Annotated in this window: 56 protein-coding genes, 1 tRNA gene and 1 pseudogene (1 of these 58 only partly in view); 41 read left to right on the top strand and 17 right to left on the bottom strand. The window is 58.2% G+C overall.

All coding sequences use genetic code 11. The features are described from left to right. Positions 1–205 precede the first annotated feature (205 nt). From ABIB18_RS17155 to ymcF, 8 genes are all read left to right on the top strand, one after another. Positions 206–484, top strand: a complete 279-nt coding sequence (locus ABIB18_RS17155; RefSeq protein WP_354474937.1) for a transcriptional antitermination N peptide — start codon at positions 206–208, stop codon at positions 482–484. Between the two features lie 205 nt (positions 485–689). Next, positions 690–1,157 carry a lysozyme family protein gene (locus ABIB18_RS17150; RefSeq protein WP_031374993.1) on the top strand — a complete coding sequence of 156 codons (468 nt, stop codon included), beginning with the start codon at positions 690–692 and terminating at the stop codon, positions 1,155–1,157. Then, a complete protein-coding gene (locus ABIB18_RS17145) occupies positions 1,154–1,501 on the top strand; it encodes a DUF7940 domain-containing protein (protein ID WP_031374994.1) in 348 nt (115 codons plus the stop codon). The genes ABIB18_RS17150 and ABIB18_RS17145 overlap by 4 nt, the downstream gene beginning before the upstream one ends. Beyond that, positions 1,498–1,791, top strand: a complete 294-nt coding sequence (locus ABIB18_RS17140) for a hypothetical protein (protein WP_031374995.1) — start codon at positions 1,498–1,500, stop codon at positions 1,789–1,791. The genes ABIB18_RS17145 and ABIB18_RS17140 overlap by 4 nt, the downstream gene beginning before the upstream one ends. Positions 1,792–1,995: 204 nt before the next feature. After that, entirely contained in the window at positions 1,996–3,741 is a 1,746-nt protein-coding gene (locus tag ABIB18_RS17135) for a putative phage tail protein (protein WP_069727908.1), read from the top strand. A gap of 171 nt (positions 3,742–3,912) precedes the next feature. After that, positions 3,913–3,988 (top strand) — tRNA-Thr (locus ABIB18_RS17130). 400 nt (positions 3,989–4,388) lie between these two features. After that, a complete protein-coding gene (gene cspE, locus ABIB18_RS17125; protein ID WP_009091867.1) occupies positions 4,389–4,601 on the top strand; it encodes a transcription antiterminator/RNA stability regulator CspE in 213 nt (70 codons plus the stop codon). A 3-nt stretch (positions 4,602–4,604) separates the two neighbouring features. Next, positions 4,605–4,775, top strand: a complete 171-nt coding sequence (gene ymcF / locus ABIB18_RS17120; protein WP_122983606.1) for a cold shock small protein YmcF — start codon at positions 4,605–4,607, stop codon at positions 4,773–4,775. A gap of 350 nt (positions 4,776–5,125) precedes the next feature. Here the strand turns inward: ymcF and ABIB18_RS17115 are convergent, their stop codons facing one another. Then, entirely contained in the window at positions 5,126–6,706 is a 1,581-nt protein-coding gene (locus ABIB18_RS17115) for a methyl-accepting chemotaxis protein (protein ID WP_159223834.1), read from the bottom strand. A 528-nt stretch (positions 6,707–7,234) separates the two neighbouring features. Continuing rightward, a complete protein-coding gene (locus tag ABIB18_RS17110; RefSeq protein WP_031374998.1) occupies positions 7,235–8,197 on the bottom strand; it encodes a chemotaxis protein in 963 nt (320 codons plus the stop codon). Between the two features lie 167 nt (positions 8,198–8,364). Here ABIB18_RS17110 and ABIB18_RS17105 point away from each other — a divergent pair, with 167 nt between their 5' ends. Then, the gene (locus tag ABIB18_RS17105; protein ID WP_031374999.1) at positions 8,365–8,757 is read left to right on the top strand and encodes a YgiW/YdeI family stress tolerance OB fold protein; all 393 of its coding nucleotides are present in this window, start codon (positions 8,365–8,367) and stop codon (positions 8,755–8,757) included. A 39-nt stretch (positions 8,758–8,796) separates the two neighbouring features. On the opposite strand, the gene dbpA is transcribed toward ABIB18_RS17105, so the two are convergent. Continuing rightward, positions 8,797–10,179, bottom strand: a complete 1,383-nt coding sequence (gene dbpA, locus ABIB18_RS17100) for an ATP-dependent RNA helicase DbpA (RefSeq protein WP_031375000.1) — start codon at positions 10,177–10,179, stop codon at positions 8,797–8,799. A 413-nt stretch (positions 10,180–10,592) separates the two neighbouring features. Between dbpA and ABIB18_RS17095 the strand changes: the two genes are divergently transcribed. Then, a complete protein-coding gene (locus ABIB18_RS17095; RefSeq protein WP_031375001.1) occupies positions 10,593–10,811 on the top strand; it encodes a hypothetical protein in 219 nt (72 codons plus the stop codon). Positions 10,812–10,865: 54 nt separating this feature from the next. Here the strand turns inward: ABIB18_RS17095 and ABIB18_RS17090 are convergent, their stop codons facing one another. Both ABIB18_RS17090 and ABIB18_RS17085 read right to left on the bottom strand, forming a co-directional pair. After that, the gene (locus ABIB18_RS17090) at positions 10,866–12,248 is read right to left on the bottom strand and encodes an amidohydrolase family protein (RefSeq protein WP_089562360.1); all 1,383 of its coding nucleotides are present in this window, start codon (positions 12,246–12,248) and stop codon (positions 10,866–10,868) included. A 90-nt stretch (positions 12,249–12,338) separates the two neighbouring features. After that, positions 12,339–13,199 carry a LysR family transcriptional regulator gene (locus ABIB18_RS17085; protein ID WP_031375003.1) on the bottom strand — a complete coding sequence of 287 codons (861 nt, stop codon included), beginning with the start codon at positions 13,197–13,199 and terminating at the stop codon, positions 12,339–12,341. 87 nt (positions 13,200–13,286) lie between these two features. Between ABIB18_RS17085 and ABIB18_RS17080 the strand changes: the two genes are divergently transcribed. From ABIB18_RS17080 to yniD, 6 genes are all read left to right on the top strand, one after another. Then, the gene (locus ABIB18_RS17080) at positions 13,287–14,456 is read left to right on the top strand and encodes a cyanate transporter (RefSeq protein WP_256150156.1); all 1,170 of its coding nucleotides are present in this window, start codon (positions 13,287–13,289) and stop codon (positions 14,454–14,456) included. Between the two features lie 217 nt (positions 14,457–14,673). Beyond that, positions 14,674–16,341 (top strand): L-lactate permease, encoded by a 1,668-nt coding sequence (gene lldP / locus ABIB18_RS17075; RefSeq protein WP_089562357.1) that lies wholly within the window; start codon positions 14,674–14,676, stop codon positions 16,339–16,341. Then, positions 16,338–17,111, top strand: a complete 774-nt coding sequence (lldR, locus tag ABIB18_RS17070; RefSeq protein WP_031377844.1) for a transcriptional regulator LldR — start codon at positions 16,338–16,340, stop codon at positions 17,109–17,111. Before lldP ends, lldR begins: the two co-directional genes overlap by 4 nt. Next, complete coding sequence (gene lldD / locus ABIB18_RS17065; RefSeq protein WP_046288496.1) at positions 17,111–18,298, top strand: FMN-dependent L-lactate dehydrogenase LldD; 1,188 nt, start codon at positions 17,111–17,113, stop codon at positions 18,296–18,298. The genes lldR and lldD overlap by 1 nt, the downstream gene beginning before the upstream one ends. Before the next feature lie 57 nt (positions 18,299–18,355). Beyond that, complete coding sequence (locus ABIB18_RS17060) at positions 18,356–18,784, top strand: OsmC family protein (protein WP_031377843.1); 429 nt, start codon at positions 18,356–18,358, stop codon at positions 18,782–18,784. A gap of 122 nt (positions 18,785–18,906) precedes the next feature. Next, positions 18,907–19,014 carry a small membrane protein YniD gene (gene yniD / locus ABIB18_RS17055; protein ID WP_236566394.1) on the top strand — a complete coding sequence of 36 codons (108 nt, stop codon included), beginning with the start codon at positions 18,907–18,909 and terminating at the stop codon, positions 19,012–19,014. A gap of 156 nt (positions 19,015–19,170) precedes the next feature. Here yniD and ABIB18_RS17050 read toward each other — a convergent pair whose 3' ends face one another. From ABIB18_RS17050 to ABIB18_RS17040, 3 genes are all read right to left on the bottom strand, one after another. Further along, positions 19,171–19,401: a hypothetical protein gene (locus ABIB18_RS17050; RefSeq protein ID WP_354474928.1), complete on the bottom strand. Its 231-nt coding sequence runs from the start codon at positions 19,399–19,401 to the stop codon at positions 19,171–19,173. A 98-nt stretch (positions 19,402–19,499) separates the two neighbouring features. Beyond that, positions 19,500–19,670, bottom strand: a complete 171-nt coding sequence (locus ABIB18_RS17045; protein WP_089562355.1) for a hypothetical protein — start codon at positions 19,668–19,670, stop codon at positions 19,500–19,502. A gap of 173 nt (positions 19,671–19,843) precedes the next feature. After that, on the bottom strand, positions 19,844–20,494 hold the full coding sequence (locus ABIB18_RS17040; RefSeq protein WP_031377841.1) for a CPBP family intramembrane glutamic endopeptidase: 651 nt from the start codon (positions 20,492–20,494) through the stop codon (positions 19,844–19,846). Between the two features lie 218 nt (positions 20,495–20,712). Between ABIB18_RS17040 and ABIB18_RS17035 the strand changes: the two are divergent. From ABIB18_RS17035 to ABIB18_RS17025, 3 genes and pseudogenes are all read left to right on the top strand, one after another. Next, positions 20,713–23,320: pseudogene (locus ABIB18_RS17035) on the top strand (bifunctional diguanylate cyclase/phosphodiesterase). Positions 23,321–23,598: 278 nt separating this feature from the next. Further along, complete coding sequence (locus ABIB18_RS17030) at positions 23,599–23,895, top strand: I78 family peptidase inhibitor (RefSeq protein WP_354474926.1); 297 nt, start codon at positions 23,599–23,601, stop codon at positions 23,893–23,895. 162 nt (positions 23,896–24,057) lie between these two features. Continuing rightward, complete coding sequence (locus ABIB18_RS17025) at positions 24,058–24,378, top strand: hypothetical protein (protein WP_354474924.1); 321 nt, start codon at positions 24,058–24,060, stop codon at positions 24,376–24,378. A 4-nt stretch (positions 24,379–24,382) separates the two neighbouring features. Here ABIB18_RS17025 and ABIB18_RS17020 read toward each other — a convergent pair whose 3' ends face one another. Then, a complete protein-coding gene (locus ABIB18_RS17020) occupies positions 24,383–24,634 on the bottom strand; it encodes a biofilm development regulator YmgB/AriR family protein (protein ID WP_031377837.1) in 252 nt (83 codons plus the stop codon). A gap of 422 nt (positions 24,635–25,056) precedes the next feature. Here ABIB18_RS17020 and ABIB18_RS17015 point away from each other — a divergent pair, with 422 nt between their 5' ends. Continuing rightward, positions 25,057–26,331, top strand: coding sequence for a multidrug efflux MFS transporter (locus ABIB18_RS17015; RefSeq protein ID WP_354474921.1), 1,275 nt, complete (start codon positions 25,057–25,059; stop codon positions 26,329–26,331). On the opposite strand, the gene ABIB18_RS17010 is transcribed toward ABIB18_RS17015, so the two are convergent. Next, entirely contained in the window at positions 26,213–29,344 is a 3,132-nt protein-coding gene (locus tag ABIB18_RS17010) for a beta-galactosidase (RefSeq protein WP_354474917.1), read from the bottom strand. The two genes, ABIB18_RS17015 and ABIB18_RS17010, sit on opposite strands and share 119 nt — an antisense overlap. 263 nt (positions 29,345–29,607) lie before the next feature. Between ABIB18_RS17010 and ABIB18_RS17005 the strand changes: the two genes are divergently transcribed. The 4 genes from ABIB18_RS17005 (at position 29,608) to ABIB18_RS16990 (ending at position 32,367) form a co-directional block, all read left to right on the top strand. Further along, positions 29,608–29,760 carry a hypothetical protein gene (locus ABIB18_RS17005; protein ID WP_162836820.1) on the top strand — a complete coding sequence of 51 codons (153 nt, stop codon included), beginning with the start codon at positions 29,608–29,610 and terminating at the stop codon, positions 29,758–29,760. A gap of 206 nt (positions 29,761–29,966) precedes the next feature. Further along, positions 29,967–30,218: an anti-adapter protein IraP gene (iraP, locus tag ABIB18_RS17000; protein ID WP_069727918.1), complete on the top strand. Its 252-nt coding sequence runs from the start codon at positions 29,967–29,969 to the stop codon at positions 30,216–30,218. Positions 30,219–30,333: 115 nt separating this feature from the next. Further along, entirely contained in the window at positions 30,334–30,636 is a 303-nt protein-coding gene (locus ABIB18_RS16995) for a PsiF family protein (protein WP_031377832.1), read from the top strand. 204 nt (positions 30,637–30,840) lie between these two features. Then, positions 30,841–32,367 (top strand): FAD-dependent oxidoreductase, encoded by a 1,527-nt coding sequence (locus tag ABIB18_RS16990; protein ID WP_354474914.1) that lies wholly within the window; start codon positions 30,841–30,843, stop codon positions 32,365–32,367. Positions 32,368–32,447: 80 nt separating this feature from the next. Here the strand turns inward: ABIB18_RS16990 and proC are convergent, their stop codons facing one another. Beyond that, positions 32,448–33,260 (bottom strand): pyrroline-5-carboxylate reductase, encoded by an 813-nt coding sequence (gene proC, locus ABIB18_RS16985; RefSeq protein ID WP_031377592.1) that lies wholly within the window; start codon positions 33,258–33,260, stop codon positions 32,448–32,450. Between the two features lie 168 nt (positions 33,261–33,428). Between proC and ABIB18_RS16980 the strand changes: the two genes are divergently transcribed. Further along, positions 33,429–33,878 (top strand): YaiI/YqxD family protein, encoded by a 450-nt coding sequence (locus ABIB18_RS16980; protein ID WP_031377593.1) that lies wholly within the window; start codon positions 33,429–33,431, stop codon positions 33,876–33,878. Between the two features lie 2 nt (positions 33,879–33,880). Here ABIB18_RS16980 and ABIB18_RS16975 read toward each other — a convergent pair whose 3' ends face one another. Next, positions 33,881–34,546, bottom strand: coding sequence for a DUF2076 domain-containing protein (locus ABIB18_RS16975; RefSeq protein ID WP_089562034.1), 666 nt, complete (start codon positions 34,544–34,546; stop codon positions 33,881–33,883). Positions 34,547–34,828: 282 nt separating this feature from the next. On the opposite strand from ABIB18_RS16975, the gene aroL reads away from it, so the two are divergent. The 7 genes from aroL to ppnP all read left to right on the top strand — a co-directional run bounded on the left by aroL (position 34,829) and on the right by ppnP (position 40,528). Further along, positions 34,829–35,353, top strand: coding sequence for a shikimate kinase AroL (gene aroL, locus ABIB18_RS16970; RefSeq protein WP_089562035.1), 525 nt, complete (start codon positions 34,829–34,831; stop codon positions 35,351–35,353). Positions 35,354–35,464: 111 nt separating this feature from the next. After that, the gene (locus ABIB18_RS16965; RefSeq protein ID WP_031377596.1) at positions 35,465–35,656 is read left to right on the top strand and encodes a YaiA family protein; all 192 of its coding nucleotides are present in this window, start codon (positions 35,465–35,467) and stop codon (positions 35,654–35,656) included. A 273-nt stretch (positions 35,657–35,929) separates the two neighbouring features. Next, complete coding sequence (locus tag ABIB18_RS16960) at positions 35,930–36,682, top strand: IclR family transcriptional regulator (RefSeq protein ID WP_279809571.1); 753 nt, start codon at positions 35,930–35,932, stop codon at positions 36,680–36,682. 276 nt (positions 36,683–36,958) lie between these two features. Beyond that, positions 36,959–38,518, top strand: a complete 1,560-nt coding sequence (locus ABIB18_RS16955) for an OPT/YSL family transporter (protein ID WP_069727922.1) — start codon at positions 36,959–36,961, stop codon at positions 38,516–38,518. 13 nt (positions 38,519–38,531) lie between these two features. After that, on the top strand, positions 38,532–39,464 hold the full coding sequence (locus ABIB18_RS16950; protein ID WP_031377599.1) for a DUF1177 domain-containing protein: 933 nt from the start codon (positions 38,532–38,534) through the stop codon (positions 39,462–39,464). A 1-nt stretch (position 39,465) separates the two neighbouring features. After that, positions 39,466–40,143 (top strand): AroM family protein, encoded by a 678-nt coding sequence (locus ABIB18_RS16945; protein WP_069727924.1) that lies wholly within the window; start codon positions 39,466–39,468, stop codon positions 40,141–40,143. Positions 40,144–40,237: 94 nt separating this feature from the next. Then, a complete protein-coding gene (gene ppnP / locus ABIB18_RS16940) occupies positions 40,238–40,528 on the top strand; it encodes a pyrimidine/purine nucleoside phosphorylase (RefSeq protein WP_031377601.1) in 291 nt (96 codons plus the stop codon). 45 nt (positions 40,529–40,573) lie between these two features. Here ppnP and rdgC read toward each other — a convergent pair whose 3' ends face one another. Beyond that, positions 40,574–41,485, bottom strand: coding sequence for a recombination-associated protein RdgC (gene rdgC, locus ABIB18_RS16935; RefSeq protein ID WP_031377602.1), 912 nt, complete (start codon positions 41,483–41,485; stop codon positions 40,574–40,576). A 146-nt stretch (positions 41,486–41,631) separates the two neighbouring features. On the opposite strand from rdgC, the gene mak reads away from it, so the two are divergent. Further along, positions 41,632–42,543, top strand: coding sequence for a fructokinase (gene mak / locus ABIB18_RS16930; RefSeq protein ID WP_031377603.1), 912 nt, complete (start codon positions 41,632–41,634; stop codon positions 42,541–42,543). Between the two features lie 28 nt (positions 42,544–42,571). Here the strand turns inward: mak and eat are convergent, their stop codons facing one another. After that, positions 42,572–43,936: an ethanolamine permease gene (eat, locus tag ABIB18_RS16925; protein WP_031377604.1), complete on the bottom strand. Its 1,365-nt coding sequence runs from the start codon at positions 43,934–43,936 to the stop codon at positions 42,572–42,574. A gap of 258 nt (positions 43,937–44,194) precedes the next feature. On the opposite strand from eat, the gene ABIB18_RS16920 reads away from it, so the two are divergent. Together ABIB18_RS16920 and qhpR are read left to right on the top strand one after the other, a co-directional pair. Continuing rightward, positions 44,195–45,199 (top strand): phosphotransferase enzyme family protein, encoded by a 1,005-nt coding sequence (locus tag ABIB18_RS16920; RefSeq protein WP_354474908.1) that lies wholly within the window; start codon positions 44,195–44,197, stop codon positions 45,197–45,199. 149 nt (positions 45,200–45,348) lie between these two features. Next, complete coding sequence (gene qhpR, locus ABIB18_RS16915) at positions 45,349–46,419, top strand: AraC-like transcriptional regulator QhpR (protein ID WP_084227763.1); 1,071 nt, start codon at positions 45,349–45,351, stop codon at positions 46,417–46,419. Here qhpR and ABIB18_RS16910 read toward each other — a convergent pair. Beyond that, a complete protein-coding gene (locus ABIB18_RS16910) occupies positions 46,379–46,807 on the bottom strand; it encodes a cell envelope integrity TolA C-terminal domain-containing protein (protein WP_069727925.1) in 429 nt (142 codons plus the stop codon). The genes qhpR and ABIB18_RS16910 overlap by 41 nt on opposite strands. Positions 46,808–46,959: 152 nt before the next feature. On the opposite strand from ABIB18_RS16910, the gene ABIB18_RS16905 reads away from it, so the two are divergent. The 3 genes from ABIB18_RS16905 to ABIB18_RS16895 are packed head-to-tail and all read left to right on the top strand — an operon-like array spanning position 46,960 to position 48,661. After that, positions 46,960–47,637 carry a CsgG/HfaB family protein gene (locus ABIB18_RS16905; RefSeq protein WP_354474905.1) on the top strand — a complete coding sequence of 226 codons (678 nt, stop codon included), beginning with the start codon at positions 46,960–46,962 and terminating at the stop codon, positions 47,635–47,637. Between the two features lie 11 nt (positions 47,638–47,648). Continuing rightward, positions 47,649–48,008, top strand: a complete 360-nt coding sequence (locus tag ABIB18_RS16900; RefSeq protein WP_159223817.1) for a DUF4810 domain-containing protein — start codon at positions 47,649–47,651, stop codon at positions 48,006–48,008. Further along, positions 48,005–48,661 carry a DUF799 domain-containing protein gene (locus ABIB18_RS16895; RefSeq protein WP_031377609.1) on the top strand — a complete coding sequence of 219 codons (657 nt, stop codon included), beginning with the start codon at positions 48,005–48,007 and terminating at the stop codon, positions 48,659–48,661. Before ABIB18_RS16900 ends, ABIB18_RS16895 begins: the two co-directional genes overlap by 4 nt. 30 nt (positions 48,662–48,691) lie before the next feature. On the opposite strand, the gene ABIB18_RS16890 is transcribed toward ABIB18_RS16895, so the two are convergent. Both ABIB18_RS16890 and sbcD read right to left on the bottom strand, forming a co-directional pair. Then, positions 48,692–52,366 carry an AAA family ATPase gene (locus ABIB18_RS16890; protein WP_354474903.1) on the bottom strand — a complete coding sequence of 1,225 codons (3,675 nt, stop codon included), beginning with the start codon at positions 52,364–52,366 and terminating at the stop codon, positions 48,692–48,694. After that, entirely contained in the window at positions 52,363–53,562 is a 1,200-nt protein-coding gene (gene sbcD, locus ABIB18_RS16885; protein WP_354474901.1) for an exonuclease subunit SbcD, read from the bottom strand. The genes ABIB18_RS16890 and sbcD overlap by 4 nt, the downstream gene beginning before the upstream one ends. A gap of 195 nt (positions 53,563–53,757) precedes the next feature. Between sbcD and phoB the strand changes: the two genes are divergently transcribed. The 3 genes in view from phoB to ABIB18_RS16870 are tightly spaced (at most 19 nt apart) and all read left to right on the top strand, a layout consistent with a single transcriptional unit that may run on beyond the window. Continuing rightward, complete coding sequence (gene phoB / locus ABIB18_RS16880) at positions 53,758–54,447, top strand: phosphate response regulator transcription factor PhoB (RefSeq protein ID WP_003852491.1); 690 nt, start codon at positions 53,758–53,760, stop codon at positions 54,445–54,447. Positions 54,448–54,461: 14 nt separating this feature from the next. Beyond that, complete coding sequence (gene phoR / locus ABIB18_RS16875) at positions 54,462–55,775, top strand: phosphate regulon sensor histidine kinase PhoR (RefSeq protein ID WP_031374703.1); 1,314 nt, start codon at positions 54,462–54,464, stop codon at positions 55,773–55,775. Positions 55,776–55,794: 19 nt separating this feature from the next. Continuing rightward, positions 55,795–56,576, top strand: partial view of a PstS family phosphate ABC transporter substrate-binding protein gene (locus tag ABIB18_RS16870; protein WP_354474899.1) — the 5' portion only. It continues 139 nt past the right edge of the window; 782 of the gene's 921 nt are visible here — the first part of the coding sequence; the start codon lies at positions 55,795–55,797; the stop codon falls past the right edge of the window.

Raw genomic sequence — 56,576 nt, 5'->3', positions numbered from 1 at the left:
AGTCAGTGAACTTTGGGATGGGGTGGATGCGCAAAATGCAGCGTCGTCAGATGCCGTTTATTCCCCTTCGCCTACTTTCCACCTGGCTGCTCACGCAGCCGGGCGGTGAGTGTGCGAGCGTGAATCGCGACATTCGGGCCCGTTCGGTTCGCCGAAAGCTCGCGCCTGCCACCCCATCGCCAAAGACTCATTCACAGGAGGAGTTATGGCGATAATTCACTATGGCAAAAGCGTTTTTATGGGCAACGCACGTACTCGTCGCCATCGGCGGCGCCAACCTCTCAGCAGCCTGAAACAGAGCATCGACCAGGCACTAAACTTCCCATCCGAAACACCCACCCTGCGGCGTGCAGAGCAAATCTGCCAGCGTCAGGTCACCCCGCGCGTTGATCGTGCGATAACGGCGCCTCGCGCCAAAAATCAGGAAACGCCCAGCTTCGACAATTGCTGTCTGCCGCATGTGCATCTCTACGCAGTGCGCTGATAAGCGTCAGAAATCTCCCGTTCTGTCTCCCTGTTCAATTCCTGTTACCTCCATTTTTCACTGGCCGCAATCCGGTTATTTACTGTTCAGTTTCGCTGGAGGGTCATCCCTGTCTGCGGCTGAAGGTGTGAGGGGCATTGATCAGCGGACGTTATGTATTTTTTCACAGGGCTGAGTTGCTCTGACCCGTCATTGAGGAATCGTTATGAGCCAGATAATTGCAATGCTGAATTTTGAAGAGGGCTATGCCGACGTGCCTTATCTCGACACGCTGGGCTTCCCGACGGTCGCGGGAGGGATTCGTATCGGCCCGAAAGGCGCATCGCTAAGTAACTATGCGTTCCGCGTTCCGCGCCGCGTCGGGGATGTGTGGAAGCAATGCATTCTGGAAGGCAAGGTGCAGGACATGCAGAGCCGGGAGCTGCTGCGTAATGCGCTGGCGAAGTGCAATGACGCCCGCACTGATGTGCTGCTGAGCATGGCCTATCAGCTGGGGGTCGATGGTGTGATGCAGTTTAAAAACATGCTTACCGCCATTGCCAGTGAGAACTTCAACGAGGCCGCAGACGCGATGATGAACAGCCTGTGGGCGCGTCAGACACCAGGACGGGCCCGGCGCCATGCTGAAGTGATGCGTAGCGGCACCTATGCGGTGTACAGGGGGCTGCTATGAGATGGCTGATGTTCCTGATTGCCGTGCTGACCGCGATCATCATTCTGCTGCTGCTGCAGCGCTTTACCACTCTGCAGTTTGTCTCCCACGCCCGTCTGTTATTCAAAACCTGGTCGGTCTGGCTCGCCTCGCTGGGATCGATGCTCAGCGCCTGGGCGCAATCCTTTCCCTCCGCCGCCGTCGATGCCTGGAGCGTACTGCCGGAAGACGTCAAAGCGATTCTGCCGCACAACTACCTTGGGCTGGTCGGCGCTTTCATGGTGGCGATGGGGGTGATTGCCCAATTTGTTCGTCAGAAAAACCTGCTGAATGAGAAGCAGCGGGCGGAGGTAACCAAATCATGACGCTGTTAACCACGTTACTCGGCGGCGGCTGGCACTGGATCGCGGCGCTGGCCGGCATCATTGCCGCGCTGGGTGCCAGCTATTTCGGTGGGAAAAAAATCGGCAAAGTGCAGCAAAAAGCGCGTTCTGACGTCGAAAACGCACAACAACAGGCGTCCCGCGTCGAAGCAGTCGCGCAGCAGCAACAACATAACCGTGAGGAGGCCAACCGTGTGGCGACTGACAATCACAACCTTGATGACGCTGCTGCTCGCGACAAGCTGCAGCAGTCGAAATACCACCAACCCTGAACCGGTCGCGATAACCGATTCAGCCTGCGTTCTGTTTTCCCCTCTTTATACCTACGGCGATGACGCACAAAAGCTGGACGTTCGCACCGTGCGCGCTATTAACACCCACAACGACATGTGGGACACCCTCTGCGGCCACCCGGCCTCTGCTAAGTAACCTGCTGATAATCAGCGGCTTATCTAAGTTATCCTGAGGAGGATACTATGATCGAAGTTAACTCTTTTGCTGAACTGCGTACGACTCCCCCATCAAAATCAGGTGAAATTGCGATCCTGAAACGCTATTACGACAAAGACTCGAGCTTCCGTGGCGGCGCAGACTTTGTTGGTTTCCTCAGTACTACCCCACTGAAAGATGATGGCGGTACGGTCGCTATCGGCAACGGTTTTTACTGGAAACGCACCATCAACGATCCTACTGAAGTGAATATCCTGCACTTTGGCGCGAAAGGGGATGGCGTAACTGATGATACCGACGCGTTTAAGCGGATGCTGGCGTGGACGCAGACCTATAACACCTACGTGAAAGCGCTGCCGGTTCGTTTTCCCGGTGGCCGCTTCCTGATTTCGCCTATCGATCTCAGCGATACCGAAATCCCGTTCTTCGGCCTGTTAGGGGACGATCTGGAACTCGGCTCACTGCCGCGCACCACGATTATTTCCGATAAAAGCGCCAATACGGTGTTCAAAGTAAAGGCGCGCCGGACTGCCATCAAAGGCATCGTCTGGAACGGGCAGGCCAGCGCCGATACCACCGCCAAAGTCACTATTTTACCCGAACAGTGCAGCAACAATCAGCCGTTCTTCGAAAACACCTGTATCGAAGGGCAAACCGTCAATATCAGCTGCTTCCGGGCGCAAAGCACTGGCGGCACGGTGTTTAAGCTGCAGGATACGCTCGACAGTAAGTTCGATCAGATCTACACCACCAGCACCTTTTCACGGGTGTTTGACGTCGGTTGGTCGAACTCACCCAATGGCGTCTGGGACCACTCAACCGCGATTGAGTTAAGTAACGCGAACTTCCAGTCCGGCTACGGCGATGCCACGCTCTATATGCCGCGCATGACGCAGGGGATACTGCGTAACGTCTGGATTGAGCATACCCGCAATCCGGGCGATCTGTCGGATGGTGGCTGGACCATTGATACGCTGAACATTGAAGATTGCGGTACGCCGCTCAACCTCAACAATGCCCGCGTCATCATGCGTCAGATTAACCTGCAGGCGGGCGCAAAAATCACTAACGACCTGGCCGCCGGGAAATGGCTATCGACCTTTGAATACGGTTATCGCCGTGACGAAAACCACGGCAGCTTCCTGACCGGTTCACTGCGGGTCGGCTATTTCAGCGGCTATAAGGTGGTGAACAACACTGATACCGATAACTGGTACCGGCTGGGGCAGCTCTATTTCCCGAACCCTAATCAGGCATGGGTGATGGAACTGATCGGGAAAGCGGATGCGACCACGCCTTCCGGCACGGCAGGGTCGCCGGTCAACCTGCCGGGGACCGGCAGAACGCTGATTAATCTGCAGCGACTGGAGACGGTATGGGCGGATGCGTATCACATGGGCCAGCCTTCGGTGATGGATATCCGTTACGGCCGGGTCGGCACCACCTATGCGGTGGTCTGGGTCAAGCTGCGGGCCAACAGTGGCGAAACCATGTTCAACCTGAAGACCACCGGTCCGACCCGTTTTGATACCGGTTCCTGCTCGCTGTTCCAGTCTGATATGTCGGTGGTGACTGACATTACCAAAGTAGGGACGCTGAAACCGGCCGCACGCTTCGGCATGCATAACGGACTGGCCGGCATTGGTGCCAATGAAAAAGGGGTGGTGACTCTCGCAACGGCGGCGGGCACCCCGGCCAATAAAACGGCGCCGACCGGTTTTGTGCTGATCAATATCAACGGCGTTGACCGCAAGGTCCCTTACTACGATTGATGATCACCACTTTTGGGCGAGGCGGCGGCCTCGCCCTTTTTTGTCTGACGCCTGCGCCGCGGGCATCGGACTGTCAGGCGAGCTGCTGCGAAAATCCGCAGTTGAACGCCGCCTCTCTTGACGCATTTCCGCTTTTTTTCTAAGGTATTTCCCCGCTAATCCCGCCCGTTTGCCGGTATAGCTCAGTTGGTAGAGCAGCGCATTCGTAATGCGAAGGTCGGAGGTTCGACTCCTCTTACCGGCACCAGTTTTTCTCTTTATCAGATCCTCTTCTTCTATTACCTCCTTATTAGGTCTGTTTGGCCGGTTAACCTCAGGCAGGATCGCGCTCGCCGATTACCGCTCAGGGCGACATCGCTAGCGCGCGTGGCACCAATTTCTTTCCAGTTCAGCAGAGAAGGGCATGCGACTCGCACCAACCAGCTTCTGACGATTAATTTCAATTGCCGCTTGCGTCACTTAAAGAAGTGTGGCCTAATGAATCGTCGGTTTGATTAACAGACACTATCAAAGTAAGTATCCAAAGCAGTTCTCATCTCTAAGTTTGTCGCGAGACATCCCTTCTTTTTGAGTCTTCTCTTACGTTCTGATTAAAATCTGTTCTCAGGCCATTATGCCGGAAGGCTCGATATATTAAGGATTTAAGCATGTCTAACAAAATTCGCGGTACCGTTAAGTGGTTTAACGCAGAGAAAGGCTTCGGTTTCATCTCTCCTCAGGACGGCAGCAAAGATGTATTCGTACACTTCTCTGCAATCCAGGGCACTGATTTCCGTTCATTAGATGAAGGTCAACAAGTTGAGTTTACAGTAGAAAATGGCGCCAAAGGCCCAGCTGCTGCGAACGTTGTTGGTCTCTAAGGACTGAAAATTACATTTAAATGTCCTCACTGTAATGGCTCACAGTTTCGTACATCACACTTTGATGTTACAAGAGCCAATCCGCATGGAGCGAAATGCATTTTCTGCAAATCTGTCGTTGTTCAGGTGAACGCGGCGAGGATTGCACTTCAGAGCCAGCCTCGCGCTCTCTGATTAAAGGCTAACTGAGCTTTATAGCGTTGTTGCATTTACTGTAATGAAAGGCTGCCAATGGCAGCCTTTTTTGTTTCTGTCATTCTGCTTCTGCTTCTGCTTCTGCTTCTGCTTCTGCTTCTGCCTCTGCCTGAGTCTCAGCTTGCTCTGATGTTCACGCTATTCTGTTGCTTATCCCTGGCTCCGCCTGTTGCTGGCGCACGGCCTGACGTCATCGCTTCCCTGTTCAACAGAAATTAATGCCAGGCGCAGACGCTGGTCTGGCTGTAACAGCGGCGGGGCAACAACGTTACGGCCCGCCGGAGCAGGCCGCTGGAACAAACAAACTTCGCTACTTCTCAGCCACGGTATCAGGCACTGTGTGCTGCGTTCAGCGAGAGCTGTCCTACTTTAAATACGCTCATCGCCTGCGCCATCCGCTCAGCCTGATCCTGCAGGGCTTGTGAAGCCGCGGACGCTTCCTGCACCAGCGCGGCGTTCTGCTGCGTCACCGCTTCCATCTGGGTAATCGCCATATTGATCTCACTGATGCCGCTGCTTTGTTCACTGCTGGCGATGGTGATTTCACTCATGATGTTTGCCACGCTCTGCACGCTGTTGACTACTTCGCCAATGGTAGAACCGGCATGGGTAACCAGCTTGCTGCCTTCATCCACCTTCGCGACCGAATCTTCAATCAGCACTTTGATCTCTTTGGCAGCCGAGGCTGAACGCTGGGCCAGATTACGCACTTCAGAAGCGACCACTGCAAAGCCACGGCCCTGTTCACCGGCACGCGCGGCTTCAACGGCTGCGTTCAGCGACAGAATGTTGGTCTGAAAGGCAATGGAATCAATTACGCTGATAATGTCGACAATCTTCTTCGATGACAGGGCGATTGCTTCCATCTTCTCAATCACCTGTTCCATCACCACACCGCCTTCACGCGCCACGCTGGAGGTGCTGGCTACCAGCTGGTTGGCTTCACGGGCGTTGTCAGCGTTGTGCTTCACGGTTGAGGTCATCTGTTCCATGGCAGACGCGGTCTCTTCCAGTGAGCTGGCCTGCTGCTCGGTGCGGGTAGAGAGATCAAGGTTGCCGCTGGAGATCTGGTTTGATGCCACCGCAATCGTATCGGAACCGGTACGTACTTCGGTGACGATGGAGAGCAGATTATCGTTCATCCGTTGCAGCGCCTGCATCAGCACGCCGGTCTCATCGCGTGACGTCACCTGAATTTTTGAGCTCAGATCGCCGGCGGCAACGCGCTCGGCAACATCAACCGCGGCCACCAGCGGGCGCACGATCGAACGCGTCAGGAAAAGGCCCAGCATAATTGAGGCCAGAATCGCCAGCGCAGAGAAAATCAACGTGATGTTAATTGCTGACTGACCATTGGCCACGATGCTCTGGCCTTCGCCACGCAGCTGGGCATCCTGTGAATTAGCAAATGCGACGGCATCATCAAGGAATTTGTTCTGGGTCGCGGTCATCGACTTCAGCACGTAGGCGCTGGCAGCGTCGAAGTTGCCGCTTTTCACCAGCGTAACCAACTCCGTTTTGACCTTCTCAAAGGCTTCGGCCGATGCCAGCAGACCGGCAATTTTTTTCTTACCGACTGCCGTAACCTGAATGTCGGCGATCTTTTTCATGGCGGCGTTAGTACGCTGGGTTGCTTCGTCCAGCTGGCCGTAACGTTTCACGTTCATTTCCGGCCGGTTAGTGTCGATCACGATGCCGCGCAGGTATTTGATCTGATCGTTGACACCATCGCGCACATCAAATGCCAGTCGCACTTTTACGTAACGATCGTCCACGATCGAGGCGATCGCGGTGTTGATGCTGTTAATTTTCGTTATGGATGTCACCCCAATGACTATCAGTAACGTCACAACAATACCGAAGGCTGCGGCGAGCCGCATACCCACCTTCATATTCTTGATACTGACCATGCTTTTTTCCCCGTTTTATTATTTATCACTGTGTTATCAGCAATCAGGTTCCTTGCTGCTGTGCGCGATTCACCTGCTGTGCCCGGCGTCGTGCCGCCGAAAAAAGGGTGATCTCGCGCACACTGTTATCGGAGCGTTAAGCTTTACCTTTAATGTTTTTGAAGTAACAGGCAGGGGAAAGCGCACCATTAACCGCATGGATTAATCGTGTTTAACAAAACTGCCTTGAGATAACAGAAAGGCCGGATGTGCTCGGTTGGGCTGACAGCCACAAAACTGGCAGCCTGGACCGTAAGGGATGAAAGAAATCAGAAAACTAACAAGTAGAGGCCAACCCAGAACAGGGCGCTAAGAGACAGGGCGCAAATCCAGGCAAGCTGGCGTAAACGGCCACGCAGCACGTTTTGACGAGAGGTAACAGGTAAGGTTTCGCTGTGCATGGGTAAAATTCCTGGCTAAGTAGTAAAGACGCAGTGCGAAACAGGCCAGAGCGGCAGACCGAACGGCAGCGCGTCGGTCTGCATTCGCTTAGCGGGCTGCTTCGAGAACGTTAAAAATTACGTCGGAGAGTTCGTTTAACTCGAACTTAGCGACATAACCGTCGGCACCCACTTTGCGGACGTGATCTTCATTGGCGCTGCCTGACAGTGAAGAGTGGATTACCACCGGCAGCCGTTTCAGAATTTCGTCACGCTTGATGTTGCGGGTCAGGGTAAAACCATCCATCTCCGGCATTTCCAGGTCGGTCAGCACAAAGGCAATTTTGTCGTGAATTGACTCGCCCGCCGCCTGCGCATCCTGGCTCATCAGCTTGAGTTTTTCCCACGCTTCCAGGCCGGTGTTAAACATCAGCGACGGAATTCCCATGCTCTTCAGACCCTGCTCCAGCAGCTGGCGCGCCACTTTCGAGTCTTCCGCCACAATGGCGACGGCGCCGGGACGATAGTTGAATTCACGCGCTTTGGTGGCTTCAGGTTCCACACCGCGCACCGAAGGAATGATGTCATACAGAATTTGCTCAACGTCCAGCACCATCGCCAGATCGTTGCTCTGCTTATCACTGTCCAGACAGGCGATGCTGGTAATGTTGCGGCCACCAATCCCGGCTTCAGCGGTATGCACCTGGCTCCAGTCGAGACGCACAATGTTTTCAACCGACTCCACGGCGAACGCCTGGGTGTTGCGCGCATATTCGGTCACCAGCAGCAGATTCAGGCCGGTTTCTGGCACACAGCCTGCCACCGCCGGCAGATCAATCACCGGGATGAACTGGCCACGAATGCTTGCCATACCCAGCAGCGGTGAGCGCATGCCCGCGGCTTTGGTGATGGTTGGCATCGGCACGATTTCACGCAGCTTGAACACGTTAATGCCAAACAGTTCTGACTTGCCTTTCAGCTGATCGGAACCTAAGCGAAACAGCAGCAGTTCGAATTTGTTCGATAACGCGAGATTCGCTCTCTCATCAATCTCTTTTTGAAAATTATCCATCGTTGCCTCTGCCTTAACGCAGCTGGTGAAATAGGGTGTGAACAGGTTATCGGCAGCAAATGGAAAAAGGTGAGAACAGAAGGGGGAAATAAAACAGACGCCAATTATTGTGCCAGGCTTAACGGTGAAGGTTCGACATGGACACCTTTCCAATACAGGAGTGTGAAATGAAAAAAGTAATTTTAGCGTCGCTGTTGGTGGTAATGAGTGCTGGCGTGTATGCCGATGAGGGTGGCTACAAGGGCGGTGAAGCGCCGCCGCCGCAGCACAAGGAGGATGCAGGCTATAAGGGATCGGAAGATACCGGGCAGACTCACATCGATCAGATTCGCGACTTCCGTCAGGGCGGATACGTGACGCTTGAAGGCTATATCGTGAAGAAAGAGCAGGGCGATACCTATCAGTTCCGCGATAACACCGGCACATTACCGATCATTGCGCCGAAGAAAACCTTTGATGGTAAAACCTATTCGGCTGAGGACAAAGTGCGCGTCAGCGGCAAGGTACATGGCAAAGGGCAGCAAACCACGCTGCATGTCACTCAGATTGACGAGCCGTAATAACCAGGGCGAGGCGTTGTCAGCCTCGCCCGTCCTGTTTTAATCCTTCAGCAGAATCGCCCGGCAGGCTTTGCCTTTGATTTTTCCCTGCTTCAGTTTTACCAGGGCACCTTTCGCCTGCGCGGCATCAATCGCGACGTAAGCGTGAGTCGGCGTCAGCACAATCTTGCCAATCTGGTCAGCGCGATAACCTGCTTCACCGGTCAGTGCGCCGAGAATATCGCCTGGACGGATCTTGGCTTTGCGGCCACCATCAATACACAAGGTCATCATTGCGGCAGGCAACGGTTTGCTGCTGCCTTTTTTCAGCGTGCTGGCGGAAATCCACGGCAGTTTCTGCTGTAGAAAATCTTCCAGCGCATGGGCGCGAGCCATCTCATCAGCCGCAACCAGGCTGACCGCAACGCCGTGCTCACCAGCGCGGGCGGTGCGGCCAATGCGGTGCAGATGCACTTCCGGGTCCCAGGCCAGCTGATAGTTCACCACCATCGCCAGCGATTTGATGTCGAGTCCACGGGCCGCCACGTCGGTGGCGACCAGCACCCGGCCACTGCCGTTGGCGAAGCGGATCAGCACCCGTTCACGATCGCGCTGTTCAAGATCGCCATGCAGCGGCAGCGCACTGATATCACGCGCGTTAAGCGCCGCAGCAATCTCATCGCATTCACGACGGGTATTACAGAACACCACGCATGATGCAGGCTGGCGTTCGCTCAGCAGCGCTATCAGCAGCGACAGCTTTTCACCGTGGCTGGCTTCGATGAACTGCTGCTCAATCGACGGCAGTTCGCTGACTTCTTCCGTCACTACGCTCAGCGCATCGCGCTGGAAGCGGCTGCTGATGGCAGCGATGCCTTCTGGCCAGGTGGCGGAGAACAGCAGCGTCTGACGTGAAGCGGGCGTGGCCTCAATAATGGTTTCCATATCGTCGCGGAAGCCCATTTCCAGCATCCGGTCAGCTTCATCCAGCACCAGCGTACGCAGGTTTTCCAGCTTCAGGTTTTCGCGTTTGATGTGATCCAGAATACGGCCCGGGGTACCGACCACGATATGCGGTGGATGCACCAGCGAATCACGCTGGGCGCTCATCGGCTGTCCGCCACACAAGGTCAGAACTTTAATGTTGCGGGTGAAGCGTGCCAGCTGACGCAGCACGTTGCCGACCTGATCCGCCAGTTCACGAGTCGGGCAGAGAATCAGCGCCTGGGTCTGGAACCGGGCACTGTCGATATGTTGCAGTAAGCCAATACCAAAAGCGGCGGTTTTCCCGCTGCCGGTTTTTGCCTGCGCGCGCACGTCACGACCCTGCAGAATGGCGGGCAGCGTGGCGGCCTGAACTGGCGTCATGCTGGTATAGCCCATCTCGCGCAGGTTATCGAGCTGGCTATCGGGAAGCGTATTGAGGGTAGAAAAAGCGGTCACGGGCGCGGCCTCTGAGGCTGAAAGTGGAGGGCATTATTGCGCGCGCAAGTCTGGCAGAAAGCCGGCCTGACGGCAACGGGAACCTTGAGGTAAGCAGTGTGAAACAATCTGGTGAAGATCGGATAAGAATTAACCGAAGTGACACCGGAATTGGTGTTTTTTTTTAATCCTTTGGCGATGGTCAAAGAAAATACTACCGTTGCGTTTATCCAGCAAGGCCAGTCATTAGTTTATAACCTGCCGTTTTTAAAAATTTATTTCATTGTTAATCAGATAACTCCTTAAAAATAACTCCAGTAAAAGAATTAATCATTAAAAAATATCACCCTTAATGCCGATAAAAATCTGGCGCTAATTGCTTTATATTTAGCGCGCCATATTCCTGGTACAACGACCGGTAGAGGGTATTTTCATTGAGTAATAGCATCCAGGGACCACATGAGAATGTGCTTAAAATAGTAGGCCGCGCCGTACTGACACTGCACGTTCATGGAGAGAGCTTATCAGCCGATAAGATCGCTTCGATGATCGGCTGTTATGCGGAAGATGAGCCCTGTGATCAGGAAGATCGTCGCTTATATGCGCTGGCAATGGAACTGATGTCGAATGATAAATGGGCTAAAACCGCCTGACAGGCGGGTCCATTCAGGTAAATGCAGAGCCTCCGAACCGGAGGCTCTGTTATTTCAGGCGGAGGCCAGCGCAAATACCGCTTTACCGCGTGAAAAAGTCGCCACCACCGGTGAAATACGGGCCACCGCTTCTGCAGAACAACTTGCCGCCACCAGCATCATGCTGGCTTCATCGCCCGATTTCGGCCACTGACGCTCGCCCGTTGCCGACAGCGGCAGCTGATTACCGGTAGCAATCGCCAGCGCCCGTGACAGCGAAAACTCATCCGATCCCCGATAGAGCTGCGCATACAAATTGGCTTTTTCCAGCATGCTGCCGGTGCCAAACGGCGACCAGTGATCGATAACGCTATCGGTGCCGGTCATTACGTTAATGCCGGCCGCCTGTAACTGCGGAATCGGCATGGTGAGTTTGCCGATCGGCAGAGTCGAGGCGACGCTGAACTGCTGCTCAGCCAGCCCTTCAATCATCCTTGCCAGCGCGCTGCCTTCCAGTGTTGCCAGCGCAAAGCCGTGGCTCAGGGTCACTTTGCCCTTCAGGGCAGGGTTACGGGCCACGGTATCGATCATGTACTGAATCGCCGCCACGCCTGCCGCTGAAGTTTCGTGCAGATGAATATCGACGCCACGCTGATAATCGAGCGCAATCCGGAACATCGTATCCAGCGATTTTTCCATCGCGCCATCAACGTTAGTGGGATCGAGTCCGCCAACGTACTGGACGCCGCGCTGCATTGCTTCGCGCATCAGGCCATCAACCTGAGAATGCAGCAGGCCGTGCTGCGGAAAGGCTACGATTTCACAGGAAAACGCGGGATGATTGGCCAGCGCTGCCTGCAGGTGATCAAGGCTTTGCAGGCCGCTGACCGGATCGATATTGCAATGGCTACGGGCGCGGGTGGTGCCTTTGGCGTTCAGCAGCGCAATCAATCCTTCGGCTCGCGCCTGAGAATGCGGCAGCAGCTGTGGGATCAGCACCTGCTCCCGGGCGATCATATCCATAATCGTTTTGCCCTGACGCGGACGTGGTGCCTGCCATGGGCCACCATAAAAGGTCTTATCAAGGTGGATATGCATATCCTGAGTGGCGGGCAGCAGCAGCGCGCCATGCGCATCCCACGCCGGCAGCGAAGCGTCGCCCTGGCCTGCCGGTTGCAGCCGATCAATTTTGCCGTCACGCACGCTGATGTCGTAAAGCGCGGTGCGGGTGGCAATAATCTCGTCGCCCTCGCGTTCAAATCCCTCTTCCAGCCGCACGTTGCGCAGCAGATAGCGATCCTGATGCGGCAGGGCGGTCGACTGCTTCGTGGCTGTTGATGGGCCACTGGCTGTCACGCTGGCCTGGCTAAAGCCGGCGGCCAGCAGACCGCCTGCCGCGGTCCAGCGCACGCTCTGGCTGAGAAAGTCACGGCGGCCTGGCGAAGGGGAAGTGGGCATCAGAGGCTCCTGCAATGTGGGTAAGCGGTTAATCTGACAAATGGCCGGCCGCTTTGCTGCGTTATTTTCCACTGCTGGCTAGTGGAAATTTCACTGCCAGCGTAACTGACCAAATGCCACCAGCGCTTCAGCCAGCTCACGCTGCAACGGTTCATGTGGCTGACGACAGAACAGCGCCAGCTCGAAGCTATCGATCACCGGTAGTCCCTGTTCGCTGCCGAGCACCCGATGTTGCGGCAGGCGGCAACTGGCGGGCAGCAAGGTCAGACCCAGCCCTTCGGCACTGGCGGCAGCAAGCGCCACCAGACTGGCGCTGCTGTAGCTGATACGCCAACTGCGCCCCAGCGCATCAAGCGTCTGGCAGACCTCATCGCGGTACAATCCCAGCTGCGGAAACAGCACCAGCGGCACTGGCGTCTGTTCAAAACAGGGTGACGCCGCGCTGTCGAGCCACAGCAGCGGTTCCGGACGCGACGCCAGCGGACGCTCGCCATAGGTCTGCTTGATCAGCATGATATCGAGTTCTTCACGTTGCCAGGCCCGGCGCAGCTCGACCTGCATACCGCTCATCACATCCAGTCGCAGCTGGGGATGATCGCGACTGAAATCGGCCAGCAGGCCCGCCGTCGGTGCGGCGAAATCTTCCGGTACGCCAAGACGCAGCACGCCATCGCGCCATTGATCGCTCAGCACGTCGTGCGCCTCACCGTTCAGGGCGATAATCCGGCGGGCATAGCCCAGCAATTTTTCGCCCTCTTCGGTGATCTGAACCTGATGTGACGAGCGCACCAGCAAATCTTTACCGACCATCTCTTCCAGCCGCCGTACCTGCTGACTGACGGTTGATTGCGACAGATGCACCCGATCAGCGGCGCGGGTAAAGCTGGCAGTTTCACACACCGCCACAAAGCTAAGCAGTTGCTGCGGCGTAAACATCGGCTGACGATTCATTTTCCCACTACCTGGCAGAGTAATATTTTATTTCCAAATAGTACCGTCTGCTGTCAGGCTGACAACTTTTAACGCTGCGGATGTGTGATGAACAGAGAAAATAAGCTGCTGCTGGCGGCGCTGGTGCTGGCCGGGCTGAATATGCGGCCCCTGATGACTTCGGTCAGTCCGCTGCTCGAACAGTTACGACAGAGTATTGGGCTGTCGCCGCTGGCGGCGTCGCTGCTGCCCGCCGTGCCGATGATGATGATGGGGATGATCGCCCTGACCAGCGCCCGGCTGATGCAGCGCTTTTCGGTGCGTAAGCTCCTGCTGGGCGGCCTGTTTCTGCTGCTGCTGGCGCTGGTGAGCCGGCTATTTATCAGCGATGGTCGCTGGCTGGTGCTGAGCACGATACCGGGCGGCGCGGGAATTGGCGTGGTGCAGATGGCGATGCCAGGGCTGATTCGTCAGCGCTTTAGCCGTCGCAGTGCGCCGGTGACTGGCCTGTGGGCCGGCGCGCTGATGGGCGGCGGTGGAATTGGCGCGGCGCTGACGCCGTGGCTGAATGCGCATGTCGGCTGGCAGGGTGCGCTGAGCAGCTGGACGCTGCCGGTGGTGCTGGCGCTGTTGCTGTGGCTGTTTATTCCGACCGCTGCGCCAGCAAAAGCGGCGGCGGTCGCGCTGCCCGCCTTGTGGCGCAAAACCCGCGCCTGGACGCTGGCGTTAAGTTTCGGGCTGGTAAACGGCGGTTATGCGATCTGCGTTGCCTGGCTGCCCGATTTCTATCATCAGCTGGGCTGGAGCGCCCAGGCCGGTGGCTCGCTGCTGGGCATGATGATTGGTTGTCAGGTGACAGGTGCGCTGCTGCTGCCGCTGCTGGCACGCGGTAACGATCGCCGGCCGCTGCTGCTGCTGACCCTGACGCTGCAGCTTTGCGGCATGCTCGGTTTTCTGCTGGCACCGCAGGCGGCACCGTGGCTCTGGGCCGGGATCGCGGGTGTCGGGCTCGGCGGCGCGTTCCCGCTGGCGCTGGTTCTGGCGCTGGATCATCTGGCACAACCGCAGGCAGGTGCGCGGCTGGTGGCGTTTATGCAGGGTATCGGTTTTATAATCGCTGGCAGCATGCCGTTTATCGCCGGACAGCTGCGTACGCTGACCGATCATTTCACCAGCGTCTGGCTGCTACAGGCGACAGTCACGCTGGTGCTGATCGTGCTGAATCTGCGGTTTCATCCGCGCAGCTATCCGCAGGCCTTTCCCGAGCAGCATCATTGATTTTGGTCCTACCAATTTCGGAAAAATTTTTCTGTGGTTCACACATCGGGAAAATTTACGCCGCTTTTGTTGCCTTGCATTAACAATGCATTAACTATCTGTTGCCATAAAGCCCGAGGATGTGATTTTTGGTCAGACCAAATATCGCATCGGGCTGATGGTGCGCGGCAGGCGGCTGTACGCGTACCACGTTTCCTCTTCCTCTGGAGATAGCGGCATGCAGCTGTGGCAACAAAACTACGATCCGTTGGGCAATATCTGGCTTTCAAGCCTGGTGGCGCTGATTCCGATTCTGTTTTTCTTTTTTGCGCTGATCAAGCTCAGGCTGAAAGGTTATCTGGCGGCCAGCATCACTGTGGGACTGGCGCTGCTGGTGGCACTGTTTCTCTATCAGATGCCGGTGGCGCAGGCACTGGCGTCGGTGGTTTATGGCTTTCTCTATGGCCTGTGGCCAATCGCCTGGATCATTGTCGCGGCGGTCTTCGTCTACAAAATTTCGGTCAAAACCGGTCAGTTCGATATTATCCGCGCCTCAATCCTGTCGATTACGCCCGATCAGCGCCTGCAGATGCTGATTGTCGGCTTCTCGTTTGGTGCCTTCCTTGAAGGGGCCGCCGGCTTTGGCGCGCCAGTGGCGATCACCGCCGCGCTGCTGGTCGGGCTGGGTTTTAATCCGCTGTATGCTGCCGGGCTGTGCCTGATCGTGAATACCGCGCCGGTCGCCTTTGGCGCGATGGGCATTCCGATTATTGTGGCGGGGCAGGTGACCGGACTCGACAGCTTCGCCATCGGGCAGATGGCCGGGCGGCAGTTACCGCTGCTGACGCTGATCGTGCTGTTCTGGATTATGGCGATCATGGATGGCTGGCGCGGCGTCAAAGAGACCTGGCCGGCGGTGCTGGTGGCCGGCGGATCGTTTGCTATCGCCCAGTTCCTTAGCTCCAACTTTCTCGGGCCGGAACTGCCGGATATCATCTCGTCTCTGGCCTCGCTGATTTCGCTGACGCTGTTTCTGCGCGTCTGGAAGCCGGTGCGTATTTTCCGCTTTGAGAATGGCGGCGCAGCGCCAGGCGAGCAGCCTGCCGTTCAGCCGGTGGTACAGCAAAAATACCGGCTCGGGCAGGTGGTACGCGCCTGGATGCCGTTCCTGTTTCTGACTGCGACCGTCACATTGTGGAGCATCCCGCCGTTTAAAGCGCTGTTCGCCAAAGGCGGCGCGCTGGCTGACTGGGTGCTGAACGTACCGGTGCCGCTGCTCAACGAAGGGGTAGCGCGTATGCCGCCGGTCGTAGGCAGCGCCACGCCTTATCCGGCTATCTTTAAGTTCGATCTCTTTTCCGCCACCGGCACCGCGATCCTGATTGCGGCGATCGTCGCGGTACTCTACCTGAAGATGAAACCCAGGGCTGCGCTGCAAACTTTTGGTGAAACGCTGAAAGAGCTGGCGCTGCCGATCTACTCGATTGGCATGGTGCTGGCCTTCGCCTTTATCTCTAACTACTCCGGCCTGTCAGCCACCCTGGCGTTAGCGCTGGCGCACACCGGCCACGCCTTTACCTTTTTCTCGCCGTTCCTCGGCTGGCTCGGGGTGTTCCTGACCGGCTCGGATACCTCGTCGAACGCCCTGTTCGCCGCGCTGCAGGCCACTACCGCGCAGCAGATTGGCGTATCGGACGTGCTGCTGGTGGCGGCCAACACCACCGGCGGCGTCACTGGCAAGATGATCTCGCCGCAGTCGATCGCCATCGCCTGTGCGGCGGTCGGACTGGTTGGCAAAGAGTCTGACCTGTTCCGCTTTACCGTTAAACACAGCCTGATTTTTACCTGTATGGTCGGCGTGATTACCACGCTGCAGGCATACGTCTTCCCCTGGATGATTCCATGAATACCGTTTCCGATCCGCTGGTGACGCGCCTCCGGGCGTATATCACTGAACATCAACTGACACCGGGCATGCGGCTGCCTGCTGAGCGGCAGCTCTCGGCCGAACTCGGGGTGTCGCGCTCGTCGCTGCGTGAAGCGTTACAGCAGCTGATCAGCGGCGGCATGCTGGTCAGCCGTCGCGGCGGCGGCACCTGGGTCCGGCAACAGCTGGAACCCTGGTCGGAACAGCGCATCGTTGAACCGATTCGCCAGTTGTTACGCGACGATCCTGACTATCGCTACGACATTCTCGAGGCACGACATGCGATTGAAGCCAGCACCGCCTGGCACGCAGCGCTGCGTGCCACCGAGGCGGATCGCGAGCGGCTGCAGTACGCCTTCGACGCTACGCTGAAGCTGAAAGAGAGTGACGATCCTGACCTTGCCGCTCAGGCTGACGTGCGCTTTCACCTGGCGATTGCCGAGGCCTCTCACAATCTGGTGCTGCTGCAAACCATGCGCGGTTTCTTCGAACTGTTGCAATCCTCGGTGATGCAAAGCCGCCAGCGGATGTATACCCAGCCGGCGATATTCGCCCGGCTGACGGAGCAACATCAGGCGCTGCTGGACGCCATTCTCGCCGGGGATGCCGAGGGCGCACGCCAGGCGGCGATGCAGCATCTCGGGTTTGTTCACACCACGATGAAAAATCTGCATGAGGATGAAGCGCGCCAGGCGCGCATCACCCGCTTACCGGACACTGAATCACGTAACCGTAAGGAATCTGATTGATGATTATCTCTGCTGCCAGTGACTATCGCGCCGCCGCGCAACGCATCCTGCCGCCTTTCCTGTTCCACTATCTCGATGGCGGGGCGTATGCCGAGCACACCCTGCGCCGGAATGTGGAGGATCTCTCTGACGTGGCGCTGCGCCAGCGCATTCTGAAGAACATGTCAGAGCTGAGCCTGGAAACGAAATTATTCAATGAGACGCTGTCAATGCCGGTGGCGCTGGCACCGGTCGGCCTGTGTGGCATGTATGCCCGTCGTGGTGAAGTGCAGGCGGCGCGGGCGGCGGCGCTGAAAGGGATTCCGTTTACTCTGTCGACGGTTTCCGTCTGCCCGATTGAAGAGGTCGCACCGCAGATTAATCGCCCGATGTGGTTCCAGCTCTACGTGCTGCGCGACCGCGGGTTTATGCGCAATGCGCTGGAGCGCGCCAAAGCCGCCGGCTGCTCGACGCTGGTGTTTACCGTCGATATGCCGACGCCAGGGGCGCGTTACCGTGACGCGCACTCCGGCATGAGCGGTAACCATGCGGCGCTGCGCCGCTACTGGCAGGCGGTCACCCATCCGCAGTGGGCGCTGGATGTCGGATTGCAGGGACGGCCACACGATCTGGGCAATATTTCAACCTATCTGGGTAAACCGACCGGGCTGGAAGATTACATCGGCTGGCTGGCGAACAACTTTGATCCTTCGATCAGCTGGAAAGACCTGGAGTGGATCCGTGAATTCTGGGATGGCCCGATGGTGATCAAAGGGATCCTCGATCCGGAGGATGCGCGTGATGCGGTGCGTTTTGGCGCTGACGGTATCGTGGTCTCCAACCATGGCGGACGGCAACTGGATGGCGTGCTGTCGTCCGCGCGTGCGCTGCCGGCTATTGCTGATGCGGTGAAAGGCGATATCACCATTCTGGCCGATAGCGGTATCCGCAACGGTCTGGATGTGGTGCGGATGATTGCGCTCGGCGCAGACAGCGTCCTGCTGGGACGGGCCTTTATCTATGCGCTGGCGACCCATGGCCAGCGTGGCGTCGAGAACCTGCTCAATCTGATCGAGAAAGAGATGCGGGTTGCGATGACCCTGACCGGGGCGAAGTCAATCAGCGAGATCACCCGTGAATCACTGGTGCAGGCCGAGGCGGTGCTGAACCCGCAGAGCACCCCGCCACGGCCGCGCGCAGTAAGTTAACCGGCGAAAACGCAGGCGTTGTCTATACTTAGCTTCTTTACCAACAGGAGGAATAACATGACCATTCATAAGAAAGGTTCGGCGCACTGGGAAGGCGATATCAAGGGCAAAGGCACCGTCAGCACCGAAAGTGGCGTGCTGAGCCAGCAACCTTATGGTTTCAACACCCGCTTTGAAGGCGAGAAGGGCACCAACCCGGAAGAGCTGATTGGTGCGGCGCATGCAGCCTGTTTCTCCATGGCGTTATCGCTGATGCTGGGCCAGGCGGGTCATCCGCCAGAAAGTATCGACACCACTGCGGACGTCTCGCTGGATAAGAAAGGTGACGGCTTCGCCATTACCAAAATAGCGCTGACCAGCACCATTTCGCTGCCAGGCATTGATGAATCGACCTTCGATGAGATCATCAATAAAGCCAAAGCGGGTTGCCCGGTTTCTCAGGTGCTTAATGCGGAAATCACGCTGGACTACACCCTGAATAACTGATGCCGTCCACCGGTCGCCTTTTTGCGGCCGGGGCGTTATGCTACGCAGTACCGGTCCTGCAGCTGACCGAATCAGATGCGCCTTGTGGCGCATCTTCGCTTTCTGACAGGGAGGAAACCGATGTGACGAAGTATCGGGCGGCAAAAAAGCACTGGAAAATGGTGCTGGTTCTGTTTTGCATCTGTGGCGCGCTGCTGCTGATACGCTGGGCTGCGATGATTTGGGCCTGACCGGATGAACAGGATCTGCCGCCATAAGCTGGGCATATTATTGATGGTGATACTGGTACTTGAAGCGATTCACTTCCTGCTGACCGCCTCCTGGCTGCCGTGGCAATAGCGTCGCCCGGACGTCAACTTTTCACGCCGCCGTGACAATAATGCCGATCAGACGTACGCGTCTTCCCGCCGCCGGGCACGCACGTCGCTGCGCGCAATGCGATACGCCTTGCGTGGGTCACCGACCACAAACTCAAAGGTCGGCGTATAGTAAAACGGCAACCAGCCGCCGAAGCTGCTTTCCCATTCCCAGCGAACCGGGCAGGGCCACAGAATGCCATCATACAAAATGTAATAAACCCAGCGTCCGTTTGGACGACGGGGACGTGATGTTTTCATGGGATTCACAACGGTAGTAGTCAACAACAGCTCATATTTTGTACGCTAAAGCGTCAGCTTGCAACGTTACAGCCGGGTTTATTGTAGTTGGCCCTGTTTTAACGATGCACTTCACCGCACAGCAGGACCACATTGGGCCTGACTTTATGAATACGGTTCGCCATGGTTTCACAGGCGCTTTTGGTCGGAAAGATGTGCTCCGAAACCGGTAAAGCCTCACAGGCATCGTAGCCGCACGCGCTCACTAATAACACAAATCCAATTAACATAGATCGACTCCTTTGCACGGTCTGGTGGTCCGGACTGTGGTGCTTTTTATCCCTTTTTTTGATCCAGTATAGTCAAACGCGTCGGGGGCAGCATTACCCGCCCGAGCTATAGCCACCCGCAGACCGGAAGGCCGACAGCGATACGGGACTGCAGGTGAGAGAACCGGGCACCCTCAGCCCGCGAAATACCAGGCAGGCAGCAGGGCGATCAGGTTATTGAGGGTGTGGAGGAAAATCGGCAACGCCAGGCTATTACTGCGTAAGCGCGCGTAGCACAGCAGCAGCGAAAACAGCGTCAGTGCGATAATCGTCTGCCAGTGAACGTATTGGGTATGCATCACCGCGAACAGCAGCGAGGTGAGCAACATACAGGCGAAGCGGCTGCGGGGCGCCCACAACAGGAAAGCCTGCAACAGAAAACCGCGAAACAGCACCTCTTCAAACACCGGTGCCAGCAGCACCGCCGTCAGCAGCAGAATCAGCAACGAGTTACGTCCCTGCTGCGCCTGCATCACCAGCCAGCCTTCCGGCTGCATAAACTGCATCTGCGCCGCCATCAGCACAAACAGCGCGCCGGTAAACAGCAGCGTCTGCAGCGTACGCAGTTCACCCAGCGGTAAATCGGTGCGGCGCTGACAGTAAAAGCGATAGAGCGGATAGATCACCGCAAATTCAAACAAACAGAGCACCGGCACCAGCAGACCGTCATTACGCAGCACGCCGTAATTAGGGAACAGCGTGATCAGCATGGTGACAAGGTAATAGACCACAAAGCTGCCGACGTAGAACAGCGTCAGTGTCACTCTGTCGGAATTGGTATTCATAGGCGACCCAGCCAGCGAAGGTTAGCGCATAGTAGCAATGCGCCTGATCGCTGTCGAGTCAGCCAATGACACAATATTTAAGCGCTAAATTTTAACCGCAGACTAAACACCCGACGGCACGGGCCGATAACTGAGGAAACAAATCGGGTCAGCTCGGCGCTTCACCGGGCGGGCCTGTTATCCCAAACGGACTTTATGTCGTGTAGTGAGTACTTTTAATGACTTTTGACCCTCCGGCACCGCCGTCATCCTCTTTTGCGCATGCAGCGGAAGATCGCACTGTCCGCTTTACGCGGCGCAGCCTGCGCACGCTTTCGCTGCTGCTGTTCGGTGTGCTGATACTGTCGATGCTGATGGTGCTGACCATCGCTCAGCGACAGAATAGCGAGTCGATGGCGCACGACCAGTTGCTGATGCAGCAAACGTGGAAAAGTCGCCAGGACGCGATGGTCACCGATATCCGTGACTATGCCTTCTGGGGTGAGGCCTGGCGTAACCTGCACCTGACGGTGAATAAAGTCTGGGCCTACGACGAAGAGAACTTTGGACCGGGCCTGTATGAGGAGTATCACTACGAGGGCGTGTTCGTCGTCGACGGTCACGGACGCACCAGCTACGCGGTGATTAACGGTCAGCTCTCCGATACGCCGCTGGAAGCCTGGCTTGGCAGTCAGAGCCGCGAAATGATTGCGGCCGCGCGTCAGCTCAACAACGCCGCTCTGGTGCGTAACGCCATCATTAATCGTCAGGCAGCCATCGTGGTCGCCGCGCCGATCAGCCGCGGCAAAGTTGCTGCGCTGCCGCTGAAATCGGGGCCGCCGTCGATCATGGTGTTCGTGAATCTGTTTACCCCCGCCAAGCTGAAAGAGCTGGGTGCGGCGCTGGACGTGCGCGGACCGCGGCTGGCCAGCAGCGCGATGGATGCTGAACGCGAACCGCGGATGCTGCAGCCGATTACCGGCAGTACGCCGATGGTGCTGCGCTGGACGCCGAAAATGCCGGGCATGGGGCTGATCTGGTTCCTGCTGCCGCTGCTGGTGATGATGGCGATTATTATCGGGATGATCACCCGCCGCGTCAGCCGTCACGCGCTGTACAACGCCATTCTCTCCGATCGACGCTTTGCCATGCTGGCGATCAGTCAGCAGGAGCTGGCAAACAGCGAGGCCCGTTTCCGCGATCTGGCTGAAGCCGCGTCGGACTGGATCTGGGAGACCGATGAAGAGGGCCGCCTGATCTACCTGTCGGCGCGTTTTCACACCGTAACCGGCCATGAAATCTCCCAGTGGCTGGGGCGTCATATCGATCACTTGCTGACTCACCCCAGCCATTCACTGGTCACCTGGCTACTGCGCCAGGAGCAGGAGCCGCAACAGATGCCGCTGCGCTGCCAGTTTATGTCGGCGCACGGAGACCGGCGGATTGGTCAGCTGGTGGCGAAAACCGTCTGGCACGATCGGCGCTGCATCGGTTTCCGCGGCACGGTGTCAGACATTACCCAGGGAATGGAGGCCGAAGCGCGTATTCAGTTCCTGTCGCGTCACGATGTATTAATTAACCGGCTTGCCCAACCGCGTCCATTTGCAGGAGTTCCTGACGCACCATCTTGAGCTGGCCGACGAAAGCAATCCGCTGATGATTATCAGCCTCGATCTCGATCAATTCCGGCCGATCAACGAAACCTGGGGCCATGCGGCAGGCGATGGCGTACTGAATCAGATGGCCCAGCGCCTGAAAAGCGCTATCGGGCCGCATGAGCTGGCGGCGCGGCTGGGCGGTGATGAGTTTGTACTGGTGCTGCGTGAAGGCAGCCGTGACAAGGTCGATGAACGTTGCGCCCAACTGGTACACGACGTCCAGCAGCCGATCACCACTGGCCAGCACGTTCACTACCTCACCGCCAGCCTCGGCATCGCCTGTGCGCCACAGGATGCCAGCCACCCGGAAGCGCTACTGCGGATGTCCGACATTGCGCTGAATGAAGCGCGTGAAGCCGGACGTAATCAGTGGGTCTGGTACGCCAACGAGATGGCGAACCAGCGCAACAGTAAGCGCGACATGGCGCAGCGTATTGAGAAGGCGCTGAAGAACAACGAATTCCGGCTGCACTATCAGCCGCGCTATCAGCTGCTGAGCGGACAACTGGCCGGCGCAGAAGCATTGATCCGCTGGCAGATCGCGCCCGAACAGTGGATCACGCCGGATCGCTTTATACCGCTGGCGGAAGAGAGCGGGCTGATCGCTACCATCAGCGACTGGGTACTGATGCGCGCCTGTGAAGATGCGCTGGCCTGGGGAGGCGATCGTTACGTGTCGGTTAATATTTCCCCGATGGAGTTTCGCACCACCGACCTGGTTCAGCGGGTGGCGAATACGCTGGCGCGCAGCGGCCTGCCAGCGACGCGGCTGGAGCTGGAAATTACCGAAAATGTCACCTTTGAACATCCCCTGCACGCGCTGGAAGTGATGCAGGGCTTGCGCTCGCTGGGCGTGCGTCTCACGGTTGACGATTTTGGCACCGGCTATGCTGCGCTCGGATACCTGAAAACCTTCCCGTTCAACGGTCTGAAGATCGATCGTTCATGGATGAAAGATTTTCCGGAGTCACAACAGGCGCAGTCGGTAGTGGCAGGGATTATTGCGCTGGCGCGCGCGTTTGCGTTGACTATTACCGCAGAGGGGGTTGAGACAGAAGCGCAACTGAATCAGCTCAAGCTGCTATCGTGCGAAGAGGGGCAAGGCTACTTCCTCGGTCGACCGATGCCGCTGGCCGCATTCAGCACGCTTCTGGAAAGAACTACGCAAAGTCCGCCTGAGCAGAGTTAGCGGACTTTAACGGCCACGGCGGTCATCAGCATGGCACAGACGATAAAAATGATAAGTTCCATGATTTCACCTCTCTGGACCTCAGAATATTCTTAAGTATTTTAGCCGCTGACTGTCGTATTTTTAGGCAGCAAGTGCGATTAATCTTAAAAAATGACGCTGATAGCGCAGCGAATTGGCTGTCAGTGGGGATAACTTTACTTTTTTAGGGTTCAGCTCAGCGGGCGCGCTTTGCTACTCTTGGGGCAGGGTTTTACACGTCCAACAGGAGATCACACGTGAAACATTATGGAAAAGCGCTGCTGGTACTAGGTCTGTTTACATTAACGGCCTGTCAATCTGTCAGCAAACCCGACACCACCACCGCGCCGCAGGACCCGGAAGCGGACCGCTGCGGTGCCTCGCAGTATCAGCATTATGTCGGCAAACCATTAACCTCACTGCAGGGTCAGCATTTTGACCAGAAGGTGCGGGCTATCCCTTATAACTCCGCCGTCACCATGGACTTCAACCTCAGCCGGCTGAACTTCCTGGCTGACAAGAGCGGCAATATCAGCCAGGTTTATTGCGGTTAACCCTGAATCAGGCGATTTGTCATAGCATTGTCATAACGGCAGGCGAGGATAGAGCGGCGTTTAAGAGACTTCCTCGTCACTCTCCATAGACAATGCTCGTCTTGTTTATTCCCGCTCCGGCGGGAATTTTTTTATCGCCTTCAGTGCGATAAGGGAGCACAAATGCAGCGGAACATCGGGGCGTTCCTGCCCGTCCTACTTCTCAGTTCGTCACTGGCGTACGCCTCAACCGACACTGCCTGGCAGCAGAGCCGTCAGGTGATGACGCAGGCCTGTATCAACGCCAGCACCCTGAGCAAGGTCAGAGTCCTCGGCGAGGTTATCGATTATGACGATAGCGTGGGTTACAGCGCGCTGCTGCTGGAAGGCCGCTATCCGCAGCCACAGATGCGGAATAAGCGTGGACGGGAGCTTTGTCTGTTTCAGCGCAGCAGCGGACGCGCCAGCGTCAGCGAAGCCGATCAGCTGCGCTGGGTGAAATAAGCGACTACTCTTCCGGCCGCGTTTCCATCAGCTGCGCCAGCAGGGTGCGGTAATTCTGTAGCCGCGTCTCATCGCCTTCGACCTCGAGTTTGTCGATCACCCGTGCGACGATGGTCTTATTGGTGGCGGGTTGTCCCGCCTCCATCAGTTCACGCAGTATGACCGCCAGCAGGTCAGACTCAGGCGGTATCCGCCAGTCCGGGCTATTGAAATAGTCGGTGATAGCTCGGCTGGCGCTGTTAGGTTGCACTCTCATTCCCTACCTCCGCTAAAACAACAACGCCCCTTACGCCGTGGCATAAGGGCTGGGTTTCTCTCCATTGAGTCAGCTCACCTCGCATCTTACTGACGGCGGGCACCGTCATTGTGAGGCTACTGCGTCTGTCAGAATGATCGACGCACCGCACGAGACTGGCGGTTTTCTAAACATAGAACCGGGGGGGATAATTGTCAGTAACAGGCTGAAATATTTTTTCATAGTGATAATTGCCCGATGCGCTACAGGCCGGTTTTGACACCGGAAGCTGCTGTAAACGTTGGCGTAAGGAAAATTTGTGCCAGGCCGTATGCTGAATCAAAGCGGAAAACAGCGTTTTACCGTCTGTGCCATGTTTTGTCAGTCGACAAAGTCAGGGGCGCGGTAAACTTAAGCTTCTCTTTCCTGCAAACCTTCTGCTGATGCCACGCGTAATTGAACCCTGGAAAATTAACCTGATTTCGGTCTGGTTTGGCTGCTTTTTTACCGGCCTGGCGATCAGCCAGATCATTCCGTTTCTGCCGCTCTACCTTGAACAGCTTGGCGTTAGCGGTGGCGAATCGCTCAGCCTGTGGTCTGGGCTGACCTTCAGCATCACCTTTGTCATTTCGGCGGCGGTCGCGCCGCTGTGGGGCAGCCTGGCGGATCGAAAAGGGCGCAAACTGATGTTGCTGCGTGCCGCTTTTGGCATGGGCGTGGTGATTCTGCTGCAGGCGTTTGTCACCGAGGCGTGGCAACTGCTACTGCTGCGCGCGCTGATGGGGCTGACCTCCGGCTATATTCCTAATGCCATGGCGCTGGTGGCGGCGCAGGTGCCGCGTGAACGCAGCGGCTGGGCGCTGAGCTGCGTCTCCACCGGTCAGATTGGCGGGGTGATCCTCGGGCCGATGCTGGGCGGCCTGCTGGCAGACTGGGTCGGATTACGCACCGTGTTTATTGTCACCGCGGTGCTGCTGATGGTCAGCTTCCTGGTCACCTTGTTTTTGATTAAAGAGACCGGATACCCCCCGGTCAGCAAAAAAGATAAGCTCAGCGGGCGCGAGGTGTTCCGTTCGCTGGATAACCCGAAGCTGATGGTCTGTCTGTTTTTCACCACCATGGTGATTCAGATGTGCAACGGATCGGTGAACCCGATCCTGACGCTGTTTGTGCGCGAACTGGCACCTGCCGCAGAGAACATCGCCTTTCTCAGCGGCGTTATCGCTGCGTTACCGGGCGTGTCAGCACTGCTCGCCGCGCCCCGACTGGGGCGGTTAGGCGATCGCATCGGCACCCAGCGGATTCTGCTGGCCACTATGGTGATCTCGCTGCTGCTGTTTGTCGCCATGTCGTTTGTCACCAGCGCCACCCAGCTTGGGGTGCTGCGTTTCCTGCTGGGATTTGCCGATGGCGCCATGATGCCGGCGGTGCAGACGCTGCTGGTGCGCCATTCACGCGACAACATCACCGGTCGTATCTTTGGCTATAACCAGTCGTTCATGTATCTGGGCAACGTTGCCGGTCCGCTGCTCGGTGCAGCGGTGTCGGCGGTGGCGGGCTTCCGTTGTGTCTTCTTCGCCACCGCCGTGGTGGTGCTGATTAACGTGGTGTTTCTGAAGCGCTTCTATCGCCGTCCGAAAACCCCTTTGCCGGCGTCGGCTGGCAAATCGTCAGCTCCGCCTGCCAGCGCTGCTGAGTCAGCAAAAACTCAGGACTGACGCTCGGACTCCAGGAATCATCGCCGCCCACGCCCATATGATGCAGATCCAGATGCAGCCAGCAGCCCGCTTCGGGCTGTAGAAGATGGCGATGTGAAGTGTCGCGTAATTGCTCCAGACTGAAGCGGCTGAGCGAAAAGGCAAAATCGCCTCTGACCTGCCAGCTGCCGCTGTCGAGCTGGCGGGTGCCGCCACGCAACCCGTTTTCACTCGGGAAAACATAGGGTGTTGTCAGCTGCTGCAACGGCAGTTGCCAGCGCGAGAAGCGGGCAGCTAACTGGCGATCGGGATAGTTTTCATGCGGCCCCAGTCCGAGCCAGCTGACCTGCTGCGGCAGGGTGGCCAGCTGGCAGCGCAGACCGATTCGCGCTGGCGGCGGCAGGCCGGGTGACTGCTCAACGAACAGGTTTATCTGCATCTCGCCCTGGGCACTGATCTGGTAGCGTTTGCGGCTGATAAAGGCCAGCTGGTCATTGGCGTACCAGCCGTGCAGCGTGTCGATTTGTACCGTCTGCGGCAGGCTGCTGGCTTCGATGGATATCAGGCTGCGGATCATCTGGTCATAACCGGCGGCTTTCCAGCGCTCGGCCCAGGCATTGGGATCGACCCGTTCAGCTTCGCTGGTGCCGATGTCATTATCCAGCGGCGCCCGGATAAAGCAGTCACGCAACGGTGAGAGCAGCGTGGGTTGCTGATTAACGTACCACTGCGCCAGTTCGCCGCTGTGGCGTGAAAAGCACCAGCGCTGCTGCTGATGGGTGACGTGAATTTCGCCCTCCTCCTCATGCAGTACCGGCGCACTACCCGACGCCGGCGGCGAGGGCAGCACCAGCGTCGACGGCAGCGGCCATTGATGCCAGGCAACGCACCAGTCTGCGGGACTCCACTCGGTGGCTTCAATCTGATGTACCGCCAGATTGAGCCAGCATTCTCCCTGCAGCCCGGCGGGCGGCGGCAGCGTAATGCGTTGCCGTCCCTGCGCAGCGAGGTCCAGCCGCACTTCACCTTCAGCCACCCGTTCCCCCGCCTGCTCGATACACCAGCGCAGCACTTCATTGTCGCTACGCCGGAACAGGTATTCACTGCTGACGGTCACGCTGAACGGATCGGCCGCATCGGCCTCGAACTGATAAAACTGCTGAGCGCGCTGCGCTTCAAACAGTGCCGGGTGCGGGCTGCGATCGGCAAACACCAGCCCGTTCATACAGAACTGGCGGTCGTTAGGCTTATCGCCGAAATCGCCGCCGTAAGCCTGCCACGGCTGGCCCTGCTGGTCATAGCGGGTCAGGCTTTGATCGACCCAGTCCCAGACAAAGCCGCCCTGTAAGCGGGGAAACTGACGAAAGGCCTGCCAGTATTTAGCGAAACCGCCAAAGCTGTTGCCCATCGCATGCGCGTATTCACACAGGATCAGCGGACGGGTTTCACCCGGCAGGCTAATCCACTTCTTCAGCGACCATTTCGGCACGGCGGGGAAGGGTTGATCCTGATCGACCCGGGCGTACATCGGACAAATAATGTCGGTGGCCGCGGTGTCGGCACCGCCGCCTTCATACTGGACCGGGCGGGTCGGATCGGCGCTTTTAACCCAGCGATAGAGCGCATCATGGGTGCTGCCGTGCCCCGACTCGTTGCCCAGCGACCAGATAATGATGCTGCAGTGGTTACGATCGCGCTGCACCATGCGGGTTACGCGTTCGCTGTAAGCAGCAAACCAACGCGGATCGTCTGAAAGTCGGTTCATCGGCTGCATACCGTGGGTTTCAATATTGGCTTCATCCACCACATACAAACCGTAGCGATCGCACAGCCGGTACCACAACGGATGATTCGGGTAGTGCGAGCAGCGCACGGCATTAAAATTGTGCTGTTTCATCAGCGTAATATCGCGGCGCATCGTCTCCTCATCCATCACCTGACCGCGCTCAGGATGGTGCTCATGACGGTTGGTGCCGCGGATTAACAACGGTTTGCCATTCAGGCACAGCAGGCCATTATCAATCGTGACCTGACGGAAGCCGACGTCATAGGCTTCCACTTCTATGACCTGCTGATTCTTATCCAGCAGCGCCAGCGTGGCGCGATAAAGATGCGGCGTTTCGGCGCTCCACAACTGGGGCTGTTCCACCCGCAGACGCAGCAGGGCGCGTTCCGGATAGTGGCCGCGCTCGTCAATAATCTCGCTGCCGGGCGTCTGCTGGCACTGCGCGATCTGCCGATCTCCCTGCCACAGCGTCAGGCGCAGCTGAACATCGGCGCAGGCCGCGGCGGGCCAGGCTACCTTCACCTCTGCCCGCAGCTCGGCACTGGAAAATTCCGGACTGAGCCGGGTTTCAAGCTGAACGTCGGCCAGCTGGACCGTCGGTTTATGCAGCAGGGTGACATCGCGGAAGATGCCGCTCATCCGCCACATATCCTGATCTTCCAGATAGCTGCCATCGCTCCAGCGCAGCACCATCACCGCCAGCCGGTTATTGCCGGGCCGCAGACAGGCGGTTAAATCGAATTCGGCCGGCAGACGGCTATCCTGCGAGTAGCCGATCCACTGGCCGTTACACCAAAGATGAAAGGCCGAGTTGACTCCATCGAAGATGATGCGGGTCTGGCCGCTAGCCTGCCACTGCGCGTCGCTAGTGAATGTGAGCGAGTAACAGCCGGTCGGGTTTTCCTGCGGAACATAGGGTGGATTGACCGGAATCGGGTATTGCACGTTGGTATAGACCGGCGCGTCGTAGCCGTGCATCTGCCAGTTGGCCGGTACCGAAAGAGTGGCGGCATCGGGCAGATCCGACAGCAGCCAGCTGGCCGGAACCGCTTCAGGCTGGGTGAAATAGCTAAAATTCCACTGACCGTTGAGGCTTTTTAGTGAGGGCGAGGGGCGATCGTCGCGCGCGGCGGTCTCGTCGCGCCAGCTGGCGAACGGCGGATGTGCATCCAGCCGGTGCAGTGCGGTGATCACCGGATTTTCCCAGTCACGTCGGGAAATAATGTCATGAAAAGCAGCCTGGGACATGATGAGTTCCTTAAATTGTAATGCGCTCACAATGCGCAAAAATCTTCAGACTGTAAAGCGTCTGCCTTAACGTTTTGAACAAAATAAGCCGATCGCCGTGGGCCGGAATAGCCGACAGATGTTGAGATTGTGACGTCGTACTGGCTGTAAAGCGTTAAGCCTGGTCAGCAAAGATGAATAGCCGCCCGATACGGAGGATTCTCACTTGTCGGCCTGCAGGCGTCTCCCTACACTCAGCCCGATTTCTTTATCCTGAGGTTGATATGGTACGACTGATTAAGCTGACTGCCGTTGTGGCATTGGTTACCGCGCTGAGCGGATGTATTTTCCCTCCTCCGGGCGGCGGCGGCGGTTGGGGCGGACATGGCGGCGGACATGGCGGCGGGCCGGGTCGCGGCTTTGTCGATCCTCGTTAACGCTTAACGGGCGGTTTCAGGCGGGCGAAACGTTACGCGGCGGCACTTTTCGCTGGCAAAACGTTTCGCCTGCATCAACAGCCTGCATCGATACAGGCGCACGCCACGCGCCATAGGTTAACTGCCTGACAAAAGAGGGATTGCCCTCTGTTTTTTTTATTTCACCAGTGCTAATTTCTGCTTTTCTTCTCTGCTGAGATCACAGCATGAAAAACCTGATAGCTGAACTACTGGTTAAACTGGCTGAAAAAGAAGAGGCGTCAAAAGAACAGGTCGCCCAGATTGAGGCGCTGGAAATCGTGGTCACCGCGCTGGTGCGTAAGCTGGATCCGCAACAGCACCAGGCCATTACCTCCAGCATTGAAACGGCAATGGACAATGCGGCCGACGCCAGTGATGAAAACGCCGTGCTGCTGCGTAATTACATCGACAGGCTGCTCAGGCACCCGCGTGTCTGACCGTGCGCAGCGCGGGCCTGATTTGCGATCCTGGCAGCAGTTCCGCCTGAAATTCCCCCGCTTTGCTTAATCACTGCCAGAATCAGAATGGCTAACACACAATGGAGAAGATACGATGAAAATCGGTTTAACGGCGATGATGATGGCAGGGCTGCTGGTCAGCGGTATAGCCAGCGCGGCGGATAAAACGCCGCAGCAGGAGAAGATGTCGATGTGTAATCAGCATGCCAGCTCACAAAACCTCAAAGGCGATGCCCGTAAAAGCTTTATGAGTGACTGTCTGAAGAAGGACAGCAAGCTGTCGGGCATGTCGCCTCAGCAGATGAAAATGAAAACCTGCAACAGCGAAGCCGGAAATAAACAGCTCGCGGGCGATGCCCGTAAGACCTTTATGAGTCAGTGCCTGAAAAAAAGCTGACGCCTGCCGGCCACCCGGGTGGCCGCTTTTTCCTTCCCGCCTCCGCTGATTAAATTTCCTGATAAAACAGCCCGCTACCCGCCTCGTTAACATTCCGACATGAGCCGTGTGATTCCTTTGCCACACTTACTGTTTGTAGGGGTTTGCGCAGCAGCGGATATTTTGCTGCGCATCCGATAACCAGAACGCAAAAGGAGCCATGTCGTGAACTATCAATTTACCGTTGCCCTGAATGAGTTGCCGCAGCGTCAGCCGGTTAAAAAGAAGCTGGGTGAGGTGGAGGTATTGCTGATCCGGGACGGAGAGAGTGTGCGTGCTTACCAGGCGAAATGTCCCCATGCTGGCGCACCGCTTGAGCAGGGCGCTATCTGCGGCGATCGGCTGGTCTGCCCGTGGCATAAAGCGGCGTTTGATCTGGCGGATGGCAGAATGTGTGAACCACTGGCGCTGGCCGATCTGAAACAGTATCCACTGCGGATTGAAAACGGCAAGGTCCTGGTGAACCCTAAAGCGATGTCGCCTGCTGCGCCGATTGGCAGCGGGGCAAGTGCGCCGGTTTTCGTGGTGCTGGGCGGCGGGGCGGCCGGCAGTGCCGCGCTGTGGCGGCTGCGTCATGAGGGCTTTAAGGGCCGGCTGGTACTGGTCGAACGCGAGCAGGATGCCCCTTACGACCGTACGACGCTGACCAAATTTGTGCCCTCCGGCAAGATGGATATCAGCGAAGTGCCACAGCTGCTGAAAGAGGATGTGATGGATCACGTTGAGCGCATCACGGCCACCGTTACCCGGCTCGACAGCCAGCAGCAGCGGCTGATTTTCGATAACGGTGAGTCACTGTCGTTCGACAAATTATTGATCGCCAGCGGGGCGACGCCGGTGCTTCCTGACCTGCCAGGCAGCGATCTGGCCGGCGTACATCTGCTGCGCAGTAAAGATCAGACCGACGCATTACTGAAAGCGGTGGATGCCAGCCAGCAAATTGTGATCATCGGCAACAGCTTCATCGGTACTGAAATGGCCTCGGCGCTGCGTAATCGTAACATTGACGTCACGGTGATTGCCCACCAGCCGCTGCCGTTTGTGAAACAGTTCGGTGAACAGATTGGCCGCTATTTTTTGCAGCTACATCAGGAAAATGGCGTCAAATGGGTTCACGGCCAGATCGAGGCGTTGCAGGGCGACAAACATGTCACCGCGGTGCGGCTGAAAGAGGGACAACAACTGGCGGCTGATGTGGTGCTGTTTGCCACCGGGGTAAAACCGGCGACGCCGTTTATCCACGATTTACCGCTCGCCGGGGATGGCAGCCTGCAGGCGGATGCTCAGCTGCGGGTGGCAGAAAACATCTGGGTTGCCGGTGATATCGCCACCTGGCCAGCCGCGCAGGGACCGTTGCGCATTGAGCACTACCGCGTGGCGCACCAGCAGGGACAGACGGCGGCCCGCAATATGCTGGATCAGGCGGTGCACTACGATCGTGTGCCGTTTTTCTGGACCACCCAATATGGCACGCGCTATGAATATCTGGGCCATGCCGCTGAATGGGATGAGTACCAGCTGCTTGGCTCGCCGGCCGATAAAACGTTTATCGCGTTTTATGGACAGCAGGGGCAACTGGCTGCGGTCTGCTCATGCGGCCTCTACACCCTGACTGCGGAACTGATCGAACGTATGCAGCAGCCGATGACGGTGGCGCAGGCGGTGGCGCTTTATCAGGCGCGGCAGAGCTAATCTGACTGGCACAAAACAACAGAGCAGGTGCTGGCCTGCTCTGTTTCTGTGGCGTTAACGGGCGGCCTTAACGTGTGGTTTTAACTGCGGCTTAGCTTTTCCGATTTCGCCATGCACTGCTGCATCGCTTCGATAACCGCCGAGCGCAGTCCTTTCTCTTCCAGCACTTTGACCGCTTCAATCGTGGTCCCGCCAGGCGAGCAGACCATATCTTTCAGCTCAGCCGGATGCTTACCGGTGGTCAGCACCATCTGTGCGGCGCCTTTCACCGCCTGAGCCGCAAACTGGTACGCCTGGGCACGCGGCATCCCGCCAGCCACGGCGGCATCGGCCATCGCTTCAATAAACATAAACACGTAGGCAGGGGCAGAACCGCTGACGCCGACCACCGAATGGATCAGATACTCTTCCACCACCGCAGCTTTGCCGAAGCTTTCAAAAATGGCCACCACCTCATCGGTTTCACTCTGCTCAACCAGCGCGTTAGGCGTGACAGACGTCATGCCTTCACTCACCAGCGACGGGGTATTTGGCATCGCCCGGATAATTTTGCGATCGTAACCCAGCACCGATGAGAGCGAATCCAGCGTCACTCCGGCAGCAATGGAGACCACCAGCGCCTCTTTTTTCAGGCTGCCGGTCAGATCCTTGAGAATTTTGAGGATGACGTTGGGTTTAACCGCGCCAAACAGGATATCGACCTCGCGTGCCAGCGCCTCTGCGCTCTCTGCGGCGTTAATGCCGTACTGCTCAGCCAGCGCCTGGTTGGTCTCGGGTTTACGATCGAAAACCGAGATATCAGACGGCGCGATGTTACCACTGCTGATCAGTCCGCCAATAATGGCCTTTGCCATGTTGCCACCGCCGATAAATCCAATTTTCTTTGCCAGCATCGCCGTCTCCTTAATCATTGTTCGCTGTTCTGAGCGGGTTAGCTTACTTCAGCCAGCCTGAATAACAAGTCAGCCGCGCTCAGGCCGGTCACCGCACTGCAAATAAAATTTGCCATTGCGCAGGAGTCCGGCAAGATCGGGGCCTGTCTCTGATAAGAAGGAATCCTGATGGCTATCTGGGTCGATGCTGACGCCTGTCCGAATGTGATCAAAGAGGTGCTGTACCGTGCTGCGGACCGCACGGCGACCACCGTCACCTTTGTCGCTAACCAGTTTCTGCGCGTGCCGTCTTCGCCTTATCTGCGTACGCTGCAGGTGCCGGCGGGGTTTGACGTGGCGGATAATGAAATTGTCCGACGGGCGCAGCCGGGCGATCTGGTGATCACGGCGGATATCCCGCTGGCAGCAGAGGTGATTGAAAAGGGGGCGGCGGCGCTTAATCCACGCGGCGAACGCTACTCACCGGCCACCATTCGTGAACGGCTGACGATGCGCGATTTTATGGATACCCTGCGGGCAAGTGGGGTGCAGACTGGCGGCCCCGCGGCGATGAATCCGCGTGACCGCCAGCAATTTGCTAACGAGCTGGACAGCTGGCTCAGGCAGCAAAAACGCTGAACTCAGACGAAGCTGTCGTCGTCGAAATCGTTGCCACCAAAATCGTTGAGATCGCTGTTGTCGGCGAAGCCGTTATCCCAGCCGGCGTTCTGATCGAGGAAACTGCTCTCATCACCGCCGTTAAAGGTGTTAAGGTTGTCATTCACCTCCGGCAGCGGTGGCTCGTTAATGATGTTTACAATCTCTTCCGGCTGGGAATGATGAAACATGCTGGTCAGCATATCCGCCATCACCACGCCGCCTGCGACGCCCACTGCGGTTTGCAGCGCACCGCCAAGGAAGCCCGTGCCGCGTGGGGCCGGGGCATTGGCATACTGCGGCGGCTGGGCTGGTTGCTGTGGCGCACTGTTCCACACCGGCTGCTGCTGAGCAGGCGGCTGCTGGCGCGATCCGCTGCCAAATAAACCCGACAGAAATCCACCGCGGCTCTGCGCTGGCTGCTGTTGCGCCAGGCGGCTCTCCAGCTCGCTCACCCGCTCATTCAGTTTCTTCAGTGCGGCTTCCTGAATCAGAATCGCCTGCGCCATGTAATAGGGCGCGCCCGGCTGTGCCTGCAGGTGCTGGTTAATCAGTTGTTCGGCGGCGGCATCGCGTGCCGCAGTCTGGCTTTCAGCCTGTTTCAGACGGCTGAACAGCCCTTCAATCAGTTGTTGTTCTTCGCGTTGCATGATGACTCTCCTGTTGCGACTGTTATCAGTATATGGGGGCGGCAAGCTGCAAAGTAAAATTGGGGCGGTAAGCAAATGTTGCGACGGTAACCGGGTGCCCGCCATGCACAAAACGTGCATGGGTTTCACCTTGAAAATAAAAGAATTATCCGAAGTTGAGCGAGGGCGATGCGCAAATCATGCTTGATGGGTAGAGGCAAAAAAGATTTCCAGTTATCATGCGTCGCATTATTGAGCTAAACATGCAGCCGCAGCACGCGGCCAGGCGGAGGAACGGCCCTGATGTCTCTACCCATCTTTTTGATTGGCGCACGCGGTTGCGGCAAAACCACCGTCGGCAAAGCGTTGTCGCAGGCGTTGGGCTACGCCTTTTGCGATACCGATCACCACCTGCAACTGACAACGCAACGCAGCGTGGCGGAAATCGTTGCGGCTGAAGGCTGGGAAGGCTTCCGCGCCCGTGAAACCGAATCGCTGCAGGCGGTCACTGCGCCGTTGACGGTGATTGCGACCGGCGGCGGCATGGTGCTGGCGGAACACAACTGCCGCTTTATGCAGGAGCAGGGCCGCGTCATCTGGCTCAGCGCCTCGCCTGAAGTGCTGGCGGAGCGGCTGGAGAGCCAGCCGGAAACAGCACAGCGGCCAACGCTAACCGGACGCCCGATCGCTGACGAGATGGAAGAGGTGCTGCGTGAGCGCGCCCATTTATACCGCGCGGCGGCTCATCATCAGGTTAACGCCATGCAGTCGCCCGACGGCGTGGTCGATGAAATCCTGCATTCTCTGTCACTGGCGCGCGCCAGCTAACCCTCAGATTTTTCCCGCTTTGATCCCGCTTCGGGCGGGGTTGTCTATACTTACTGTCTGGCAGGCATCAGCCTGTCTCACAGAGAGTTATTCAGCCCGGAGGGAGACCGTATGCCGACAAGACCACCCTATCCACGCGAAGCGCGCATTGTGCCGGTTGAAAAGGGCACCGAAGCCAACAAAGTGACGTCGTACGAATTACGTGCTGACCATCCTAAACCGAATTCGTTAATCAGCGAGCATGAAACGGAAGAGGAAGCGCGCGACGCCAAACTGCGTTATGAAGACGTCGAAAAAGAGTAAAACGTTGCCGCTGGCAGGGACGCCAGCCTGTAAGCCCGCCGACCCGATCTTCAATTCTGTGCAAATTTTCTGCTGAACCCGGTTTTGCACTGTTTTCTGTCCTGCCCGATCTCTCCGTCACCAGATAAAGCCCCGCTAATCATTTCTCTGCCCGTATTTTGTCCGTCTGCCAATCGACCGTGCTAAAAATTGTCACTTGACCGATTCAGCTCAACGCTTTATTTTCGACTTACCCGATTCAGGAACTCAGTTCCATATAGTGAAACTAGCAGCATGACCACACTCGAAAACGCCGCCGCGGTACTCAGATTGTTCCAGCATAAAGGCGTGACGCAGGGCCATGTCGGCCTGACGTTTAGCGAGGTGGTTGAGGCATTAACGCTGCCAAAGAGCACCGTTTCGCGTCTGCTTGCGACGATGGAGAGTCAGGGATTGCTGGAGCGGGATGCCGAAACGCGCGGCTATCACATTGGTCGCGTACTGCTGGCCGCCGCCGGGCATTATCTCTCGGCACCGCTGGTCGATAGCGTTTCCGCCGCGATGATCAGACTGGCTGAAAGCACCGGCTGCATGGGATACGTCTCTAAGCTGGCCGGACGCGAAATATTAGTTATGCGTATGTATCACGGTCGCCATTTTACCCAGATGGTGACACCGCCAGGCAGCCGGATGCCCGCTGCCGCAACCTCTACCGGCCGGGCGCTGTTAGCCCAGTTGAGCGATGAAGAGGTACAGGCGCGCTACCGTGATGACTGGCAGGTCGTTTCAGCTAATTCGCCGCAAACGCCCGACGCGCTGTGTGCCAGACTGGCTGAAGTGCGTCAGCACGGCTGGTCACTGGCACGCAATGAAACATTGCCTGGCATCAGTTCGCTGTCAGTCATCGTGCACAACAAACATCATGGCGAAACGGTAGCGCTCTGCCTGTCGTTTCTGTCGCAGGAGACTGCGCCGGGCTACCCGCCAGCACTGCTTGACGCCTTACGCGCAACCGCCGCACAGATGGCTGAGAAGTTTGGCGCGTAACGTCACAACGATTTTATCGGCGTAATATTTCGCCACACCAGGGAAAAACAAAGGCCTTCGGGCCTTTTTCTTTTAATCTGACCGCCACTCTTTACGCAGCGCTTCGGTTGTCTGTGCGGGCCTCCCCACGTCTCAGGTGCGTCGCCGGGACGGTACGCACACGCGTCCTGCTGCCGCAACGATCAGCGTGTCAGATCAGTGAAATATAAAAACGACGTAAGCCAGCGGGCTGGCAAAACGTTATTTCATTTCGTCTGGGAAGGGAGAGGGGAATAGATGGAACGGGTAAATCCGATTAAGCACGTTGGCGTTGCGCTGGTTTTAATTTTTCTGTCGATTGCGGGTGCCATTATTGGTATTCAGTTGATCACCACCATTGGGGTGACGCCCAATACCTCAATTATCGGCGCGCTGTTTGCGATGTTACTGGCGCGCATTCCACTGCAGGCATTTCGCCGCTATCGCTCAATAGAGATTCAGAATCTGGCGCAGACCGCCATCTCCTCGGCTACTTTCGGTGCCGCTAACAGCTTGCTGATGCCAATTGCCGTCCCGTGGGCGCTGGGCGAGCCACAGCTGGTGCTGCCGCTGTTCTGTGGCGTCAGTGCCGCCATGCTGCTGGATGCCTGGCTGCTCTATCGGCTGTTTGATACCCGCGTTTTCCCGGCCAGCAACGCCTGGCCGCCGGGCGTCGCGGCCGCAGAAGCGATTAAGGCGGGCGATAGAGGCGGACGTCAGGCCTGGCTGCTGGTGATGGGCATTGTGGGCGGCATCGTCGGCGCGATGCTGAAGATTCCAATGTCCGCCTTTGGTACCGCGTTTATCGGCAACATCTGGGCGCTGTCGATGCTGGGCATTGGCTTCCTGCTGCGCGCCTATGCCCAGCCGGTGGCCGGCATTGATATTAACGCGCTCTATATTCCTCATGGCGTTATGGTCGGGGCCGGACTGGTGGCGCTGATTCAGGTGGTAATGGTGATCCGCAGCCGCAAAAATGACGCGCTGGTGGTCAGCCGTAACGGCAATGAAGTGCAGCGGGCGCTGGGACTGGGCAGTGCGGGCTATATCATTATTTCAGCGCTGCTGGCGCTGGCCGGCGGTTTGTGGAGTGAAATGGGGCTGGCCATGCTGCTGCTGTTTATTCTCTACGCCGCCTTTGCCGCCTTCGTTCACGAACTGATTGTCGGTATTGCCGCCATGCACTCTGGCTGGTTTCCGGCGTTTGCGGTGGCGCTGATCACCCTGATTATCGGTATTCTGATCGGTTTCCCGCCGCTGGCGCTTTGCCTGCTGTGCGGCTTTACCGCCGCGACCGGGCCAGCCTTTGCCGATATGGGTTACGACCTCAAGGCGGGCTTTATCCTGCGCGGTAACGGCGCGGATATGCAGCAGGAGCTGTGGGGCCGTCGTATTCAGCTGATCGCCGCAATGATCGCCTTTGTGGTCTCGATTCCGTTGGTCTGGTATGCCCACACGCTGTTCTTCACCGATAACCTGCTGCCGCCGGTCGCGCGGGTCTATGCCAAAACCATTCAGGCTGGCGCAGAGCCAGGCATCGCCGGCAACCTGCTGATCTGGGCCATCCCAGGCGCGATTATTCAGCTGATTGGTGGACCAAAACGCCAGCTGGGCGTGCTGTTAGCCACCGGTTTATTGATCAATAACGCCATGGCCGGTTGGGCGGTGGTGGTGGGTATTGCGCTGCGTATCGTGATCATTCGTGTCTGGGGTGAGCGCGGCCGATCGCCGATGGAAGTGATGGCGGCAGGCTTTATTGCTGGCGATGCCCTGTACAGCTTCTTTAATTCGTTGTTTGCCAGCAGCAGTAAGAAATAGCTAAGGATTAACCATGAGTTTACAGCAGACCTTACAGGTTTTTGAGTTACTGGATAGTGCTCTGATTGATGGGCAGCAGGTGGTGGATCTGTTCGCCGCGTATCCGCAGGTGGAAGCCAGTTTTACCCGGGTTACCGGCCCTAAAGGCCGTACCGATTTTATCCGCATCGATATTCCCGGCACCCAGGGCAAAGCCAGCGGCGGCGCTGCACCGACGCTGGGCATTATCGGGCGTCTTGGCGGTATTGGCGCGCGTCCAGGCCGTATCGGCATGGTGTCAGATGCGGACGGTGCCGTGGCGGCGATCGCCAGTGCGCTGAAGCTGGCCCAGATGCAGCTCAAAGGCGATCGCCTGAGCGGAGATGTGATTGTCACCACCCACATCTGCCCGGATGCACCAACCCGTCCGCATCAGCCGGTCGACTTTATGGATTCGCCAATTGACGATGTCACCATGAATGATAATGAGGTGATGGCGGGAGTGGATGCGATTCTGTCAATCGACACCACCAAAGGTAACCGTATCATCAACCACAAGGGCTTTGCGCTGTCGCCCACGGTGAAAGAGGGTTACATCCTGCGGGTGTCTGAGGATCTGCTGCGCATCATGGAGATGACTACCGGTCGTCCGGCCGTCACTTTTCCGATTACCACTCAGGACATCACCCCCTACGGCAACGGCATCTACCATCTGAACAGCATTCTGCAACCGTCGACCGCCACCGATGTGCCGGTGGTCGGGGTCGCGATCACTGCGGAATCGGTGGTGCCGGGCTGCGGTACCGGAGCCAGTCATGAGGTGGATATCGCCGCCGCGGCAAAATTTGCGGTTGAAGTGGCGAAAGAGTTTGGTCGCGAGACCTGCCACTTTTATGACGCTGAAGAGTATGCGCGGCTGCTGGCGCTGTACGGCAGCCTGGGGCATTTGCGCCAGCGGAATCACTGATATGGCTAAATCTCTGGTCACCCTGACTATCGGTCAGTCACCACGCAGCGATATTCTGCCACTGCTGCGCCAGCATCTGCCGGACGCCGTTACCGACCATGCTGGTTTGCTGGATGGATTAAGCGCGGCCGACATCGCGGTGCAGTATGCTCCGGCGGCGGGTGAGGCGGTCCTGGTTTCCCGGCTGCAGAGCGGTGAGCAGGTACGGCTGGCGGCACCAAAGGTGGAGCAGGGATTACAGCGCAAAATCAGCGCGCTGGAGCAGGCCGGTTACGACACCATTCTGCTGCTGTGTACCGGCGAGTTCGGTACTTTAAGTACCCGGCGCGCACTGCTGCTGGAGCCGGATCGTATTATCCCGCCGCTGATCCGCGCACTGGTGCAGCAGCAACGGGTGGGCATCGTGGTGCCGGTAGAGGAGCAGATCGTTGAACAGGCCGGTAAATGGCGGCAGTTACCATCGCCGCCCTGTTTCGCCGTCGCCAGCCCTTATCTGGCTGATGAGCAGACGTTCGCAGCAGCAGCCCGCACCTTGCAGGCTGCTGATGTCGGGCTGGTGGTGCTGGACTGTATTGGCTATCACCAGCAGCATCGGGCCGCGTTGCAGTCGCGGCTTGGCGTACCGGTACTGCTCTCTAACCAGCTGGTGGCCAGACTGGCGGCGGAACTGCTGGGCTGACGTGAGAGATCACAAACGACCATCATTTCGCGTGACAGATCAGCGAGTTCCCTTCTACACTGCCAGACACCTTAATGTGCTGTGAGGAAGTATTATGCTCAACATTAGTGAGTATTTTGACGGAAAAGTTAAATCCATTGGTTTTGACAGTGCGAGCACCGGCCGTGCCAGCGTGGGCGTGATGGCTGAAGGCGAATATACCTTTGGTACCGCTCAGCCGGAAGAGATGACCGTGGTAAGCGGGTCGCTGAAGGTGCTGCTGCCGGGTGAAACCGAGTGGCAATGGTTTGAAGCGGGTTCGGTGTTCAACGTGCCGGGCCACAGCGAATTTCATTTGCAGGTTGGCGAACCCAGTTCCTATCTCTGTCGCTACCTGAAAGGATAAAAAAATGGCCGCAATGCGGCCATTTTCTTTCAGGGCAGCACCGGCTTAACGCTGGGCTTCGCCGCCTAATGCTTCCACCAGGTTGCTGGTCAGCGCAGCCAGTTCGCTGGTCATCAGAATAAAGTCGGCGTCAAAACGCTGAGCAAAATCTTCACGATCAATATCGTCATTCTGGTCACGCAGCGTGTCGCTGAACTTCAGGCGTTTGACTGAACCGTCGTCGGCCAGCATAAACTGAATGCGCTCCTGCCAGTCCAGCGCCAGTTTGGTCACCAGCTTGCCCGCTTCGATGTGATTAGCGATCTCATCGCACACCAGATCCTGCTTCTTGCAGCGGATCACGCCGCCATCCTCCAGAATTGCTTTCAGCTCCGCCTCATCCATCAGGGCGAAACCGGCCGGCACGTCACCGGAGCGTACCCATTCGGTCAGGGTCAGTTCAATTGGGCTTTCCAGCGTCAGCGGCACCACCGGCAGTGAGCCGAGGCTTTTGCGCAGCAGCGCCAGCGTATCTTCCGCTTTTTTGGCACTGGCGCAGTCAACCATAATCAGGTTGTTCACCGTGTCGATCCACAGGTAAGTCTGGCTGAAGCGGCTGAAGGCACGCGGCAGCAGGCTGTGCAGTACTTCATCTTTCAGCGAATCTTTTTCGGTCTTCTTCAGCTTGCGGCTCTGCTCCGCTTCCAGCTTGTCGATTTTCGCTTCCAGCGCCTGTTTCACTACCGGAGACGGCAGGATTTTCTCTTCTTTACGGGCGCAGATGACAATCTGGCCGTTGTTTTCATGCGTCAGTGCATCGCTGCGGTTGCCCATCGGCGGTACCCAGCCGGTTTTGCTCATATCCTGACTGCCACACGGCGAAAAAGTGAAGGCGTCGAGCTGTTTTTCCATCTCGTCTGCGGACAACGGAATGTCACGATTCAGACGATAAACCATCATATTTTTAAACCACAACATCGGGATTCCTTACCGTGGCGCGATCGGGCGCACAAGTCTAACAGAGTCAGCGCGCATGATAGCGAAACATCGGAGTGGTTTCATTGCCTTTCCGGCTGGCGCCTTCTACTGTATCTTCCACCTGAACGAATAATGAGGAATAAACCGTGCGCATAGGCATTGATTTGGGTGGCACCAAGACAGAAGTGATTGCGTTATCGAACGCCGGACAGGAGCTGTTTCGTCACCGGGTCAACACCCCGCGTGATGACTATCAGGCAACGGTACAGGCGATTGTCGATCTGGTCCGCCTGGCGGAGCAGAAAACCGGGCAGACCGGCACCGTCGGCCTCGGTATTCCCGGCACGATTTCGCCCTACAGCAAGCGGGTAAAAAACGCCAACTCCACCTGGCTCAACGGCCAGCCGCTGGATAAAGATCTGGCGCAGGCGCTGAATCGTGACGTGCGCATCGCCAACGACGCGAATTGTCTCGCCGTTTCTGAGGCGGTCGACGGGGCAGGTGCCGGTCAGCCGCTGGTGTTTGCGGTGATTATTGGCACCGGCTCGGGTGCCGGGGTGGCGATCAATGGTCAGTCACGCATCGGCGGTAACGGCAATGCCGGCGAGTGGGGCCACAATCCGCTGCCGTGGATGGATGAGGATGAGCTGCGTTATCGGCAGGAAGTGCCCTGTTATTGTGGGCAGCAGGGCTGCATTGAAACCTTCGTCTCGGGTACCGGTTTCGCTATTGATTATCAGCGGCTGAGCGGGGTGTCACGTAAAGGCGCGGAGATCGTATCGCTGCTGGCGCAGCAGGATCCGATCGCCGAACTGGCGATGAGCCGTTACGAACTGCGGCTGGCAAAATCGCTGGCACAGGTGGTGAATCTGATCGATCCGGACGTGATCGTGCTGGGCGGCGGGATGAGCAATGTCGATCGTCTCTATCAGACCGTGCCGACGCTGATGAAAAAATGGGTATTTGGCGGCGAATGCGAAACGCCGGTGCTGAAGGCTCACCATGGCGATTCCAGCGGCGTGCGTGGAGCGGCCTGGCTCTGGCCGCTCAACGACTGATCAGCACCGAATAGCGGGGCGCGCCCTGCTATTCACCCACCAGCATGCTGTCCTGTGGCGCCCGATCGCGCTGGGCTTTGGTCGCAAGGAAGTAGAGATAGCCCACCAGCATAAAGGCGAAGAACAGCGCGCCAATGATCGGGTTAAACCACAGCATCGCCAGCAGACAGACCACCGATAACAGCAGGGCGATGCCCGGCACTATCGGGTAGCCTGGTGCACGGAAACTGCGAGCCAGCTGCGGCGCACTGCGGCGCAGCCGGAACAGGCTCAGCATACTCATGATATACATCACAATCGCCCCAAACACCGCCATGGTGATCATCGCTGCCGTCAGCGTCATTCCCTGCAAATTAATAATGCCATCGCTGTAAATCGCTGCGATCCCCAGTACGCCGCCGGTAATGATGGCGCGGTGCGGGGTCCGGAAGCGTGACAGTTTCGCCAGCCCGGGCGGCAGATAACCAGCGCGTGCCAGCGCAAAGAACTGACGTGAATAGCCGAGAATGATGCCGTGGAAGCTGGCTACCAGCCCAAACAGGCCGATCCACACCAGCATGTGCATCCAGTTAGAGTGTTCGCCGACAATCATTTTCATCGCCTGCGGCAGCGGATCGTTAATGTCTGACAGCTTGCGCCAGTCGCCCGCGCCGCCTGCCATCAGCATCACGCCGATCGCCAGCACCACCAGCGTCAGAATGCCGCTGATGTAGGCGCGAGGAATGGTGCGGGTCGGATCCTTTGCCTCTTCCGCCGCCATCGCAGCTCCCTCAATGGCGAGGAAAAACCAGATGGCGAACGGAATAGCGGCAAAAATACCGGAAAAGGCGGGCATGCCGAAGCTGTCGCTGCCGGCCCAGCCGTGCGCGGCAAAGTTGGCCAGGCTGAAACCCGGTGACACCACGCCCATAAACACCAGCAGCTCAATCACCGCCAGAACCGTGACCACCAGTTCGAACATCGCCGCCAGTTTCACGCCAAGAATGTTGAGCGTCATAAACAGCAGGTAAGCGCCGACCGCGGCGGTTTTCGGGTTAAGCGCCGGATACTGCACGTTGAGGTAGGCTCCAATTGCCATCGCAATCGCCGGCGGCGCAAAGACGAACTCAATCAGCGTGGCCAGACCGGCAATCAGCCCGCCGGTTTCACCAAAAGCGCGGCGGCTGTAGGCAAACGGCCCTCCGGCATGTGGAATCGCGGTGGTCAGCTCGGTGAAGCTGAAAATAAAGCAGGTGTAGAGCGTGGCAATCAACGCGGTGGTGACCAGAAAGCCCAGCGTGCCCGCCACCGCCCAGCCGTAACTCCAGCCAAAGTATTCACCTGAGATAACCAGGCCTACCGCGATCCCCCACAGATGCAGGGTGCCCAGAGTGGGCTTGAGTCTGTTTGTCATACTGTTATCCCCGTCGTTGTTGGTGCAGCGCGGCAGTGATACCGCACATCATGGTTTACGCTACAGTGAAGGGATAATGCCGTTGCCTTGCGGGCCGCGACTTGACGTCGGCGCGGTCAATGCTGTCCTCCACGGTCAACTTACAGGCAACAACCGGGCCAGATGCACGCTGCGGTCAACTTTGACTGCTCTGCGGTCAAGCAGCACAGGTTCTGGCAACGCATGCTGAGGTGACGCAAGTGACCAGGAGCCGGACTGATGAGCGCTAAACAATATGACAACCTGACTGATTCCCAACTCACCGCACTGGCGCAGCAGGCGCTGGGCCATTATCCCGCCGCGCTGCAGGGCACGCTGCGCCTGCTCTGTCGCTCAGAAAATGCCACCTTCCTGCTCCAGGCGGGCGGCAGACGCTATGCGCTGCGGCTGCATCGCGGCGACTACCATCAAAAAGCGGATATTCTCAGCGAACTGCTGTGGCTGGATGCGCTGCGTGAAACCGGCATTGTGGTGCCGCAGGCGGTAGCCGATAGCCAGGGCGAGCGCGTGCTGACGCTGCGTTTGCCCGACGGCGGCGAGCGTTATGTGGTGCTGTTCCACTGGATTGACGGCGAGATGCCGACCACCGAGGTGGACCCGCGCGCCTTTCAGCAGCTGGGGCAGATTACGGCCCGGCTGCATCAGCACAGCAAACAGTGGCAGCCGCCGGCAGGCTTCCAGCGCATCATCTGGGATCACCACACCATGACCAGCGCGCAGAGTCACTGGGGACGCTGGCAGGATGCGCCGCATCTGCATCCAGCCGATCACGCGATCGTCGAAGAGGCGATCGCTCAGGCGGGCGAGGCGCTGGCGCAGTTTGGTAAAGGATCGGATCGTTATGGCCTGATCCACGCCGATCTGCGGCTGACCAATCTGCTGCTGCACAACGGCGAAACCCGGGTGATCGACTTTGATGACTGCGGGATGGGCTGGTATCTGCACGATCTGGCGGCCGCGATCAGTTTTGTTGAGCATCATCCGCGCGCGGCAGAATGGATCGATCACTGGATCCGCGGTTACGAGCAGGTCTCGCACATCAGCGATCGGGAGATGGCGCTGCTGCCGACGCTGCTGATCCAGCGCCGGATCCAGCTCACCGCCTGGGTGGGATCGCACGCTGAAACCGAGATGGCGCAGAGCCTGGGTACCGAATGGGCCAGCCACTCGGTACGTCTCTGTCGTCGTTATCTGGAGAGCGAGCAGTTGCCGGTGGGTGCCTGATGCACCAGAGGCGGGCGTCAGTGCGCTGCCGCAGTGCTGCCTGCCCGATGCCGGCTGGCTAACTGGCTGAAACCCGGAACAATTAAGCTGGTACGGAATTTGCTCGGTCTGACAGTGGGTGATCCCCCTGAATTCTGACTGAGGCGACCATGAATCCGATGATGATGAAACAGCCCGATGCGTTTGCTGCCTGCTCCGCTGCTGCGGGTGCCGGCAATCACGGCGTGCTGGCCGCTGCGGCCACTGGCCTGAGCGATTTTATTCATACCCGTGGCGGCGACGTTGACCGCATCTTTGGCATCAGCGGCATCGATCCGGAGCGGCTGGCCAGCCCGACGCTTAGCCTCGGGCTGGTCAACTACTGTCGGGTGCTGGAAGAGGCGGCACGACACTCCGGTTTTGATAACTTCGGTTTGCACTACGGCAGGCAGTTTAAACCGCAGTCATTAGGCCTGATTGGCTATATCGGACTCTGCTCGGCCACGCTGGAGCAGGCGCTGCACAACGTAGTTAATGCCTTTCCGTGGCATCAGCACGACACGCTGACCCGGCTGGTGGACAAAGGCGAGTGCTGGCGGCTCGACTATCAGGTCCGTCACGGCGCTATTCTGTCGCGCCGTCAGGATGCGGAGCTGACGCTGGGCATGTTGATGAATCTGATTCGCCATGCGGCAGGCAAAAACTGGGCGCCGCGTGAAGTTCACTTTGAACATCCGCGCCCGGAACAGTGGCACGATCACGGTAAAGTGTTCGATGCCCCAATCTGGTTCGATCAACCGTTTAACTCGCTGGTGATCCCGAAGCGCGATCTGCTGCGCAGCATGCCGGACAGCGATCCGATGTTGCTGATGGTGATGCAGGATGCGATCCGCCGGCTTAACCGGGCCGCCTCGCAGCAGAGCCTGGCAGAGCAGGCGCGCTCACAGGTTAATCTGTCGCTGATGCAGGGCGAACCGGTGCTGGAAGAGGTGGCCGATAAACTGGGGCTATCGAGCTGGTCGCTGCAGCGGCGGCTGCGTGAAGAGGGCTGCAGCTTTACTGCGCTGGTGGATCAGGTTCGCTGCGAAATGGCCACTCACTATCTGCAGCAGAAGCAGCTGCCGATCTCTGAAATGGCGCTGCTGCTGGGTTATTCAGAAGTCAGCGCCTTCTCGCGCGCCTTTCGTCGCTGGTTTGGCATCAGCCCGCGTCAGTGGCGGCAGCATGGGCTGGCAAGCTAGCCTGGCGCGGCGCAAAGCCAAACCACGCCGGTTGGGTACGCACCGGTGGTGGCGGCAATCCCTGCGTCTGTGCTGCCAGCTGCCACGCCCGTAAGCACAACGCTTCATCTCCCTGAGTCTGCGTCACCGCATAGCGTCCACTCTGTTGCCACTCCAGCCGGACCAGGCATTGCTGGCCCGCATAGCGCGACGCATCGCTGAATTGCTGATTCAGTCGGTGCTGCATTTGATTAGTCCACTGACAGGATGCACTGTCGGGCTCCTTCGTCGGCTGACACAGGTTGGCGACGCTATCCCGTTGCTGTGGTTCAGAATGCTGACAGCCACTGAGCAGGGCGGCGATAATAACGCCCGGCAATATTTTCGAAATTACATTAATTAAATTCATTGAACTGACCAATTCTGATTAAAGTTCTGTTCTGCTGTTGCCGACAGTCTACAGACCGGACTGGCGAATGCTATGGCATTACTCCGACTGTCGGCAGAACCAGAATTTACCGCCCCGAGCGCGGTTTCTTATTATTTATTCATGGATTAGAAATGCAGAGAAAATATGCCGTTGCGGCACTCACCTTAGTAAGTGCTTCACTGATCAGCGGTTGCGCCACCGAATCATCCCGAGCCATTGAGGCACCTCAGGTCCGCGCGGCCAGCCAGCCCGCTTACCAGGGCGTGCGCAGTCCGATTGCCGTCGGTCAGTTTGATAACCGCTCTTCGTATATGAACGGCATCTTCTCCGATGGCGTTGACCGGCTGGGCAATCAGTCAAAAACCATTCTGATCACCCACCTGCAGCAGACTAACCGCTTCAGCGTGCTCGATCGCAGCAACCTGAAAGAGTTAGAGCAGGAAGCGGACTTCAGGCGCAGCCAGCAAAATATCAAAGGCGCGAACTACATCATCACCGGTGATATCACTGAGTTTGGCCGCAAAGAAGTCGGCGATCAGCAGCTGTGGGGCATTCTCGGTCGGGGTAAGAGCCAGATCGCCTACGCCAAAGTTAATCTCAACGTGGTGGACGTCACCACCTCCGAAGTGGTGTTCAGCGCGCAGGGCGCAGGCGAATACCAGCTTTCTGCCCGGGAAATCATCGGCTTTGGCGGTACCAGCAGCTACGACTCGACGCTGAACGGCAAAGTCATGGATCTGGCGATTCGTGAAGCGGTCGATCATTTAGTGGATGGAATCAACAGCGGCGCCTGGCGTCCGGCTAAATAAGGAAGCAGTAAATGAAAATGATCACACTGGGCGGTCTGCTGATGGCGGCTGCGCTGCTGGCTGGCTGTGCGCCGAAAACGCCGAAAACCCTCTACTACTGGGGCGATTATCAGCAGCAGATTTACAGCTACTACCAGAAAGATAGCGATCCGCAGAAGCAGATCGACGCGCTGAATCTGGATGTTGAAAAAGCCCGTGCGGTAAACCAGCCGGTCGCGCCAGGACTGCACGCTCAGCTCGGCCTGCTGTACGCCAAAACCGGTGATACCAATAAAGCCTTTAGCCAGTTCGCCATGGAAAAGCAGCTGTTTCCGGAAGCCGGCCCTTACATGGATTTTCTGATGAGTAATAAACAAGGAGTGACCCGGTGAAAAAACTGATTGCCCTGGGCGGCGCACTGGCCGTGCTGCTGCTGACCGGCTGTGCGCAGCATAAAAAACCGTATGACTACAGCGCGTTTCGCGCCAGCAAACCTGCGTCGATTCTGGTGTTACCGGCCGAAAACAAAGCTCCGGATATTAATGCCGCTCACAGCCTGACCTCGCTGGTGACCCAGCCGCTGGCCGAAGCGGGTTACTACGTGTTTCCGGTGGCGGTAGTGGAAGAGACTTTCCAGCAGAATGGCCTGACCAGCGGCAGTGAAATCCAGGCAGTCAGTCCGGCTCGCCTGAATAAGATCTTTCACGCCGACAGCGCGCTCTATATCTCGATCACCGATTACGGCAGCAGCTACCGGGTAATCGACAGCGTGACCACCGTGTCAGCAACCGCGCGGCTGGTTGATCTGCGTAGCGGCAAAGAGATCTGGCAGGGTTATGCCACCGCCAGCGACAGTGAACAGGGCAACAATAACAATGGCGGACTGGTCGGCATGCTGGTCAATGCGGCGATTAAACAGATCGCCAACAACGTCAGCGATAAAGCTCACTCGATTGCCGGCCTGACCAGCAATCGCCTGCTGGCGCAGAATGAGCAGGGCGGTTTGCTGACCGGTCCGCGCTACAGGCCGATCAGCGTCCGCTGATCGGCGGCAAAGCGGGCGCTGCGGCGCCCGTTATCCCTGCGGCAACTCCAGCTGGCTGTAGCCCAGCCCGTTCATTTTCCGCACCTTGATCTGCACCGGAATCCGCTCTTTCATCGCTTCAACGTGACTGATCACACCGATGGTTTTTCCGCTGGCGTTGAGCGCATCCAGCGCGTCCAGCGCGGTATCGAGCGTTTGCGCATCCAGCGTGCCGAAGCCTTCGTCCAGAAACAGCGATTCGATACGGGTTTTGTGGCTGACCAGATCGGATAACGCCAGCGCCAGCGCCAGGCTGACGAGGAAGCTCTCGCCACCGGAGAGGGTGCGGGTATCGCGCGCCGTGTCAGCCTGCCAGGTATCCACCACGTCCAGCTCCAGCAGATCCTGCGCCCGACGCTGCAGCAGATAACGGCCATGCAGCCGGTCGAGCTGACGGTTGGCGAGCGCCACCAGGTGATCCAGCGTTAAGCCCTGGGCAAAGCGCCGGAACTTGTCGCCGCTGGCGGAGCCAATCAGATCGTTGAGCAGTCCCCACTGCGCCAGCACCGTTTCATCCTCTGCAATCTGTGTCATCAGGCTCTGCTGCTGCTGGCGCAGGCTGGCATCGCTCTGTAGCTGTTGCTGTATCTGGCCCTGCTGGCTGGCATTGTCACGAAGCGCCAGCCGCAACTGTTCCAGCTGCTGCGCCAGCGCCTCAGCCGAGGCTGGCATCGCAGCGGGCTGCGCCTGATGGTGCGCCGCCTGCCGCTGATGCAGATCCGCCAGCCGCGTCTGTTGCTGCTGATGGTGCTGATCGATCTGCTGTAGCTGTTGACGCAGCTGCTGGGCGGTCTGCTCATCCAGCAGCGCGGCGCGCAACGTGGCTTCATCACGGAAACCGGCGGCCGTCAGCGCCTGCAGCAGTGTCTGTTCCGCCTCAGCCAGACGGGTGACGAGCTGCTGCTGCTGGCTCTCCAGCACCGCCAGCTGGCCCTGCAGGCTGCTGACTCCGCTTTGCGCCCGCTGTAACCCCTCCTGCTGCTGTGCGAGCTGCGCCTCATGCTGGCGGATGCTGGCCTGCATCTGCTGGCGGGCCACGGTGACCTCGCGATCGCCAAACAGGGCCTGACGCTGCTGGCGCATCTCGTCGAGCCGGGTTTGATGATGGTGAAGTTGCTGCTGCTGAGTAGTCAGCTGCTGCTGTTCACGTTCAGCCTGTTGTTGCAGCGCGGTCAGCTGAGTTTCGCCGCGCAGCAGCTGCGGCTGCAGGTTAGCGAGTAATTGCTCACTTTCCTGCCAGCGCTGCCAGCGGGACTGCTGAACAGCCAGCCAGGATTCACGTTCAGCGGCGGCAGGCAGGCTCAGGCCATGCTGGCTGAACTGCTGCTGTACCGCGTCCTGCAACTGCTGCCAGCTCGCCTGTTCCTGCTGCTGGCGCTGTTGCAGCGCGCTCAGCGCCTGCCGCAGGTTATCCAGCGACTGCTGTGCCAGCTGTTCGGCCTGCAGATGCTGCTGCCAGGCCTGCGACTGCTGAAGATGGTGATCTTTTGCCGCCTGACGGGCCTGCTCAGCCGCCTCCAGCGCCTGCCGCTGCTGCTCAAGCTGCTGTTCGCATTGATTTTGCTGCTGCTGCCACTGGGTCAGTGCGTCGCGATCTGACAGAGTGAAGGTAAGTGCCAGCTCACCGCTGAGCGCCTGCCATTGCTGCTCCAGACCAACAAGCTGCCGCTGGGTTTCGGCAATGTCGTCGCGCAGCGTCTGCTGCTGGATCGCCGACTGCTTTAACTGTTCGTTTTTGGCGGTACCCGCCTCGCGTAGCGCATCGACCTGCTGTTGCAGGGCAGCGCGTCGCTGTTGATTGGCGCTGATTTCCAGCGTGCTGTAGCTGGCGACTGCCGGATGCGTGCAGGAGCCGCACAGCGGACAGGGCTGGTCTGGTGTGAGCCGGGCGCGATACTGCGAAAGATCGGCAATCTGCTGCTCCAGCGCGCAGATTTTATCGACATCATCCAGCTGCTGTTTCTCGCGTTTCCATCTTTCGCGCAGGCTGTGTAATTCCGCCTCCGCCTGCTGGTGAGCTTTTTCCAGCCCGGCCAGCTGCTGCTGGCGCTGACCAAGCTGCTGATGCAGCGGGTGCCACTGGGTAGAAAGCAGTAACAGCTGCTGCCGCGCCGCGCGGCGACTGTGCAGCTGGCTCAGCGCCTCTCGCAGCGCGGCTGGCGGATGCTGCTCCTGCAGCGAAGTTAGTACTTGCTCCGCTTGCAGCAGCGCCTGAGCGGCGGTCTGCTCAGCCTGCTGGCGTGGTAATGCCTGCTTCGCCTGCTGTTCCCGTTCTGCTTGCTGCGCCGCGATTTTCTGCTGTTGTTGCTGCTGCTGTTGCGCCAGTCCGGCGAGGGTCGCCTCGCGCTGCGCCAGCTGGGCAAATCGTTCCTGCCACAGCGGCAGCGATGCGCCCCATTGCGCCATATCGGCTAACTGCTGACGCAGGGTTTGCTGCTCCGCGATCGCCTGTTGTAAGGCGGTAAGCTGGTGAGTCTGATCGGTCAGCGTACGTTGAGTCTGATCGCTCTGCTGCTGCTGGCGATCTTTTTCCTGCTGCTGCTGCGTCAGCTGCTGTTGCAGCGCCTGCAGTGACTGATCCAGCGGCATCACCTGTTCGGTCAGCAGGCTCTCCTGTTGCTGCTGTTGCTGGCGTGCCTGTTCCGCCGCGGCCTGGGCGGTGGCATAGTGCTGCTGCTGGCGTTGCTGTTCAGCCAGCGCCTGCTGGTGTGCGTCGGACAGCTGCTGCTGCTGACTGCGTACCTCACGCAGCGCGTTCGCCCGTTCGTCACGCTGCTGCAGGGTAGCCCGCAGCTTTTCAGCCGGTTCGCTGCGCGCCAGCCGCTGTCGGTCCGCTTCAGCGGCCTGCGCCGCCGCCTCCGCCTGTTGCAGCGCCTGGCGGGTCTGCGCGATATCCTGCTGGAGCTGCTGCGCCTGTTGCTGCCACTGCTGCTGCTGCTGGGCGTGCTGATAGTCACGGCTCAGCGTCTGTTCCGCCGCGCTCAGTTGCAGCATCTGCTGTTGCAGCGCGGTGCGCGTGTCGTCATCCAGCAGCGCCATGGCTCCCGCCCGGCTGCGCAGCAGGTCGAGCGCGGTTTTTGCCTCTTTGTGACGTTCATAGATTGCGGCGGAAATCTGGCCGTAAATTTCGGTGCCGGTCAGCTCTTCCAGCAGTTCGGCCCGTTCGCTGGCTTTGGCGTTGAGGAAGGCGGCGAACTGCCCCTGGGACAGCATCATTGAGCGGGTAAAACGCTCAAAGTCGAGGCCGGAAAGGGTCTCAATCAGCCTCAGTTTGTCACCGACCTTGTCGGCGACGATGGTATCGTCGGCACAGCGCGCCAGCTCAACCCGCGGCGCCTGCAGTTTGCCGTCGGCAGTGCCGCGTGCGCGGTTCTGGCTCCAGAAGGCGCGCCAGGCTTCGCCTTTGATCTCAAATTCCACTTCAGCCAGACACTCGGCGCAGTCGCGGGTCATCAGCGCATTCTGGCTCTGGGAGATGGCGCCGAGACGCGGCGTCTGGTGATAGAGCGCCAGGCAGATGGCATCCAGCAGCGTGGTTTTGCCTGCGCCAGTGGCACCGGTAATCGCGAACAGCCCGTTACTGGCGAAGGGTTCGGCGCGGAAATCGATAAACCATTCACCGCGCAGTGCGTTAAGGTTTTTAAACCGTAGCGTGAGGATCTTCATTGTGGTTCCTCAATGTCGGCCAGCGTCTGGCGGAACAGGGTGGTCATCTGATCGATCTGCTGCGGTTGCAGTTCACTATCCAGCGCCAGGCGACGGGCAAACACCTCTTCCACTTTCAGTTCGCTCAGGGTTTCGTTATCGAGTCGCGCCAGGCTGTGCTGACGCTGCTCGCGGCTGCGGCGTAACAGCAAAACCTCAACCGGCAGTTCTGCGGTCAGGGTTTCCACCTGGCGCTGCAGATCGCTGAGGTACTCCTGAGTGGTGACTTCGATATCCAGCCAGGTCGGTTTTTCCTGCTGCATGTTGCTGAAATCGCTGAGCTGTTGCGCGATCTGCGCCAGTGAACCTTTCAGCACCTGCATCGGCTGCACCTGCGGCACCACCAGCGGCGTCACCGCTTGCAAACCGCGCGGGGTGAAGTCCAGCAGGAAGACGCTTTTTTCACTGCCCAGTTCATCAAAACTGAGTGGAATCGGCGAGCCGCTGTAACGAATGTGCTCAGTGCCCGCCACCCGCTGAGCGCGGTGAATGTGGCCGAGCGCGATGTAATCCACGTCCGGGAACGCGGAGGCCGGGAAGGCGTCCAGCGTGCCGATATAGATGTCACGCACCGAGTCGCTCTGGCTGACGCCGACGGTGGTGAGGTGACCGGTAGCCACGATTGGCAGAGCCGGCTCCAGCGCCCGCGCAGCAGCCACGCGCTGCTGATAATGGTGAGCAATCGCCTCCAGCAGCGAGGTCTGCTTGTCGCGTCCGGACTGTCCGGCGCGGCTGCGCAGAATATCGCGCGGTCGCAGATAAGGAATGGCGCACAGCAGCACGCCCGGCTCGCCCTGACGGGTGGTGAGCAGCAGCACATCGCTGTTGGTCTGAGGCGTGGCGATCACCCGGGTATTCAGGCAGGCGAGCAGTTCGCGTGACTCATTGAGCGTCGCCACCGAGTCGTGATTGCCCGCCAGCACAATCAGCTGACAGCCGCTGGGCTGCAGCGCCACCACAAAGCGGTTGAACATTTCGCGCGCGTAGCTGGGCGGGGTGCCGGTATCGAACAGATCGCCCGCAACGATTAACGCATCCACCTGATGCTGTTCAATCTGGATCAACAACCAGTCAAGAAACGCCTGATGTTCCGCCGCCCGACTCTTGTTGTAAAAGAACTGCCCCAGATGCCAGTCCGCAGTATGAATGATGCGCATAAAACTCCCTGCCGTTGTAATTCGCCCGGCGATTATACTGGCTCTGTGGCCAAAGCGAAAAATTGTCGCTGCGCTGTCATAATTGATTACCACTGGCCTGAATGAGCGGTTATGTTTTTCATAAAAGTGTCACAAATCTGACGCATAATGGCGCCGCGAATCTCAGTGACAGCCGTCATATCAGCAGGAGTAATAATGGCTAAGCGCATTTTGGTTGTGGAAGATGAAGCCCCAATCCGTGAAATGTTGTGCTTTGTTCTGGAGCAGAACGACTATCAGCCAATTGAGGCGGAAGATTATGACAGCGCAGTGGGTAAGCTGATTGAACCCTGGCCCGATCTGATTCTGCTGGACTGGATGTTACCCGGCGGCAGCGGCATTCAGTTTATTAAGCATCTGAAACGCGAAGCGATGACCCGCGATATTCCGGTGATGATGCTCACCGCACGTGGTGAAGAAGAGGACCGGGTGCGTGGGCTGGAAGTCGGCGCTGACGATTACATCACCAAGCCCTTCTCGCCAAAAGAGCTGATGGCGCGCATCAAAGCCGTCATGCGCCGTATTTCACCGATGGCGGTGGAAGAGGTGATTGAGATGCAGGGACTGAGTCTGGATCCCTCCTCGCATCGGGTGATGTCCGAAACCACGCCGCTGGAAATGGGCCCTACCGAATATAAACTACTGCACTTCTTTATGACGCACCCGGAGCGGGTTTACAGCCGCGAGCAGCTGCTGAACCATGTCTGGGGCACCAACGTGTATGTCGAAGATCGCACCGTCGATGTTCACATTCGCCGTTTACGTAAAGCGCTGGAAGTCTCCGGCCACGATCGCATGGTACAAACCGTCCGTGGAACAGGGTATCGTTTCTCTGCCCGCTACTAAACGGAGTTTTCACCGTGCTGGAACGCCTCTCCTGGAAGAGATTACTGTCAGAACTGCTGCTGGCGTGTCTGCCTGCGCTGCTGCTTGGCCTGCTGTTCGGTTATCTGCCGTGGCTGCTGTTGCTGAGCGTACTGGCGGTGCTGCTGTGGCATTTCCACAACCTGATGCGCCTGTCGCACTGGTTGTGGCTCGATCGCACTATGACGCCGCCGGCTGGGCGGGCCAGCTGGGAACCGCTGTTTTACGGGCTCTACCAGATGCAGTTACGCAACCGGCGGCGGCGGCGTGAACTCGGCAACCTGATTAAACGCTTTCGCAGCGGCGCTGAGTCGCTGCCAGATGCGGTGATCCTCACCACCGAAGAGGGCACCATTTTCTGGTGCAACGGGCTGGCGCAACAGCATCTCGGGCTACGCTGGCCGGAAGATAATGGCCAGAACATCCTCAACCTGCTGCGTTATCCGGAATTCTCGCGCTATATCCGCCAGCGTGACTTCGACAAACCCCTGACGCTGGTGCTGAATAACCAGTACCACATGGAATTTCGCGTCATGCCCTACAGTGAAGGGCAGTGGCTGCTGGTGGCGCGTGACGTCACCCAGATGCACCAGCTGGAAGGGGCGCGCCGTAACTTCTTTGCCAACGTTAGCCATGAACTGCGTACTCCGCTGACGGTGCTGCAGGGCTATCTGGAGATGATGAATGACTCGGTGATGAACGAGCGTTCACGCGGCAAGGCGCTGCATACCATGTCGGAGCAGACGCGCCGCATGGACAGCCTGGTCAAGCAGCTGCTGACGCTGTCGCGGATTGAAGCTGCGCCCGCGATCGATCTGAAAGAGAAGGTCGATGTGCCGGTGATGCTCCGGCTGCTGCAACACGAGGCCGCCACCCTGAGCGGCGGACGTCACGACATCCATTTCCATACCGATCCGCATCTGAAAGTCTTTGGCAACGATGAACAGCTGCGCAGCGCCATCTCCAACCTGGTCTACAACGCGGTAAACCACACGCCGGAGGGCACGCGCATTGATATCAGCTGGCTGCGCAGTAAGCAGGGCGCAACGTTTCGGGTGTGCGATAACGGACCGGGCATTGCGGCTGAACATATTCCCCGTCTCACCGAGCGTTTCTACCGGGTCGATAAGGCGCGATCGCGGGCGACCGGCGGCAGCGGACTGGGGCTGGCGATCGTGAAACATGCCCTGAGCCACCATAATGCGCGGCTGGATATCACCAGCGTGCCGCATCAGGAGACCTGTTTTACCTTTACCTTGCCGGCAAGGTTGATTGTCAGCAGTGGGATGCAGGAGAATGCCCTCCATTAATGGCTGACGGATCTGCTTGATGCGCGCACTTGTTTTGTTGATGGTCATTTTATTGCCGGGCATGGCGCTGGCACAGCCCGGCGCGCTGTCGGGCAACCTTAGCAGCGTCGGGTCTGATACCCTGGGCTACCTGATGACGCTGTGGGGCGAGGACTTCAGTCGGCAGGCTCCGGGCGTCAATGTGCAGGTGCAGGCATCCGGATCGTCGACCGCGCCGACTGCGCTGGCTGCCGGTGCGGCGCAGCTCGGACCGATGAGCCGCCCGATGCAGGCGGATGAACGGCAGGCGTTTGAAGCGCGCTATGGTTATCCTCCGCTGGCGGTACCGGTAGCGATGGATGCGCTGGTGGTGGTGGTCAATCAGCGCAATCCGCTGCAGCAGATAACGCCGCGTCAGCTTGACGCCATTTTCTCGATTACCCGCCTGTGCGGGGCCACCTCGGTGCCGCAACGCTGGGGCGATCTCGGCGCGCGGGCGGCTGAGTGGGCTCACCGGCCGATCCAGCGCTACGGACGCAACTCGGCGTCCGGTACTTGGGGATTCTTCAAGCAGCAGGCGCTCTGTCAGGGTGGTTTTCGCAATGACGTAGCCGAATTTCCCGGTTCGGCAGCGGTGGTGCAGGCGGTGGCAGGCAATCCGCGCAGCATTGGTTACGCCAGTTTCGGCTTCCACCTCAGCGGCGTAAAGATGCTGGCGGTGGTGAACGATCGGGGTGAGGCTGTGGCACCCGACGCGGACGCGATCCGCAGTGGTCGCTATCCGTGGGCCCGTCCGCTCTATCTGTATGTTAACAAGGCGCC

Origin of the sequence: Pantoea sp. UYEF8 (assembly GCF_040546285.1) — a bacterium.
Taxonomy (GTDB): domain Bacteria; phylum Pseudomonadota; class Gammaproteobacteria; order Enterobacterales; family Enterobacteriaceae; genus Pantoea; species Pantoea brenneri.
The sequence above is the reverse complement of the archived record's forward strand: the minus strand, read 5'-3'. Positions and strand labels throughout refer to the sequence as shown.

Coding starts and splice junctions, on each gene's coding strand:
- rdgC (WP_031377602.1), bottom strand. CDS start 41,485: ATGTTGTGGTTTAAAAATATGATGGTTTATCGTCTGAATCGTGACATT.
- ABIB18_RS16975 (WP_089562034.1), bottom strand. CDS start 34,546: ATGCAACGCGAAGAACAACAACTGATTGAAGGGCTGTTCAGCCGTCTG.
- ABIB18_RS17085 (WP_031375003.1), bottom strand. CDS start 13,199: ATGAATCGTCAGCCGATGTTTACGCCGCAGCAACTGCTTAGCTTTGTG.
- ABIB18_RS16900 (WP_159223817.1), top strand. CDS start 47,649: ATGAAAATGATCACACTGGGCGGTCTGCTGATGGCGGCTGCGCTGCTG.
- ABIB18_RS17005 (WP_162836820.1), top strand. CDS start 29,608: ATGGTACGACTGATTAAGCTGACTGCCGTTGTGGCATTGGTTACCGCG.
- ABIB18_RS17045 (WP_089562355.1), bottom strand. CDS start 19,670: ATGTTAATTGGATTTGTGTTATTAGTGAGCGCGTGCGGCTACGATGCC.
- proC (WP_031377592.1), bottom strand. CDS start 33,260: ATGCTGGCAAAGAAAATTGGATTTATCGGCGGTGGCAACATGGCAAAG.
- ABIB18_RS17080 (WP_256150156.1), top strand. CDS start 13,287: ATGAACAGAGAAAATAAGCTGCTGCTGGCGGCGCTGGTGCTGGCCGGG.
- ABIB18_RS16890 (WP_354474903.1), bottom strand. CDS start 52,366: ATGAAGATCCTCACGCTACGGTTTAAAAACCTTAACGCACTGCGCGGT.
- ABIB18_RS17040 (WP_031377841.1), bottom strand. CDS start 20,494: ATGAATACCAATTCCGACAGAGTGACACTGACGCTGTTCTACGTCGGC.
- ABIB18_RS16905 (WP_354474905.1), top strand. CDS start 46,960: ATGCAGAGAAAATATGCCGTTGCGGCACTCACCTTAGTAAGTGCTTCA.
- ppnP (WP_031377601.1), top strand. CDS start 40,238: ATGCTCAACATTAGTGAGTATTTTGACGGAAAAGTTAAATCCATTGGT.
- ABIB18_RS17020 (WP_031377837.1), bottom strand. CDS start 24,634: ATGAGAGTGCAACCTAACAGCGCCAGCCGAGCTATCACCGACTATTTC.
- ABIB18_RS16960 (WP_279809571.1), top strand. CDS start 35,930: ATGACCACACTCGAAAACGCCGCCGCGGTACTCAGATTGTTCCAGCAT.
- lldR (WP_031377844.1), top strand. CDS start 16,338: ATGAATACCGTTTCCGATCCGCTGGTGACGCGCCTCCGGGCGTATATC.
- ABIB18_RS17155 (WP_354474937.1), top strand. CDS start 206: ATGGCGATAATTCACTATGGCAAAAGCGTTTTTATGGGCAACGCACGT.
- ABIB18_RS17050 (WP_354474928.1), bottom strand. CDS start 19,401: ATGAAAACATCACGTCCCCGTCGTCCAAACGGACGCTGGGTTTATTAC.
- ABIB18_RS16945 (WP_069727924.1), top strand. CDS start 39,466: ATGGCTAAATCTCTGGTCACCCTGACTATCGGTCAGTCACCACGCAGC.
- ABIB18_RS17115 (WP_159223834.1), bottom strand. CDS start 6,706: ATGGTCAGTATCAAGAATATGAAGGTGGGTATGCGGCTCGCCGCAGCC.
- ABIB18_RS16950 (WP_031377599.1), top strand. CDS start 38,532: ATGAGTTTACAGCAGACCTTACAGGTTTTTGAGTTACTGGATAGTGCT.
- ABIB18_RS17140 (WP_031374995.1), top strand. CDS start 1,498: ATGACGCTGTTAACCACGTTACTCGGCGGCGGCTGGCACTGGATCGCG.
- ABIB18_RS16980 (WP_031377593.1), top strand. CDS start 33,429: ATGGCTATCTGGGTCGATGCTGACGCCTGTCCGAATGTGATCAAAGAG.
- qhpR (WP_084227763.1), top strand. CDS start 45,349: ATGAATCCGATGATGATGAAACAGCCCGATGCGTTTGCTGCCTGCTCC.
- ABIB18_RS16920 (WP_354474908.1), top strand. CDS start 44,195: ATGAGCGCTAAACAATATGACAACCTGACTGATTCCCAACTCACCGCA.
- lldD (WP_046288496.1), top strand. CDS start 17,111: ATGATTATCTCTGCTGCCAGTGACTATCGCGCCGCCGCGCAACGCATC.
- ABIB18_RS17010 (WP_354474917.1), bottom strand. CDS start 29,344: ATGTCCCAGGCTGCTTTTCATGACATTATTTCCCGACGTGACTGGGAA.
- ABIB18_RS17145 (WP_031374994.1), top strand. CDS start 1,154: ATGAGATGGCTGATGTTCCTGATTGCCGTGCTGACCGCGATCATCATT.
- ABIB18_RS17015 (WP_354474921.1), top strand. CDS start 25,057: ATGCCACGCGTAATTGAACCCTGGAAAATTAACCTGATTTCGGTCTGG.
- ABIB18_RS17105 (WP_031374999.1), top strand. CDS start 8,365: ATGAAAAAAGTAATTTTAGCGTCGCTGTTGGTGGTAATGAGTGCTGGC.
- ABIB18_RS17135 (WP_069727908.1), top strand. CDS start 1,996: ATGATCGAAGTTAACTCTTTTGCTGAACTGCGTACGACTCCCCCATCA.
- cspE (WP_009091867.1), top strand. CDS start 4,389: ATGTCTAACAAAATTCGCGGTACCGTTAAGTGGTTTAACGCAGAGAAA.
- ABIB18_RS17090 (WP_089562360.1), bottom strand. CDS start 12,248: ATGCCCACTTCCCCTTCGCCAGGCCGCCGTGACTTTCTCAGCCAGAGC.
- iraP (WP_069727918.1), top strand. CDS start 29,967: ATGAAAAACCTGATAGCTGAACTACTGGTTAAACTGGCTGAAAAAGAA.
- ABIB18_RS16955 (WP_069727922.1), top strand. CDS start 36,959: ATGGAACGGGTAAATCCGATTAAGCACGTTGGCGTTGCGCTGGTTTTA.
- sbcD (WP_354474901.1), bottom strand. CDS start 53,562: ATGCGCATCATTCATACTGCGGACTGGCATCTGGGGCAGTTCTTTTAC.
- ABIB18_RS17110 (WP_031374998.1), bottom strand. CDS start 8,197: ATGGATAATTTTCAAAAAGAGATTGATGAGAGAGCGAATCTCGCGTTA.
- aroL (WP_089562035.1), top strand. CDS start 34,829: ATGTCTCTACCCATCTTTTTGATTGGCGCACGCGGTTGCGGCAAAACC.
- lldP (WP_089562357.1), top strand. CDS start 14,674: ATGCAGCTGTGGCAACAAAACTACGATCCGTTGGGCAATATCTGGCTT.
- ABIB18_RS17150 (WP_031374993.1), top strand. CDS start 690: ATGAGCCAGATAATTGCAATGCTGAATTTTGAAGAGGGCTATGCCGAC.
- eat (WP_031377604.1), bottom strand. CDS start 43,936: ATGACAAACAGACTCAAGCCCACTCTGGGCACCCTGCATCTGTGGGGG.
- phoB (WP_003852491.1), top strand. CDS start 53,758: ATGGCTAAGCGCATTTTGGTTGTGGAAGATGAAGCCCCAATCCGTGAA.
- ABIB18_RS16995 (WP_031377832.1), top strand. CDS start 30,334: ATGAAAATCGGTTTAACGGCGATGATGATGGCAGGGCTGCTGGTCAGC.
- ABIB18_RS16910 (WP_069727925.1), bottom strand. CDS start 46,807: ATGAATTTAATTAATGTAATTTCGAAAATATTGCCGGGCGTTATTATC.
- ABIB18_RS17060 (WP_031377843.1), top strand. CDS start 18,356: ATGACCATTCATAAGAAAGGTTCGGCGCACTGGGAAGGCGATATCAAG.
- ABIB18_RS16965 (WP_031377596.1), top strand. CDS start 35,465: ATGCCGACAAGACCACCCTATCCACGCGAAGCGCGCATTGTGCCGGTT.
- ABIB18_RS17025 (WP_354474924.1), top strand. CDS start 24,058: ATGCAGCGGAACATCGGGGCGTTCCTGCCCGTCCTACTTCTCAGTTCG.